Consider the following 56198-nt stretch of genomic DNA (forward strand, 5'->3'; position numbering starts at 1 on the left):
AGGCGAACTATAGCAAAGCTTTTACCCATACCGCAACCCCCTTTCGCTTAATTATTTAAACTTTTTACCTCAACCACCCCAAAACCCGCTTCAGCTCTCAATTCCCTCCTCTCAAAAAATTACAAATCAAAAAAAAACCAGGTCCATCCCTGTCGGGATGCACCTGGTTTGCAGTCGTGATTACCAGTGCTTAGCGATGCAACAAATCAGCTCGCCTTGACGGTCAGTTCGCTCTTCACGTCCTTGACGCCGTCAACAGCGGCGGCAAGTTGCAATGCATGCTGGCCGGCGTCGGCATTAGGCACAACTCCAGCCAGGGTAACGATGTCCCTCCTTGTGGTGACCTTGATCTTCAGCGCCGAAACCTGACTGTCTTCAACCAAGGCAGCCTTGACCTTGGCCGTGATCACCGAGTCGTCTACATAGGCGCCGGCTTTTTGCGCCGTATTAGGGAAGGAGTCCTGTGAAGGATCGGCGGCATAGACCGCGGGCGCGGCGACAACGGCTGTCAGAAAGGCTGCAACAACCAGCACCGGGATGATTTTCGTCTTTTGCATGATGGTGTCCTTATCGTGTGAAAAAGAAAGACAACGCTTTAAGCGCTACCAGTCCTTTCTTTCGCAAAGGCTATGCCGCCACACAAAATCCTATATTTTTCAAATAGTTAAAATAAGTTCCAAGATTCCAGCAGAGCATCCCGCAGCAAAAGCGCCGATTTCCGTCGCCTGCGCACGACATATTGCTGGCGAACAATCTTAACCTATTGATTTTAAAGGATTTACCCTCATCACTCTGGGGCGACACCTTCATCATCTCCACGGAAAACGCTGGGATCGAGGCCGTTCTTCTGTAGCAGGCGATAGAACTCGGTGCGATTACGATCGGCCAGCCGGGCCGCATCGGTAACGTTGCCGTCCGTCAATTTGAGCAACTGGATCAAGTAAGCGCGCTCGAAGCGCTGCTTGGCATCGGCGTAGCGCAATACTTCCAGCGCCGGCACGCGCAAGGCGCGCTGCACCAGCACCGCCGAGATCAAAGGCGCGGTCGACAGGGCGCACACTTGTTCGACCACGTTATATAACTGACGGACGTTGCCCGGCCAGGAGGCCATCACCAATATTTCCAGCGCATCGGGAGCGAAGCCGTTGAGTTTCTTCTGATCCCTGGCGGCAATCATCTGCAGGAAGTGGTTGGCCAACAGCGCAATATCCTCACGGCGCTCGGCAAGCATCGGCAACGCCAACGTCACCACATTCAGGCGGTAATATAAATCCTCGCGGAAAGAGCCGTCGGCCATCGCCGCATCCAGATCACGGTGCGTCGCCGAAATGATCCGCACATCCACCGGCGCCGTATCGTTGGCGCCGACCTGGCGTACCGTTCGCTCCTGCAATACCCGCAACAATTTGACCTGCAGCGGCACAGGCATGTCGCCGATCTCATCGAGGAATAACGTGCCGCCGTCGGCTGCCTGGAACAAACCCTTGCGATGCTCGACCGCACCGGTAAACGCGCCTTTGACATGACCGAACAGTTCAGACTCCAGCAATTGCTCAGGAATGGCCGCGCAATTGACCGCAATGAACGGCGCCTTGGCGCGGCGGCTGGCGCGATGGATGGCGCGCGCCAGCAGCTCCTTGCCGGTGCCGCTTTCGCCGCGAATCAGGATGCTGGCATCGGACGCCGCTACCAGCCGCGCTTCCGACAACACTTGCGCCATGCGCGGACTGCGGCTGATCAATTCTTCACGCCACGCCTCGTCTTCGCCGGCATCGGCGCAGGCGGTCAGGCTGAGCGCCTGTTCGATCTTACCCAACAGGATTTTGGCGTCGTAAGGCTTGGTCAGATAAGCAAAGGCGCCGCGCGCGGTGGCGTCGACTGCGTCGGGTATGGTGCCGTGCGCAGTCAGCAAAACCACCGGCAGCGCCGGATACTGCGCACGAATGTCATCGAACAACGCCAGCCCGTCCTTGCCCGGCAAGCGGATGTCGCTGATCACCAGCGCCGGCAAATCGATCGCCATCTGCGCCTGCGCGGCTTCGGCACTGCCTGCGGCGGTGACGCGATAGCCGTTGGCCCTCAGGCGCAGCGACATCAACCGCAGTAAATCGGCATCGTCGTCGACCAGCAGCAGGTGGCGCGGCGTAGGCATTTATTTCGACTGGCCCGGCAAGGTGCGCTCGATGTTTTTGAGCGCCTCCAGTTTTTCACTCAGTTGATCCAGCCGGCGCTGATTTTCCCTGGCCTGCACCCCGGCCTTCTCGGCGCTCTCGCTGAGTCGGCGCATCTCCGCATAATTGCTCACCAGCAGTTGCGCCAACGGCTTGAGCGCGTTGGCATCGGCATCGGTGTCGCTCGCGTGAAGAACCGTGCCGAGCTGTACCTGAGCCCGCGCCAGGTCGTTGGCGTCGCGCGTCAGGCCCAGCGCCATCGCCTTTTGCATCGCCAGCATGGCGCCGCCGCCCTGGCGCGCGTTCAGCGTCTGCAGCTCGCGCGCCAGTTCCTGTTGCGACAAGCGGCGCAACGACTGGTGATATGCCAGCAGATCGTCCACGCCGCTCACAGTCGTCACCAGCTTGACCTCTGCAGTCGGCGCTTCCGGCGCGCGGGTAGTGCATGCGGCCAGCGCCAGGCATAACGAGAGAGAAAATATTCTTGTTTTCATCATTGATGTTCTAACTTTCATCGGGCAGCTCGATGCGGAAATGCGCACCGGCCGCCGCAGGCACCAGACGGACATCGCCGTCATGCGCCAGCACATATTCGCGCACGATGGACAGGCCGATGCCATTGCCGTGGCGCGCGCCCTGCGGCTGGTTGAGGCCCTGATAAAAGGGATCGAAAATCCGGCTGGCGTCGGTCGCCGCCACGCCCGGTCCCTGGTCGACGCAATCGATGCGCACACGGCCTTCGCTGTCGGACAACACAAAACGTATCGTACCGCCACGCGGACTGAAACGCACCGCGTTCGACAACAAATTGGCCAGTACGACGGCAAACTTGTCCGGATCCAGTACCGCCGTACGCGGACCGCCTTCCACCTCGATCTTGAGATCGCGTGCCACCCATTGCAGGCGCTGGTCGTCGATCACCTTATACAGGAGCGCGCGCAGATCCACCGGCAGGCGATTGATATGCTGGGCGTCGAAGGCCACTTCGTTATAGCGCAGCAAATCCTCGATCTGGGTCTGCAGCGACTGCGTGTTCTGGCGCAGGATGCGCGAAATCTCGCGCTGGCTGTCGGTCAGCTTGCCCGCCACCTCGTCGTCGAGCAAGGCCGCGCCCTCGCACAAGGCGGCCAGCGGCGTTTTCAACTCATGCGACACATGACGCAGGAAGCGCGACTTCTCCGCCTCCAGGTCCGCCAGGCGTCGGCGCAACCAATCCAGTTGCTGCCCGAGGCGGCGCAAGTCTGCCGGCCCCTTGACCTCGATCGGCTGGTCAAAACGATTCTCGCCGAGACGGCCGATCGCCATTTCCATGCGCGCCAGCGGCCGCGACAGCCACAGGCCGAACCAGAACGCCAGCAGCACCGCGAGCACAATGGCGCCGATCACCTGGAAAGTCAGCATCTTGCGCTGCCGCTCCAGATCATCGGACAAGGCGTTGTTACGGCGTTCGACTTCGCGTTTGCTTTCCTGCGCCAATTGCTCGTTGAGCGCCGGCAGATGCTCGAAAGCCTGGAACAGCGCGCGCGGATCGGGCTTGCGCACCTCCGGCTTGCGCTTGCCCCGGACCGGGCCCGGCGGCGCAACCTGCTCTTGCCCCTCGCTGGCCTGTAACACCGTCCAGGCTGCCTCGCTATAACTGTTCCAGGCATTGAAAACCTCGGCCGGCGCCTGCGGCAACGCCTCCCGCAACTCTGCCAGCGCAGCCTTGGCCTGCTGCCAGGCCTCGGCATAGCGATCACGGAAGGCCGGATCGTCCAGCACCAGATATTGCCTGGCGCTACGCTCCATCGCCACGGTCCGCTCGGCAAGACGCTGCGCCTCCTCGGTCAGACGCACAGCCTGCCCGGCGGTTTCGCGGCTATGGGTCGACATGCGCTCAAGCGTAAAGAGGGCATGCACAGAGGTACCGCTCAACAACGCAGCGATGAGCAAAAACGCGGCCAGCAATAGCTGACGGAATGACAACCCCGGCAACATGCCTGCGGATCGGATGGCGGGAGAACGAGACACCGGCTGTTGTAAGGCGGCTTGCTTGAGCATGAATCTTCTCGCTAGGGTGGAGCATCATTGTAATCAACGACAAGGCATAACCAGAAAAACATCTTATATTTTCTGAAAAATACTTTAAATCAGATTCCATACGCAACCACCGGCAACCACCGCAAAATCGCCTCCGCCTGCAGCTCCGGCTGTTCCCGTATATCATGATCGCTGCTTTTGTCTGACTGCCGGGCGTCGCGCAGTAGCCGCCGGCGGCATGCAATACCTCTTCCTCACTCAATACCGCTCCACAATGGAACCTTCGAAGTCCACGGCCGCCCCTGCTGCCAATTCGTCTCACATCGTCATTGCCGGAGAAGGACTCCCGGCCGACAAACGCAGCCTTGCCATCATCACCCTATTGATCGCAGTCGGCCTGGCAACGCTCGATACCGCCATCGCCAACACTGCGCTGCCGGTCATGGCCAAGGACCTCAACACCACGCCGGCCGCCTCGGTCTGGATCGTCACCGCCTACCAGTTGGCGATGATGGTGTCGTTGTTGCCGCTGGCGGCGCTGGGTGAAATCATCGGCTACCGCCGCATTTACATCGCCGGACTGGCGCTGTTCACCGCCGCCTCGCTGCTGTGCGCGGTGGCGTGGTCGCTGCCGACGCTGACGGTCGCACGCTTCCTGCAAGGACTGGGCGGCGCCGGCATCATGAGCGTCAACACCGCGCTGATCCGCTTCATCTATCCGACCCGCTCGCTCGGACGCGGCGTCGGCCTCAACACGCTGATCGTCGCCATCGCCTTCACCGTCGGCCCCAGCGTCGCGTCGGCGATCCTGGCGATTGCGCCGTGGCCTTGGCTGTTCGCGGTGAATGTCCCGCTCGGCATCATCGGCCTGGCGCTGGCCGTGCCCTCGCTGCCATACACGCCCAAGTCTTCGCACTATTTCGACATCAAGAGCGCGCTGCTCAATGCCGCCGCCTTCGGCTTGCTGATCCTGGCCATCGGCGAAGGTGCGCACCAGGCCGCCGTCAATGTGGTCGTACTCGAATTTGTCGCCGCGCTGGTGTGCGGCATCTTCCTGCTGCGCCGACAAGCCTCCCATCCGGCACCCATGTTGCCGGTCGACCTGTTTCGTCGGCCGATGTTTACGCTGTCGGCGATCACCGCCGTCTGTTCGTTCGCGGCGCAGGGCCTGGCCTTCGTCTCGCTGCCGTTTTTCTTCCATCACGACCTCGGCCGCACGCAAGTGGAAATCGGCCTGCTGATGACGCCGTGGCCGGTCGCCGTCGCCATCATGGCGCCGATCGCCGGACGCATGTCGGACCATTACCCTGCCGGCATCCTCGGCGGCTTCGGGCTGGCCATGCTGTGCATCGGCCTGCTGCTGATGACCTTCATGCCGGCCGAACCGAGCGTGTTCGACATCTCGTGGCGCATGCTGGTGTGCGGCATGGGCTTCGGCTTCTTCCAGTCGCCCAACCTGAAAGCATTGATGACCAGCGCCCCGCCCGAACGCAGCGGCGGCGCCAGCGGCATCGTCGCCACCGCGCGCCTGCTCGGCCAGAGCATCGGCGCCGCGCTCGTGGCCTTGTGCTTCAGCGTGTCCGAACTGCATGGCTCGAAGCTGGCGCTCGGACTCGGCGCAGGTTTCGCCGGCGCCGCATGCCTGGCCAGCTTTCTGCGTCTGTTGACCAGCAATCCCGCCACGCCGCACGCGACGAAATAACGCCTCTCCCACCTTCTTGCGGACAACCGCGGACGACAAACCGAAGTCGTCCGCGCCGTCTTGCCTCACTCCGAAAACAACTGCAAACGTCAGCCACATTCCGAGAATGTTCTGATAGGATAGACGCATGCAATCGCTGTGCTGAATCCCTTGAAAATCCAGGATTCACGCACCTTTCAGAACAGCAACATTTAAAATAAGCGTCCATGGAGGACCGGCAGTGTTGAAGCGTATTGCACCCGAACAACTACGTCTTGGCATGTATATTCAAGAAATCCCAGGTCCATGGATGAGTCATCCATTCTGGCGGGGTTCTTTCAAACTGGAAAAATACGAAGACCTCAAGACGCTGCGTTCCGCCAAGATCCACGAAATCCTGATCGATACCACCAAGGGCCGCGACATCGTGGTCGAAGATGAGCCCAAGCCCGCCGCCGTCGCTGCCGACAAGCCGGAACCCTCACCCGGCAGACCCGTTCCGGCAAAAATTGCCGTCCGCGTCGGCGCCGAGGAAGAACGCGTCAACGCCGCGCGCGTGCTGACCTCTTCCAAAAAAGCCATCATGACCATGTTCCACGAGACCCGGCTGGGCAAAGCGGTAGACTTGAAGCAGGCAATGCCGCTGGTCGAGGAAATCACTACCTCCGTATCGCGCAACTCCGGCGCGCTGATCAGCCTGGCGCGCCTGAAAACTGCCGACGATTACACCTACATGCATTCGGTCGCGGTCTGCGCCCTGATGATCGCGCTCGGCCATCAGCTCGGCCTGCCGCCGGAAGAAACCCGGCAAGCCGGTCTTGCAGGCTTGCTGCATGATATCGGCAAGATGGCCGTCCCGGCCGACATCCTCAACAAACCCGGCAAGCTCACCGACGACGAATTCACCTCGGTCAAGAAACATACCGAAGCCGGCCATGCCATCCTGCGCGGCGTAGCCGGCATCGGCGACGCCGCGCTCGACGTCTCGCTGCATCATCACGAAAAAATCGACGGCAGCGGCTATCCCTTCAACCTCAAAGGCAACCAGATTTCATTGGTGGCGAAAATGGGCGCGGTGTGCGACGTCTACGACGCGATCACCTCCAACCGGCCCTACAAACCCGGCTGGGAGCCGGGCCATTCGATCAAGCGCATGGCCAACAACCAGGGCCACTTCGACGAGACCATCCTCGAAGCCTTCATCAAAAGCGTGGGAATTTTTCCGACCGGGTCCTGCGTGCTGATGCAATCGGGAAAAGTCGGCATCATCATCGACCAGCATCCGGGATCGCTGCTGACGCCCAAGGTCAAGGTCTTTTTCTCCGCGACCGCCATGTCGACGATCCCGATCGAGATCATCGACCTCGCCACCACGCGCAGCGGCGACAGGATCGCCTCGTACGCCGATCCAGCCAAACTGAACCTGCCCAACCTCGAAACCATCTGGGCGTCGGCCAGCCTGAGCTAGGACCCGTTCACCAATCAGTCGCGCACCGCAAAAGCGCCCGTCTCCGCCAACTCTTCCAGCAAAGCCACCGTCGCACAGCCCGACACATCGTAAGGATTGAGCACGCCGGAGCACGAATACTTCAGCAGCAACGAACGGTTCACCTTGTCCAGCCTGACCTTGCCCATGGTCCACGACGAATACCGGCGCACGTCGATCTCTTCATAGCACAACAGCACCACATCCTTGTGGCGCTTGTCCTGCAGCAGACGCGCATACAACTGGTTGACCTGGTCGCGCCCGCCTTCCAGCGCCTGCACGAACACGTCTTCGCTGTGGCACAGCACGCCGGTGACTCCGTTGACCGGATTGTGGCGGCGCGCCGTCGCCAGGATGCCGTCGACCAGTTCGTGGGAAATCGGCTCACAGGCGCGGCTTGCATAGATCAGACGAACCAGCATGATGGTTTACCCCTTCCGAATAAGAGCGAGAAACTCGCGGCGCAGGTTGGCGTCGCGCAGGAAAGAACCGCGCATGACGCTATTGATCATCTTCGACTCGGTATCCTTGACGCCGCGCCAGTGCATGCAAAAGTGATCCGCCTCCATCACGATCGCCAGGCCGTCCGGCTGCAGCTTTTGCATCAGCAGATCGGCCACCTGCGACACCGCCTCTTCCTGGATTTGCGGGCGGCTCATGATCCACTCGATCAGACGCGCGTATTTGGACAGGCCGATCAGGTTGGAATGCTCGTTCGGCATCACGCCGACCCAGACCTTGCCCATGATCGGGCACAAGTGATGCGAGCAGGCGCTGCGCACCGTGATCGGACCGACGATCATCAGTTCGTTCAGGCGTTCGATATTGGGAAATTCCGTCACCGGCGGCGGCGCCTGGTAGCGCCCGCGAAACACTTCCTGCACATACATCTTGGCCACGCGCTTGGCGGTGTCCTGGGTATTGTGATCGCTCTCGACATCGATCACCAGGCTTTCCAGCACGCCGGCCAGCTTGGCCTGCACCTCGGCCTGCAAGGCCTCCAGTTCGCCGTCGCGGATGAACTCGGCGATATTGTCATTGGCGTGAAAGCGCACGCCCGCCGCCTTGATGCGCGCACGGATACGCGTCGACACCAGTTCGTCGTGCAGGCTTGGTCGTGGTTGGTCTGTTGCCATTGTGAAATCGCGCACGGTAGCGCAGAGGGAATGAAATTGACGACATTATGCCCCGAAACGGGGCTGGCCATTGCTCCTGATGGCCTGCTGCAAGCATTGGGTGATAAGAAGCCGCACCATCGAGTCCCCGCCTTCGCAAGATGCTGGAAGATGGCTCGAGGTGAATCAATCGGAGAAGGTCAATTCCGCGAGTAAATCGACAGCCAATCATCCGCTTTTCCTGAGCCCCGATTTCCGCGCGGCTCGCTCTCCATCAGCCGAATCGCCGACTTCACATTGGGATCCTCGGCGCGCAGGCCTAATAAATATACCGAGCATTGTTATACGAATTAATTACTTACTAAGGTTTTGAGAGTGAACTACATTATGCGATCGGTTTATGTCCCGGACATAACTTCATCAGCATGCAGATTCACTCGATGTAATTAGCGGAGCGTTCATGAAAATTTCTCGTCGTTCGATATTAGGCAGCATTTTATTAATTGGTCTGTTCGGAGAAGGCGTCGCGCTGGCCGATGCACCCGCACAAAAACAATCGGACACACTGGTCTATCTGCATTCGATTGAGCCGGCATCGCTATTCCAATGGTGGACACAAGCGACCTACCCAAAGCGCCAGATTCTCGATAGCCTGGTCTATCTGGACGAAAAAAATAAACTTCATCCCTGGCTGGCAAAGAGCTGGAATCAACGGGGGACGGTGTGGACCTTCAAGCTGCGCGACGACGTGGAGTTTACCGATGGCGCCAAATTGGATGCCGCAACGGTGGTCAAGAATTTCGATTTCTGGAAAAAGCTTTCGACCTCGGTGCACGATTCCTTTTTCAAGGAAGCCAAGGCGATAGATCCATACACCGTCGAGTTTCATACGACCTATCCCCAGCCCTATCTGGCGGACATGCTGTCGAGCGCCTTGTTCGGCATCAATTCGGGTCCGTCATTGGACCGCGATCTCAAGGAACTCGGAGAGAAGCCTATCGGCAGCGGTCCCTTCTATTTGAAGGAATGGAAGCACGGAGAAGAAATCGTCTTTGAGCGCAACGACAAGTATCGGTGGGGACCGGAAGGCACGCACGGCGGTCCTGCCTACCTGAAGACCGTCCTCTGGAAATTCGTACCGGACGGCAATACACGCTGGCTGGCGCTGGAAAAAGGCGAGGCCGACATCGTCTACGACCCGCCATCGGTCAAGTGGAAAGAAGCGCAGGGCAAATACCTCACATCACAGCAATTCGCGCCCGGCCGCAACGTCGCATTGTCGTTCAATGTTGAAGCAGGCCCGTTCACCGACAAACGTATTCGCCAGGCATTCGGCTATGCCAGCAACCGGAAGAAAATCGTCGAAAGCGTCTTCCGCGGCGCCGTCCCATATGAGGGCAATGGCGCTTTTTCGCAAAGCACGCAAGAATACATCGATCTGAATAATCAGTACGCTTATAGCCCGGACAAGGCGATCGCCCTGCTCAAGGAAGCAGGCTACGGCGCCGTCAACGCCGAAGGTTATCGCGTCAACAAGGACGGCAAGGTGCTGGAGGTGGTGCTCCCGCTGTATCCCAACCTGACGAATGCCGAAGGCTTGATCGCCGCGCAGGCGCTGCAAGCCGAGGTCAAGAAAGTCGGTTTCAAGCTCAACATTCCTGTGCTCACAAAAACCGAGTTGGCCGCCGGCCGCTACACCAAGGCCGACGAATACGATATCTATCAGGGGTATTGGACGGTGTACGCGCCGACCGTGCTGTCCATCAATTACCGGCCGCCAGGCAAGAACACCAGCACCTCCACCATCTACGCGCGTCAGCAGATCAACAAATACGCCGTCGAGGATGGCGAGCCCAATCCGCATAACAGAGTGCGATCGCGCGACTGGAAACTGCAGGAAGCCATCATCGCCGCGCACGCGGAATCCAAACCCGATGCGCGGAAAGCCAAATTTGCGGCGCTCCAGAAACGCATCAGCGATGACGCGCTGGCGCTCGGATTCTATGCATCCGCGTACAACATCGTTGAGCAAAAGTACCTGAGCGGCCTGCTGCAGAACAATGATGCCCCATGGTTTTACGAGGTCAAGAAGAACTGATCGCGTCGGCTTTACCCAGCCTTTCATGCGACCGGGGCGCGGCTCCGGCCGCATGAAGGCAACGAAATCGCAAGTGGCGGCGCAGGCCGGCTTGCCGCCATGCCCGGACCTACAGCAAGAATTCCCCCGATGACCACACCTCCATCATCTGCAGTCCCCACCGGCGACAACTTGTCGCCGCCAGCAGCACCGGAAGGCGAAGCGTCGCCGCGTGCTTCCAGCGAAGCCGGCGAGCGGGCCAAGACCAGACGCGCCGTGGCCGTCCTGTCCAAACTGGGGCAGGCATTGATCACTCTATGGGTCACCGTGACATTGCTGTTTTTCGCGCAAGCGATTTTGCCGGGAGACCGGGCCACTATTTATCTCAATGTCTATGAGGGCCAGAGCATCGAACGCACGCCCGAGGAACTGGCCCCGATCAACAAGGAATTCGGCTTCGACCGACCCTTGCCGGTGCAATACGGCGCCTATCTGACAGGCGTGGTCAGGGGCGATTTAGGTATCGCCATGCAGTCGCGCCGCAAGGTGACGGACTTGATAGGCGAACAGATCGGCGCGACAGCCAGGCTGACCGTCGTAGCCATTGTGTTTGCGTGGGTCCTCACACTAGTGTGGATCATCGCCACCGGCGGGCGGCGCGCGACGGTGTCGCGCTTCGGTGCAGCCGTGGAAGCCTTGGTCGCAGGCATGCCGCACTACTGGCTCGGCCTGTTGCTGCTGCTGTTTTTTGCGGTGCGCCTGGACTGGTTTCCCGTCGTCAGCGGTTCGTCGCTGCCGGGGATCTGGCTGCCCGCATTCACCCTGGCGCTGCCTCTGGCCGGGTTTCTGGGGCAAGCGATACGTGCGGAGTATGAGCGGGCATTGCGGCATCCGCATGTGCTGTCGTCACGCGCCAGGGGAACGTCGGATTTCCGGGTTCGGGTGGTGCACGCGCTGCGCCCTGCATTGATTCCCGGAATCACCTTGTCAGGCTGGGCCTTCGGCGCGCTGGTCTCGGGCGCCGTTATTGTGGAGAACGTATTTTCCCGCCCCGGTATCGGCGCCTTGCTGGTCAGTGCGGTGGAACTCAAAGAGTTTGAGCTGATTTCGGGAATCATCCTGATCGTCAGCATTGTCTATGTGGGCCTGACCTTTCTTACCGACTGGCTCTACACGATTGTCGATCCGCGAGTGCGTCTGCGCTACAAAGGAGGGAACTGAGATGGCGATACCTTTCTCCGACGGGAACAATGTGCCGGCATACGGTGCGGCACAAGCGCCTTTGCCCTGGCGCCTGCTGCGTGAAGCACGGCGTGCTCCGTTATTGGTATGGCTAAGCGCCGTGGTGATTCTGTTCACTGTGTGGGCGTCCATCGCCCCTGGCACGTTGACGGGTCGCTCGCCGCTGGAAACCGACCTGCTCAACACACTGGCCCCATTTTCGGCCAAGCATTGGCTGGGTACGGATGAGATCGGCCGCGATCTCTATTCGCGCCTGGTGTTCGGCGCGCGCGAATCCTTTCTTATCGGAATATTGGCGATGATCATCGCGATCGTCCTGGCGGTGCCGCTCGGTTTTCTGGCCGCGCTGCCCCCGCCTTTTGCCCGCGGCGCCGTGGACAGGCTGATCGAGATTTTATTGAGCTTCCCCACCTTGCTGGTTGCCTTGATGTTCGTGACCATACTCGGACAAAGTCCATTCAACGTCGCGGTCGCGGTAGGCATCGGCGCGGCGCCGGGCTATGCGCGTCTGGTGCGCGGACAAACCTTGCTGGTGCGCAGCAGCGCGTATGTGGAAGCGGCGATTGCGCTCGGACATTCGCGCGCCCGGGTATTGTTCCAGCACATCATACCGAATGCCATACGTCCGTTGATTCCGGTTACCGGCCTGGGCGTGGGAAAGTCGATCGTCTGGTCGTCCAGCCTTTCCTATCTCGGTCTGGGCGTCAAACCGCCTTCCTCCGAGTGGGGTGCGCTGCTTGCCGCAGGCAAGGCGCAATTGCTGGAAGCGCCATCGCTGATCGTCATACCGGGCACCGCAGTGGTATTGGTGGCGTTGAGTTTCTCAACCCTTTTCAGTTATATCCAGGCAAGGTCTGAAGGGACAAGGACATGACCATCGCTTCATCCGATCCAAAACGCGAAGTCCTGTTCGATGTACAGAATCTCGAAGTGGGCTTTCAAACCGGCGACGGCTATAAATCCGTTGTCAGTCATTTCAACCTGCGACTGCATAAAGGCGAAACGGTGGCGATCGTCGGCGAATCCGGTTCCGGCAAGACGGTCGCTACGCGCGCCCTGCTCGGCCTGGCCGGCGACAATGCGGTCGTCAAGGCCGACGTGCTGCGTTACCGCGGGCAGTCGCTGTTGTCAGCCAAGCCGCGCAAATTGAAAGCCTTGCGGGGCGCACAAGTGGGTTATGTATTGCAGGACGCGCTGGTATCGCTCGATCCGCTGCAGCCGGTGCGGCGCGAAATTGCGGAAGCCCTGCATGCGCATCTCGATCTGGACCGACGCCAGACCCGGCAACGCATCATGGAACTGTTGACGAAGGTCGGCGTGCCTCAACCCGAGATCCGCCAAGACCAGTACCCCGGCGAACTGTCAGGCGGGCTGCGCCAGCGTGCATTGATCGCCACCGCGCTGGCGCAGAATCCTCCGGTCATCATTGCCGATGAGCCGACGACGGCGCTGGATGTACTGGTGCAGGGCCAGGTCCTGCAGGTTTTGCGGGGCTTGATCAAGGGCGGCACCAGCTTGATTCTGATCAGCCACGATTTGTCGGTGGTCGCCAGCGTGGCCGATGTAATTCTGGTCATGAAAGCCGGCAAGGTAGTGGAGTCCGGTTCGACAGAACAGGTCTTGGGCAATCCCCGGCATCCATACACCCAGGCCCTGATCCGAGCCGTACCGGGACCGGACACCAGAGGCCGGCGTTTAAGCGACGCGCCATCGATCCTCGACAATCTGAACGCGACCCCATCCTCGTCCGCGGCGACCGGCGAAGTCCTGCTGCAGGCGTGCGATCTGCGCAAGTCATTCAAGGCCCCCGACGGACAGCTCATTCATGCCATCAGAAACGCGTCGCTGGATTTGAAAAAGGGTGAAGTGCTGGGCATTGTCGGTCAGTCCGGTTCCGGCAAAAGCACGGTCGCACGAGTGCTGCTGGGACTGACTCCGCTGGACGGCGGTTCGGTCCGCTACCAGGGCATCGAGTGGCTCAAGGGCAGCCATCATGAGAGGCGCAAGGTGCGCGGCAAGATCGCCATGGTCTATCAGGACCCGTACAGCTCATTCGACCCGCGCTGGACGGTTGCGCGCATCCTGAGCGACGTTCTGAGTCTGTATGGCGGCGGCAAAAAGGCGCAGCAAGAAGATGTGATCCGCCTCTTGACGACGGTCGGCCTGAATGCGCAACACGCCGGCGCGTATCCGATCAATCTGTCCGGCGGCCAGCGCCAGCGTGTCGCCATTGCGCGCGCCCTGGCAGTCAATCCCGAGGTGCTCGTGCTGGACGAAGCCGTGTCCGCATTGGACGTCAGCATCCAGGCGCAGATACTGGATCTGCTGGTCGACCTTCGCGCCAAATACGACTTGAGCATCATCTTCATCTCCCACGATCTGGGAGTCATCCATCACATTGCGGATCGCGTCCTGGTGATGAAGGACGGCGTCATTGTGGAGGAAGGACGGGCGGAAGAGATTTTCGCCTCGCCCCGGCATCCCTATACGCAAGAGTTGATCGCCGCCTTGCCGAAGCTGGAGCGCGCGTCATCATTCAAGCGGGCGGCGTGAACGCATGCATATGTTGCATGCAGCCCCGCGTCAACGGAGCGCCATCGCCAATGAAAGGACCATACCAAATTGACTCGCGACATCATTTACAACGCCTTCACCCACGTGACCCTTTCTCACCAGTCGCACGGTCAATGGCGACGGCCGGAAGCAAGCGATCAGCGCAACTTTTCCAAGCTTGAACCTTGGGTCAGACTTGCGCAGACGGCAGAGCGCGGCAAGCTCGACGCCATCTTCTTTGCCGATACGGTCGGCGTCTACGATACTTACGAAGGCAGCCGCAATGCCTCGGTCCGCGAAGGGATGCAGTTTCCATCCAATGATCCTGCCAGCCTGATTTCAGCACTTGGCTATGTGACCGAACATCTTGGTTTCATTGTGACCAGCTCCATCATCCAGGAGCATCCCTTTTCCTTCGCGCGCAAATTTTCCACACTCGATCATCTGACGAACGGGCGCATCGGCTGGAATATTGTCACCAGTTATCTGCAAAATGCCGCGAGGAACTTCGGATACAGCGAACTGGAACGACATGACGATCGGTATCAGTGGGCGGAGGAATACACGGAAGTCGCCTACAAGCTATGGGAGGCAAGCTGGGAGGACGATGCCGTTGTTGCGGATACGTCTCAAGGCCGCTATGCCGCCCCGGAAAAAGTACACGCGATCCATCATCAGGGAAAGCGTTATCGCGTGGAAGGCCCGCACTTGCCGCAGCCATCTCCGCAGCGCACGCCGATTCTGGCGCAAGCCGGTACATCGGGCGCGGGAAGGGAATTCGCGGCCAGGCATGCGGAGCTGACCTTTTTACCGGCCTTCACCCCGGAATCAGCGCAACGGGACATAGCGGCGATCAATCATCTGCTGCCGCAGTACGGTCGTCGGCGCGGCGACCTGAAATTTCTCACCATGATTCATCCCGTCATCGGCAGCACCGAGGCGGAAGCGCGCGTCAAGCACGAAGAGTTTCTGCACTGGCGTAGCGAGCCGGCCTACCTGGCCCACCTCTCCGGCAGCATCGGCTTTGACCTTTCCAGCATCGATCCCGACACGCCGTTGAAAGACATCAAAACCGACGCCATTCAGGGGAATATTCTGGCGGCCATCGATGCGGAGCCGGACAAGACCGCACGCTTTGGAGACGTGATCCGACGCCGCCTGAATAAAGCATTCGCCGGCACGCCGGAACGGATTGCCGACGAAATCGAACGCTGGACCAATGCCGGCATCGACGGTTTCAACCTGGTCCCGGTCGTTACTCCTGACTGGTTCGCCACGTTTGTTGACGAAGTCGCTCCGGTGTTGCGCCAACGCGGATTGATGAAGAGCGAATACCGTCCCGGCACCTTGCGAGAAAAGATATTCGGCGGCGCCAGCTTCTTGCCGGATCGGCACATTGCAAGATCATTCAGATCAACTGGCGCCGATTTGATTTAGTGCGCCGTTGGTGATTGTCTCGGAGAAGACAACATCCACCGCTCCCCCTCTCAGAATTGCTGCCAATCGCCGTCGTCATCGGCGACGGCAATTGGCCTGCGCGCAGGCCCTCGCAAGCGAGCAGCGTCGGCCGGAATGGATCTTTCAACGGAAGCCGTTGCCGGCATCAGGGAGAGTCGGGCCGGACGTTGCGATGCGGCGATCTTGAACACGCCCACCACCTGCGCCAGGTTGGCCGACTGATCCTGCAAGGATTGCGCCGCTGCCGCGGCCTGCTCGACCAGCGCCGCATTCTGTTGCGTCACTTCATCCATCTGCGTGATGGCCTGGTTGACCTGCTCGATGCCGGAGCTCTGCTCCTGGCTGGCGAAGCTGATCTCGCCGACGATGTCGCTGACGCGCCTGACGCTGGCGACCACGTCCTCCATCGTCGCGCCGGCTTGCGCCACCAGCTTGCTGCCGATGCCGACCTTTTCAACCGAGTCGTCGATGAGCGCCTTGATCTCTTTGGCGGCGGTGGCCGAACGTTGCGCCAGACTGCGCACTTCGCTCGCGACGACCGCGAAACCCCGACCTTGCTCACCGGCGCGCGCCGCTTCCACCGCCGCGTTCAACGCCAGGATGTTGGTCTGGAACGCGATGCCGTCGATCACACTGATGATATCGACGATTTTTCTCGATGAATCGCTGATCGATCCCATCGTCGTCACCACTTGCGCCACTACCTCGCCGCTGTGCGTGGCGACTTCGGAGGCGGTTGCCGCCAACTGGTTGGCCTGACGCGCGTTATCGGCGTTCTGCCTGACGGTGGAAGTCAGTTGTTCCATCGTCGCCGCGGTTTCTTCCAGCGAGCTGGCCTGCTGCTCGGTGCGCGAGGACAGGTCGAGGTTGCCGCTGGCGATCTCGGTCGAGGCGGTAGCGATGGTGTCCGCGCCGGTACGCACTTCGGCGACGATGTTGGTGAGGCTGCCGTTCATGTCCTTCAATGCGGCGAGCAATTGGCCGATCTCGTCCCCGGATGTCACCTCGACCTCGCTGCTGAGGTCGCCCGCCGCCACGCTTTGCGCGACCTGCACGGCATGGTTGACCGGGCGCGTGATCGAACGCGTGATCCAGTACGCGAAGCCGCAGGCCAGCAGCACTGCGATGGCGGCCATGCTCAGCATGACGACGGTCTTGCCGTGGTACAGGTCGGCGGCTTCCACGCTGCTCTTTTCCATGACGATGGAACCGCCCCTGATGTAGCCCTTGACGCGGTTGATGTAATTTTGCTGATCGGTGCGCAGCGTGGTCAGCAGCAATTGCGAGGCGTCCATGGTGGCGCCGGTGGACGCCATCGTGAGGAATTCCTTGCGGCCTTTTTCATAAGTCGCGCGCAGGGCCATGATTTCGCCGTACGATTTGCGGCCCATGTCGCTCGACAGCATCTGCCGGAGCTTGTCGAGATTGGCGTCGATATTCTTTTCGCCGTCTTCGATGCGCCGGATTTCCTTCTGCAAGGCATCGCGGTCGTCGATCAGCAGGATGTTGCGCATGGCGATGGCGTTCTCGCTGATCTGCAGCACCACATCGTTGGCGATCACCACTTGCGGATAGCGATTCTTGACGATCAGTTGCGTACCGTCGTGCAAGGCGCCCAGGCTTTGTATCGCGAGGCCGGTGATGCCGATCAGCAGCAAGACCACGAGGCCGAAGCCGAGGCCCAGCCGCGTGCCGAGTTTCAATTTAGTCATCTTATTGTCCCCAAAAACAAACCGGCGCCGGGATGTCGGTCGGCGCCGGTTTGCATCACACCATTGATTGCGATTTATTTAGAACGAGTGGTGCATGCCCACGGTCGTCACCAGTTGGCTGGAGCCGCCGGACACGCCGGTCGCTCCGCTTGCTCCGGTGCCGTTCATGACGGCCAGTTTGGCGTCGCCGCCGGCGCGTTGATACGCTGCCTGCACATACAACTCCGTGCGCTTGGACAAGGCATGCACGTTGCTCAGGCTGAAGGTATTCCAGCGCGCACCTTCCAGCTTGGACAGGCTGTAACCGAAGTTCAGCGTGTCGGCCGTGGCATAACGCCATGCCGCGCCCAGGTCCAGGTTCTTCTGCTTCGGCGTCACGCCGGTGGGCAGATCGAGCTTGACCTGGGTATAGGCTGCATTCAGGCGCACGCTGCCGATGGTGTAGCCGATGCCCGCTGCGGTGGTGGTCAGGCTGTTGAACACGGTCGCCGCCGTACCCAGGCCGACGCTTTGCAGGAAGGCGCCGCCGTAACCCGCCGCGCGATTGTTCAGCTTCGAATACGCCAAAGCCGCGCGCAACGGACCGTTGGTGTAGCTCGCGCCGGCGCTGATGTTGCGACCGTTGCCGCTGTCGCCGGCCACTTCGCCGAAACCGTACATGCCGCTCAGTTGCAGACCGGAGAAAGTCGGCGAGGTGTAGCGCACCGCATTGTCGAACTGATAGGTGTTGGCCAGGCTGTCCAGGTTGCCAGGGTGGAACAGGTACCAGTTGGTCAACTGATAGCCGTTGGAAAGCTTACCGACATAGTCGAACACCACGTCCGGCATGTGGCCCAGCGTCACCGCGCCGAAGTCGCCGGACAGCCCGACGGTGCTATAGCGGTTGAACAGTTTGCCGGCATTCGGCTGGCTGCCGGTATCGGTATAAAAGCCGCTTTCCAGTTGGAAATTGGCCTTCAGGTTGCCGCCCAGGTCTTCCGTGCCGCGGAAACCGATACGGTCCGGCTGCATGGTGCCCTGGTCCAGGCGCATCACGGAACCGCCGGCCGCGCCCAGATTGTTGATATATGCCACGCCTGCGTCCAGACTGCCATAGATCGTCACGCTGCTCTGGGCGAATGCGCTTGCCGCGAAGCCGGTGGCGGCGACGGCAAAGAGTACCTTCTTCATGAAACTCCCCTTCAATTAAGCACGGCTGACGCCGCGTTCACTGCTCTCATCTGCCCCGCGCCTATGAGAGGTGAATTTTTTAACCTGTCCAATGGCCTCTCGCTACGGACCTTGGACAGGTTCCCGGAGCGTCGAATCAGGCGCGCTTGTTTCATCCATGAATCAACGTTCCACAAATTTTTCTGGCTCAAAAAAATGCCCGACGCTTGTGGGCATTTTCAAGAGCGCTAAGCACTACTCGGAAGTTTCAAGAAAGCACCGATAGCAAGGCGAAGCAACGCGGCTGGCGGTGTTTTATCGGAACCTCCTACAAATCCAGTACCAGGCGACGTCCCTTGCAGCCGGACACGCACACCATCATCATCTTGTTCGACGCTTTTTCGCTCCTGCTCAGCACGCCGTCGCGATGTTCCGGTTCGCCTTCGAGCACCCTGGTCTCGCAGGCGCCGCAGACGCCTTCGCGGCAACTGTGGTCGACATCGATGCCGGCGTCGAGCAAGGCGTCCAGCAGCGATTTGCCGGCCGGGACGGTGACCGACTTCTTGCTGCGCGCCAGTTCGGCGACGTACTCATCGCCCTGCACGGCTTCCACGTTTTCCGCCGCGGCGAAGCGTTCGATGTGCACGTTGGGCAAATCGAGTTCAGCGCAGATCGCTTCAAAGGCATTCAACATCGGCGTCGGACCGCAGCAGTAAAAATGCGCGTCCTTCGGCTTGCTCGCCAGGAACGCACGCAGGTCCGGCGGCGCGCCCTTCTCGGCGTCGAAGTGGCTGCTCACACCGGGCTGTTGCAGCAGTGCGTCGGCGAAGGCAGCTTCCGCGCGCGAACGCGCGCAGTACAGCAGCTCGGCCGACTTGCCCTTGCCGCGCAGGTCATTGAACATGCAGGAGATCGGCGTGATGCCGATGCCGCCGGCGATCAGCACCGAATGCGCGGCGCGCTCGTCGACCGGGAAGTTGTTGCGCGGCGCCGAGATCGTCAGCGTCGCGCCCACGCGCAACTGTTCATGCACATAGCGCGAGCCGCCGCGGCTGTTGCGGTCATTGAGCACGCCGACCACATAGCGATGGCGCTCGGCCGGCGAGTTGAGCAGCGAATAGCTGCGCACGACGCCGTTGGCCAGGTGCAGGTCGATGTGCGAACCGGCTTCGAAGGCCGGCAACTGCGCACCGGCACCTTCAGGCGACATCATCTCCACGCTGACGATGCCCTGCGCTTCAAAACGCATGGCCTGGACGCGGACGGAAAGAAGAGAGCTGCTAGTCATATAAAAACCTACGTTTCAAACCTGATCAAAAATACGTAACGCCAAATTCCTCTGCACCGTCGTCCCGGCGCACGCCGGGACCCAGTGTCGTATCGACCTCAGTCAAGTCACTGGATTCCAGCGTTCGCTGGAATGACGACTTGACGGAGATCGATGTCGAGCCGCGCGAACGCATCAATCTCGACCGTCAACTCAGGAAACACCAGACCGCTGACTTCCACCAGCGTCGAGCACGGATACGGCGCCGCAAAAAAATCGCGGCGCGCACGGCCGACTTCATCCTTGTCCGCGATGTCCTTCACATAAATCACCAGCTTGTAGATGCTGCCCAGCGTGCCGCCGGCGGCCTCCACCAGATCGCGCACCTTGCCCAGCACCACCAGCGTCTGCTCGTAGGTCGAGAGCACGCCGGTGCGCGACGCCGGATGCGCGGTCATGCCCGACATCGCAATCTCGTTGCCGATTACCAGGCAATTGGACCAGGTCGAGGCGGCCAGTTCGGCCACCTTATCGGTCTTCACATGACGCACTGTCTGCATGGCCGGTACCGGACTCAAGCCGCCTTCGGCGCGCTCTTTTGCGCCTCGGCCGCTTCTTCCCTCGCCAGTTGTTCCTTGGCGAGATTGCGCATGTGGCGACGCAGGCGGACGATGCCCATGTCGTGCTGGTACAACATCTCGCGCTGGTTGGCGTCCGGCTCCATCACTTCGAGCACCACGCGGTCCTGCTCCAGCACATTCCAGTGACGCGCTTCCAGGCGGTTGCGATAGAGGAAGCGCCAGGTGTCCTTTTGCCAGCCGGTCAGCTTGCGGCAACGCCAGTGGAAGACCGCCGCAACGTTGTCGACGATCGGCGTGTAGCTGCCGATGATGACGAAGCTGCCGCCGGGGCCGCCGGTCTTCGGATACGGAATCGCCAGGCGCATCCAGTGCAGGCCGGTGTCGCCCCATTCGGTCCAGTCGAAGTTGACGTCGCGCTGGCCTTCCTTCTCGAACACGAAACCGATGTCGGTTTCGCGGATGCCGAACGAAGCCTTGTTGTCGCCTTCGGCCATCGAGTGCGATTGCTTGTGCAGGAAGGTGCCGTGCATCGGGTCCATGACGTTGTCCAGCACGTAGCGGTAGTCGCCCTTCCATTCGGTGTAGCACAGGAAGTTGGAATACTCGGGGCTGGTCAGTTCTTCCGGCAGGCGCAGCGGCGGCGGTTCGGCGATATCGCTGCTGGAATTGAACAGGAAGATCGCGCCGCAGGCCTCGGCGACGTGATACGAACGCGTGGCTTTGGCGCCTTCCAGTTTGCAACCCGGGCTACCCGGCACACTGGTGACGACGCCGTCGAAACGCACCTGCACGCCGTGATAGCCGCAAGCAATGCGGTCGCCCATGGCGATGCCCATCGAGAGCGGCGCGCCGCGGTGCGGGCAGTGATCTTCCAACGCGTGCAAGGTGCCGTCGGCTTCGCGCCAGAAGACGAATTTCTTGCCGAGGCGGCGCAACGAAACAGGGCGCTCGGCAACGAATTCGGAAGGGCAGATCGGGTACCACAAATCTTTCAATCCAACGGCAAGGACCGCATCGACCGGATCATTGGCTGTCGTTCTCATTACATGTTCTCCTGAGTGTCAGATAGCTAAGCGTGCTCAAAAAAGCAGCAAAGCTTACGCCGCTAAACGCGCGATTTCTTGTTGGTAATTTTCTTCGGTCCAGATGCCGTTGTTGTACGGACAGCCGGGGCCGGTGCGATTCAGGTGCGCCACCAGCGCCACCAGTTCGGTGATGCCCGAGCCATAGGCGCGCTCGATGGAATCGCCCAGCAGATCTTCATACTGGGTCGGCGGCCGGCGGCGCGCCTGATGTGGATTGAGATAAACCTCTGTGACTGTTGCAACCATTATTGGCCTCCATTCTTGACGCGCTCGCGGATTTGCTCGCGCACAGGTACAAAATCGTAAGTCGGGTAGCATTCCGTGCGGAACACACCCCAGGCGGAGCGTTCCAGCTCCAGGTTCACCAGCGGCAGCAAGGCCGGCGGCAATTCCAGCGTGACGATCTGGCCCAGGCCCATGGCCACGGTCCACGACACCACGCGCGTGCCTTCGACGGGGAAGCGATCCCACCAGCCGACCTTCTTCATGTGCGCCTGGATGTCTTCCAGATTCTTGGTCTGATCGTGCCTGAGCAGCACGGTCAGCAGCATCAGGTCGGATTTTTTTTCTGTGTCGCTCATCACTCAGCCCCTCAGACCGTTTCCGCTTCAAGCGGGACAGCCCAGGCGTCGTAGCCGTACACCCAATCCGCATTGCCGCCTTCGCGCAGCCAGTTGTTGCCGCGCGAACCGACCTGGATCTTGCTGGCGCGTTCCAGACGCAGTTCTTCATAGACATGCAGCGCGTCGGCGATGCCGTCGACGGTCGTCACTTTTTCCAGGCAGCGCGCCAGCACCACGGCGTCTTCAATCGCCATGCCGGCGCCCTGCGCCATGAACGGCATCATCGGATGGCTGGCGTCGCCCAGCAGCGTCATGCGGCCCTTGGACCAGTGCGGCAGCGGATCGCGTTCGTACAGCGCGGTCTTCAGCACTTCATCGCAGGCATCCAGCAACGCGGTGGCGTCGGGATGGAATCCGGCATAGCTGTCGCGCAACTCCTGCACGCTGCCCGGCGTGGTCCACGATTCGAGGTGCCAGGTTTCTTGCGCAGTGGTGGCGAAGATGAAAATGTCCTTGCCGCAATTGAGCGGGAAGGTGACGATCTGGCTTTCCGGATTCGGCCCCCACCACTTGGTGAAGGCTTGCAGGTTCGGCACCTGCGCCACACGGTCGGCCGGGATCACGGCGCGGAACGCCACCACGCCGGTGAAGCGCGGGCTTTCCTTGCCGAACATGGCGCTGCGCACGGCGGAGTGGATGCCGTCGCCACCGATCAGCACGTCGACCTTGTCGGTGCTGCCGTCGGAGAAAGTGATGGTAATGCCTTGCGCGTCTTCGCTGATCGCTTCCGCACGCTTCGCAAAGCGCACGCGCTCGGCCGGAAACACGTCCGCCAGCGCGGCCAGCAGATCGGCGCGATGGATGGTCAGTTGCGGCGCGCCGTATTTCTTCTCGGCGGTGTCGCCCATTTCCAGACGCGAGGTTTCTTCGCCGGTATTCCAGGTGCGGCTGATGCGATGGGTCGGACGCGCGGCGGTGCGGCGCACGGCGTCGCCAATGCCGGTGCCCAGACCGTCGAGTGCGCGCACGGCATTCGGCGTCAGGTTGATGTCGGCGCCGACGCGCAGGAATTGTTTCGACTGTTCGTACACGACCACGTCATGGCCGGCGCGATGCAGTGCGATGGCGGCGGTGAGGCCGCCGATGCCCGCGCCGAGGATGCCGATTTTGAAAGAAGACATATGACTTGCTCCGATTACTTGTGGGTCGGCTGACGGTCGGTCAGGAATTTGCCGGTCGGCCCTTGCGCATTCTTTTGACGGCGCGTGTTGCCGTCGATACCGCCGTCGATCGCCCACTCGGCGAACACCGTCGGACCCGGTTCGAAATCGCGCGGCTCCCAGTCGGCGTCGAGCTGGTCTTCGTCGGCGTAGTACTCGATCAGGCCGCCGGCGGGATTCTTGAAATACCAGAAATACGCCGACGAAATCGGATGGCGGCCCGGACCGAGTTGCGTGTCCCAGCCCTTGCGCGACATGTGCATGCCGCCACCGAACACTTCGTGGATATCGCGCACGGTGAAGGCGACGTGGTTCAGGCCCGAACGCGCTTCCGGCGGCTGCAGCAGGAAGATGTCGTGGTGGCCGCCGACATCGGCGCAGCGCAGGAAAGCGCCGCGGCCCGGATAGTGGTCGGACGGCACGAAGCCGAAGTTCTCGCAATAGAATTTTTCGCAGGCCTGCACATCCTTGACGAAGAACACCACGTGGCCGACTTCGATCGGCGAAGCGTGGTCGTACACCGGGCTGCGCTGGTTGATGCGGTTCTTTTCGTTCCAGGTGTTCATGGTGGCGCACTCGACGGCGACGTCGCGCTTTTGCGTGACCTGGAAACGCACGGCCAGGCCGTTGGGATCGGAACAGCCGACGCGCTTGTCCTCATTTATGCAACCCGGCAAGTCCTTGATGCGATCCGCAAACTTCAGCAGCACCTCCGCGGAGGACACGCCCCACACCACCTCGCGCAGCGTCGGGCCGGTTTCGATGGCGGGCGGCAGGGCCGGATCGGCGCTGCTGCGCACGATCACGCGGCAGCCGTTCTGCGATTCGAACACCAATGCCCCGGCGCTCTCCTGCGCCAGCGTCATGCCCCAGTCGAGGAAGAACTGGCGGCAAGCCGGCAGGTCGTCCGCGCCGTACGTGATTTCGTCGATACCTAATACGTCCATCTTTTTCTCCTGACTTCCTGTTGTCGCCCGGTGCTTTTACACCGCTGGGTCCCGGCGTTCGCCGGGACGACGGCTTATCGGGCCGACATCATTCCTAATTTCACCGTCGTCCTGACGAAAGTCAGGACCCAGCGTCGTCAATACTTCTCCTTAACCAGCCCAAGGCAGCGGGTTCTCGTTCAATCCCCAATACATGCTCTTCTGCTCCATGTATTGCAGGATGCCGAGGCGCCCCTTCTCGCGTCCCAGGCCGCTGTCGCGCCAGCCGCCGAACGGCGTCGAAATCGAAAACTGCTTGTACGTGTTGATCCACACATTGCCGGCCTGCACCGCGCGGCCGAAGCGCCATGCCTTCTTGTAGTCGCGCGTCCAGATGCCGGCCGCCAGCGCGTACACGCTATCGTTGGCTTGCGCGATCAAGTCCTCTTCACTGTCGAACGGCATCGCCACCAGCACCGGTCCGAAAATTTCTTCCTGGCAGATGCGTTGGTCGTTGGTGACGCCTTCGATGATGGTCGGCGAGTAGTAGTAACCCCGTGCAAACTGATCGCCTGCAAGACGCGTACCACCGGTGCGGATGCGACCGCCGTCGGCCACGCCGATGGAGACGTAGGACTCAATGCCCTCGCGATGGCGCGCGGTGATCAGCGGTCCCATCTGCGTGCGCTCGTCGGCCGGATCGCCCACGCGCAACGCCGCGGCTCCCGCAGCCAGACGTTCCATGAAACTGTCGTAGATGCCGCGCGCCACGAACAGGCGCGAACCGGCGATGCAGGATTCGCCCGAGGAACTGAATATGCCGTACAGCACGCCGGCCACGGCGTGGTCGATGTCGGCGTCCTCGAACACCATGGTCGGCGACTTGCCGCCCAGTTCCAGCGACACCGGCATCATCTTGTCGGCGGCGATGTGGGCGATGTGCTTGCCGGTGGTGGTGCCGCCGGTGAAGGACACGCGCTTGACCAGCGGATGCAGCGTGATGGCGTCGCCGATCACCGAACCCTTGCCGGGCAGCACGCTGATCAGGCCCTTCGGCACGCCGGCTTCTTCGCAGATCCTGGCCAGTTCCAGCGCCATCAGCGGCGTGACTTCGGCGGGCTTGACCACGACGGCATTGCCTGCCGCCAAGGCGGGCGCCATCTTTTGCGCCTCGCTGGCGATCGGCGAATTCCACGGCGTGATCGCGGCGACCACGCCCATCGGTTCGTAGACGCTCATGGTCAGGTTGTCGCCGCGCGTCGGGGTGATGGTTTCTTCCAGCGTCTCGCAAGCGGCGGCAAAGAATTGAAACGTCGCCGCCGCGCTGCCGACCAGATTGCGCGTTTCGGTAATCGGCTTGCCGTTGTCGAGACGCTGGCGTTGCGCCAGCGCTTCGCCGCGTTCGCGGATCAGTTGCGCGACGCGATACAGCACGATGGCGCGCTCATGCGGTTTCTTCTGCGCCCAGCCGCTGGTGCGGAAAGCCTTGTCGGCGCCGACGATGGCTTCTTCGACATCGGCCACGCTGGCGGCGTTGAGGTAGGCGACGGCTTCGCCGGTGGCCGGATACAGCGTGGCGTAGCGATCGCCGCCGCCCAGGCGCCATTGGCCGGCGACGCAGATGGGCAATGTCTCGTTGAGATTCAGTTCGGTCATGATTTACTTAATTGGTTGGCACTTAGCGCATCACTTAAATGGACAGCGCATGTGCACGATTACCGAGCGCACGCACCACGCTGAATACGGTCAGCGCCGAGGTCTTGGGATTGGCCGCGAGCGGCTTGCCGCGCATGGTCAGTTCAAAACCACCGAACGCGCCCTTGGCTTCGACGTGGTGCACGTTCTCGGTCACGCCGGGGTCGGCGTACAGGCGCACTTGCGTGTGGTCGAGGCCGAGGCCGGCCAGCGACAGCGTCGCGGCGACGTTGGCGTTCTTCGGATACAGGCGCGCGGCTTCGCGGGCGGTGCCTTCGAAGATCATGGTTGCCGTGGTCAGGTTGGCGAGATCGAAAGGACCGTCGGCCGGCGTGTCCTTCCATGCATTGGGCGGCTTGCGGCCGGTGTAGACCACCGATTCCAGGCCGCCGACGCGCGCCGCCGACAAGGCGTCGATGGCGCCGATGGCGCCCGAGAGCAATTGCACTTGCGTCTTGCCTTCGCGCGCCGCCGCTTCGAGTTTCTCGACCAGGCCCGGTTCCGACAGCGCACCGATGGAGACCACCATGCAGGGGATGCCGCGCAGCAGCGCCGGGATGATGTGCTCTTCGATGGCCTGATGGCCCGCGCATTCGATCAGCAGGTCGGGGCGCTCTTCGCCGAGGCGGTTCTCGACGCGCGCCTTGGGCGCCAGCGAGGACACCAGGGAACGCGCCGAAGCCATGTTCGCTTCCGGCACGATGACGACATCGAAGGTGACTTCCGGATCGCTCTTCAGCAGCTCCATCACGCCGACGCCAATGGCGCCGCAACCGATCATCGAAACATGCAGCATGGGTTTCTCCTCAGTCTCTTCAGGCGGTCGCAGCGGCGACGGGTTTCGCGGCGGCGGCTTCGCTCATTTTTTCCGCGTTGACCGGCGGACCGGCGAAGGCGGTCTTGAAGCTGCCGATGGACAGCATGTCGATCTCCAGCAGGAACGGGCCCGGCGCGGACAGCGCCGTCTTCAATGCGCCTTCGATGTCGGCCAGATTGCTGACGCGGGTGTGGCGCAGGCTCAGCGCCTGCGACAGTTGCGCATAGTCCGGCGTGTGCAGGTCGACGTAGTGGCGGCGGCCGCCGTATTGCACGTCCTGGATGTTCTTGATGACGCCGTAACCCTTGTCGTTCATCAGCACGATGACCATGTCGGCCTGCTCTTGCACCGCCGTCGCCAGCTCGCCCAGATTGAGGATGAAACCGCCGTCGCCGGCCAGCGTGAAAGTCTTCTTGCCCGACTTGGTGACCGCTGCGCCGACTGCGGCGCCGATACCCATCGCCAGCCCCTGGCCGATGCCGCCGCCGAGCGCATGCACGCCAGCCAGCGGATCAAAGATGCGCAGATAGCGATTGCCCCAGGTGCTGTTGGACACGGTCACGTCGCGCACCCAGTTGAAGTTGCGGCCGGCGGCTTGCTGCATTTGCTCAACCAGCGCGCTGTACGGACCAAGACCGTCGAGCAGGCCGGCGACGGCGGTGTCGCGCGCCTTTTGCAGGTCGCCCATGAAAGCCGGGTCGACTTTCATCGCATTCTTCTGATTCGCGAGGCGATCGGCCAGGCCTTCCAGCGCCAGCGCCGCGTCGCCGCAGACGAAATAATCGCTGTTGTAGCAACGGCCTTCAGCCGACGGATCGGCATCGATGCGGTACAGCGGACGCGGCAGCTTCAGTTCATATTTCAACGTTTCGTTGCCGCGCAGGCGCGAGCCGACCACGACCAGAGCATCGCAGGTCTGGTAAAAATTCTCGACCGGCTTGTGCAAGTTGAAGGCGCCCAGCGAACGCGGATCGTCTTCGGCCACGATGCCGCGCCCCTGCGTGCTGGTGACCACGCCGAAGCCGAGATCGAGCAGACGCTGCACCTGCTTGCCGGCCTGGCGCGCACCGCCGCCCAGCCACAGCAAAGGGCGTTTGGCTTTCAGCAGGCGCTCGGCCAGTTCGTCGAGCGCGTGTTCGGACGGCGCCTGCACCGGGATCGGCAGCGGACGCAGGTCCGACGGCAGCGGGATCAGCGAAGCCTGGATATCGATCGGAATCTCGACGCTGACCGGACCCATCGGCGGCGTCAGCGCGGTTTGCACGGCCAGCTTGATGGTGCTGATGGCGGTGTCGGCGCTGCGGATGCGGAAGGCAGTCTTGGAGATGGCTTTGAGCATCGACAACTGGTCCGGCGCTTCGTGGATGTACGCCAGGCTCTGGTCGAGATAAGGCGTTTCGATCTGGCCGGTCAGGTGCAGCAGCGGCGTGCCGGCGGTCAGTGCTTCGACCATGGCGCCGGCGGCGTTGCCGGCGGCGGTGCCGGTGGAAGTCAGGCAGACGCCGAGGCCGCCGGTGGTGCGGGCGTAGGAGTCAGCCATGTTGGCGCCGCCGGCTTCGCCGCGTGCCGGGATGAAGCGGATCTTGCCGCGTTCGCCGAAGGCGTCGAGGATGGGCATGTTGTGGATGGAGATCACACCGAATGCCGCCTTGACGTCGCATTGTTCGAGAAAAGCGGCGATGGCGCAGCCGACGGTGACTGGTTGGTTTTTTTGCTTAGGCATGGCGGGAAAGTCCTCCTGAAACATCGATGTGGCTGCCTGTTGTGTACGAAGAAAGCGGCGTCGCGAGAAACACGATCGCGCGCGCGGCTTCCTGTGGATGGCCGAGACGGCCGAGTTGGATATGTTTTTTTTGCGCCAGCGCCCGCGTCCATTGCTCCCAGGACAGGTCGAGGTCGGCGCCGTTGCGCGCTTCGTAACGGCGGCGCCATTGGCCGGATTCGACCAGGCCGATGAGGATGCCGTTGACGCGTATATGTTGCGGGCTGAATTCGGTCGCCAGCGAGCGCACCAGGTTATGGATGCCGGCGCGCGCGGCGGAGGTCGCCACCATGTGCGGCTCCGGCTGGATCGCCAGGAGCGAGTTGACGCAGACGATCGCGGCTTCGCCGTGGGTGGCGCTCATGCGCTGCAGTTGTGCGTGGAAGGCGCGGGTCGGATAGATCACCGAGAAAAATTTCAGGCGCAGCTCTTCGGTCCAGGCCGCGTCTTCGGTATTGGCGAAAGTCGACACGCGGCCCTGTCCGGCGTTGTTGATTAGCATCGAGACCGGACCGAGCTGTTGCTCGACGGCGGCGGCGAAAGCCTGCACCTGTTCCTGCGACAACACGTCGCAGACGGAGGAAAACAATTTTGCTTGTGGATAGCGCGCGCGCAGTTGCGCTTCCACCTGTTGCAAACGTTCCTGGTTGCGGCCGCAAAAGGCCACCGCCGCGCCGGCTGCAAGCAGCAGCTCGACAGTCGCCAGGCCGATGCCCGAAGAGCCGCCGGTAACGACGGCGACTTTGCCTTCGAGTTGGATCATATGCATTACTCCCGCCACATGTTGACGACCTTGCCGGCCCCCTTGCCCGATTGTTCCGGGGCATGGTCGAGCAGGCGCGACAGTTCGCCGGCGGTGTCGCGCACCTTGAGGACGATCTGGTCGAGCTGGCTGGTCTCGATGTGCGGCGAAGGAATCGTCGCGCCCATTGCCGCCACCACCTTGCCCGAGTGATCGCGCACCGGCGCGGCGATGGTGGAGATGCTGGTTTCGAAGAAGCCTTCCTGCAGCACGTAGCCGCGCGCCCTGTCCTTTTGCACCATGTCGAACAGTTCGACCACGGTCTTGGGCGTATTGCTGGAGAAGACTTCCAGATGTTCTTCCGGATACAGGTCGCGCAGTTCGGCCAGGGTCAGGTCTTCGAGCAGCACGCGGCCGAGCACGGTGGCGTGCGCAGGCAGGCGGGTGCCGACGTTGACGTGGCTGGCGAAAGCGGTTTGCGTGACCGACTTGGCGACATACACAATCGAGCGGCCGTCGCGCACCACCAGGTTGCAGGCATAACCGATCTCGTCGCGCAGGCGTTCGAGCAGCGGACGGCCGATCTCGGTCAGTTCCAGCGATGCCAGGTATTCGAAGCCCAGGCGCAGCACGGCCATGCCGAGGCGATAGTCGCGGCCGCCGTCGTTGCGTTCGACGAAACCCATGCGCTCCAGCGTGGCCAGCAGGCGGAACACGGTCGAGCGCGGCACGTCGAGGCGGCGCGCCAGTTCCGGCGCCGACAGCGTCTTGTCCTGGCGGCTGAATTCGCACAGCAGGCGCAAGCCGCGCTCCAGGCCCGGCACGAGATATTTTTCTTGCGATTCGTCTTCTGGCGGAACAGGTTTGTTCATGATTTTTTCTTAGCTGAGTTTATAAAGATGACCACGTATCGCTGCTGCTACCGCGCCCGGTTGCTCGATGTAGCAGGCGTGCCCGGCATTGTCGATCAGGTGGAACGGCAAATTCAAATCCCATGCAAGCTTGCGGCTGTCGTCCGGCGTGGTGACGACATCGTCGGCGCCGCAATACACCGCCGCCGGCGCCGTTCCCGACACACCGTCAGGCATATAGGCGCGCAGGTCGTCGCCGCACAGCATGTGCACCGCCTGCGTGTAGCCGGCCGGGTTGAGCCACTGGATGTTCCAGCGCACCCAGGCGCGTTCGGCGTCGCCGGCCCCGGCCGACAGCATGCGCGTTGGGCTGCGTTCGGCCATGCCCTCGATGCCGATGGCGTGCAATACATCGAGGCGCTCCTGCCGGATTTTTTCGCCGCGCGCGCGCCGGGCATCGCTGCCGTAACCCTGCGCCGGACTGACCAGCAGCACGCGCGCGGCGCGTTTGTAGCCGCCGCCGACATAAGCCGCCGCCATCATGGCGCCGAGCGAATGACCGACCAGCACGCAGTTGGCGATGCCCAGCGCGTCGAGGAACAATTCCAGCCGCCCGGCGTAGTCGGCCGCACTCGGCTGCGTTTGCGGCAACGGCGTGGAGCGGCCGTAGCCGGGCGCGTTCCAGGCGATCACCTGAGCGTCCTGTTCCAGCCGCAGCGCGCATTGCAGCCACGATGCCGCGCCCGAACTGATGCCGTGCAACAGCACCACGACCGGACCGCGGCCGCAGGAGCGGTAGGACACCGCACCGGCATTGCCGATGCCGACGGCGCTTTCCGCGAAACGTCCCTCGAGCAGGCTCAGGGAGTCCTTCAGCGTGTCGGCGCAAGTCACGGAAGCGGGAGCAAGCGAGGTCATGTCCGTGCCTGCTTAACCGCGCTTGATGGAAGCCAGCGGATGTTCCGGCGGATAGGTCGGCGTGATCGGCTTCTTGGCGCCCAGCATCACGCACATCAGCGCGTCTTCTTCGCCGATGTTGATTTCTTCGCGATACACCCCGGGCGGCACCGAGACCACGTCGCGGTCGGTCAGGATGGTTTCAAAACGTTCGCCGTCCTTTTCCAGCACCAGCTTGAGCTTGCCGCGCAGCACGAAGAACACTTCTTCGACGTCGATGTGCAGGTGCGGCGGACCTTCATGGCCGGCCGGGATGATCATGGTCGAGAACGTGAAATGTTCCGACGGGACCACATTGGCGTCGACCGCGACGCCGGTGCCGCCGGTGCCGATGTAGCGCATTTGCGCGCGACGGAATTTGGGATCGTGGTCGGCCTGGAACTTGAGCGCGTCCCAATCGTACTTGCGGGTCGACAGGCGCGCCACGCGCGACTCCATCCATTGGCTGAAGCTGGCGCCTTCGGGCTGGTCCCAACTGCGTTTGACGTTGTTTTGTTCGGATAAATCGCTCATCTTTTCTCTCCTTGCGGTAGGTCGGGGAAACTCAATCAATGCATGACAAAGCCGCCGTTGACGGCCATGACTTGCCCGGTAAAGAACCGGGACAAATCGGACAGCGCGAACACGACGGCGCCGCAGACGTCTTCCGGCAACTGGTCGCGCTGGATGGCGCGGCGGTCGTGGTAGGTCTGGTGGCGTTCTTTCGGTACGTATTCGGTGGCTTCGACCAGCGTCAGGCCGGGCGCCACTGCGTTGACGGTGATGTTGTCGCCGCCCAGTTCGCGCGCCAGCGAGCGCGTCATGCCGATCACGGCGCTCTTGCTGGCGACATAGGCCAGCAGGTTGGGCGCGCCCCACAGCGGCGTGTCGGATGACAGGTTGACGATGCTGCCGCGGCCGCACTGGCGCAGCGCCGGCAGGCAGGCATTGGTCATGAGCCAGGTGCCGCGCACGTTGACGTCCATGACCTTGTCCCACATCCCGATGGCCAGTTGTTCGCTGCTCTTGCCGCCGGAGTTGGTGATCGCGGCGTTGTTGACCAGGCCGTCGAGGCCGCCCAGCCATTGCACCGCTTCCCTGGCGCAGGCGTCGATGGACAACGGATCGGCCAGATCGACGGTGAAACCGGCAACCTTGAGGCCGCGCTGTTGCAGCCCGGCGACGGCGCCCTGCAAGGTGTCCTGCAGGATGTCGGCCATCGCCACGCTGGCGCCGGCTTCGGCCACAGCGGCGGCGAAGGCCAGACCCAGGCCGCGCGCGGCGCCGGTGATCAGGATGCGGCGACCGGCCAGCAGTTGGTGTGAAGTAGTCATTTTCGGCGGCTCCGTCAGACCGTGCTGGTGTGCACTTTGGGCAGGTAGTGCAGCACGCGGCGCTCGGCCCAGACCACAAACCCGTAAGTCACGATGCCGATCAGCGTCAGCGCGCAGATCGCGACGAACACCGCAGCAGTATTGCCCTGGCCTTCGCCGTCGACCAGCAGGTAGCCGAGGCCCTGGTTGCCGCCGACCAGCTCGCCGACGGTCACGCCGATGACGGACAGCGTCGAGGCGATGCGCAGGCCGGAGAATAAGGCCGGCAGCGCCGAGCGGAACTCCACCAGATGGAAGATCTGCCAGCGGCCCGCGTTGAGCGTGCGCACCAGGTTGACCATGTCGGGATCGACGGTGCGAATGGCCGATAGCACGTTGATCATGATCGGGAAGAACACGATCAGCACGGCGACGATGATCTTCGGATAAATGGTGTAGCCCAGCCACATCACGAACAGCGGCGCGAACGCGACTTTCGGCGCGATCTGCAACGCCAGGATGTAGGGCGACAGCATGGCTTCGGCGCGCGGCGACAAACCCAGCGCGACGCCGACGGCCAACCCGAGCAGGGCGCCGAACAGGAAGCCGAACACCACTTCCATGGCGGTGATGCCGAAGTGGGTCAGCAGGTCGTTGCTGTTCCACATGACCACCGATTCCCTGAGCACATGCGACAGGTTGGGCAGGATATATTCCGGCATGCCCAGCCAGCCCGGGCCCCATTGCCATGCCGCCAGAAAAATGACCAGCACCGCCAGGCTGCCGCACACGGTGCGGACACGCTCGCTCAACAGCGGGCGCTTGACCTTGACGGCCGGCGTGAGGGTTTCTGGCGTGCTCATGTGCGGTGCGGTAGTAATGGTGTCCATTTATCTTGCGGTTCCGACAAATTGATTGGTGAAGAGCTCATTGACCGGCGTCGCCTTGCTCACGATGCCTTCGCTGACGTAGAACTTCTGCACGCTGTCCATGCGGCTCGCATCGATCAGGCCGAGGGTCTTCTGGTTGGCGTAGACGTATTTGCGATACATCTCGAAGGTGGCTTCGATGCTGGCTTCCTTGCCTTTGTAAGCGGGCAGCGCGGCGACGTAGTCGACGGCGGCGGCTTTCGGGTCCTTCATGATGTCCTGCATCCCGCGCAAGGTCGCGCGCACCAGGCGCTTCAACAGTTCAGGCTTGTTCTTGATGGTGTCGTCGGAGGCCAGGATGGCTTGCGCCATGCTCTTGAATCCGCCGTTGTCGAGCAACTCCACCTTGGCGCCCGCGTCGGTGGAATTGACCACCCAGTCAGGCACGCCGGCAAAGGCCGAAGCCTTGCCTGCTGTGAAGATCTGCCATACGCCGGCCGGACCGGCAGCCTGGATCTGCACGTCGGTCTTGGACAGGCCGGCGGTGCGCAGCGAACCGAGGAAGGCGTAATAAGTGGTGTCGGTATAGGACATCACCGTGACGGTCTTGCCCTTGAGGTCTTTCAGCGACTTGATGTTCTCGCCGGCATTGGCGGCGACCATGGTGATCGAACCGGCGCCCAGGACGGCGATGGCTTTGACCGGGATGCCGTTGGCGCGCACCACGATCGGGGTGTCGCCGATGGCGCCGCCGATGACGGCATTGCCCGCGCCGATCTGCTTGGCGACGTCGACGCCGCCCTTGGCCACGATGAAGCTGACCTTGAGGTTTTCGTCGGCGTAGTAGCCCTTGTGCTGCGCCAGCACCCACGGTGCGAAGGCCGGCGAATTCGGCGGCGCCGGCAGCAGGTAGGTCACTTCTTCGGGGGCGGCATGCGCCGGCGCCGGCACCAGCGCAACGGCGGCTGTCGTTGCCATGGCGGCGCCCAGGACCAGCTTGCGGCAGAAAGAGGCGAGAAATTTTTTCATGCTTGCTTCACTCCTATTGTTCGGTGGTGATGAGGTTGAATGTCGGGATGCCCGGATACGTCTTAATGCAATTCAGCGGTTTCCTTGCCGACTTTGAGCAGCTCCATCAGGCGGCCTTGCAGCGGACCGATTTCCGGCAACTTGCGGCGTTCCAGCGGGTTGTCGCGGAAGGGCAGGTTGACTTCGATCTCTTCGATGATGGTGCCGGGACGCTCGCTCATCACCAGCAGGCGGTCGGACAGCGCGATCGCTTCGACCAGGTCGTGGGTGATGAAGAGCGCGGTCTTTTTCTTTTCGTAGAGCATCTTGGCGAGGTCTTGCTGCAAGACCATCTTGGTCTGCGCATCCAGCGCCGAGAACGGCTCGTCCATCAGCAGCACTTGCGGATCGACCGCCAGCGTGCGAGCCAGCGCGGCGCGCTGGCGCATGCCGCCGGACAATTGATAGGGGTAGTGTTCTTCAAATCCCTTGAGGTGGCATTTGGCCAGCAGTTCATCGGCCACCCGCTTGCGCTCGGCGGCATTGACGCCGTCGATTTCCAGCCCGAGCGAGACGTTGGCGCGAATATTGCGCCAGGGCATGAGCAGGTCCTTTTGCAGCATGAAGGCCACCTTGCGGACCGGCTTGGTGACGCGCTCGCCGCCGACCAGTACTTCGCCATGCGTCGGCAGGTACAGGCCCGCGCCCATGTTCAGCAAAGTGCTCTTGCCGCAGCCGGAGGGGCCGATAATGGAAACCACTTCGCCGCTGCGAATCGACAAATTGATATTGGTGACGGCGGCGCGCGCCTGGGAAGTCTGGCGGTCGACGAAGCTTTTGCCGACGTTGCGAAATTCGATCTCGATCATGTTGCCTCTGGCTGGTTGGTCATGCATGTGCGCTGGCGCCCTCGCGCCCCATTGCACGGAGATTGCCGGACTCCGCGACCTGGAAGATCCGGCCCGGCACAATCTCCGCTTGTCTCATATATAAAACTTCAAACCAAATATGAAAGATATACGTTCGGAATATAGCAGATATTCCGCAAAAATATAGCACTTTTTGTTTCATATATGGTTTATTGGTTTATATAAGAACCATTTTCACTCTTAATGCAAAGTCTGTGCCACCTAAAAATCGGCATTTTTGTCTCATATTTCAGACGCTTGCTCACCAAAGAAACGCGCGGACGCGCCGTACCAGTGCGGCTCGCACCATTTACAGCCGATCAGCGACGGAGTATTCCGCCCTGAGAATTGTCTTTTGGAAACATTCATGCCCTCCGCCGATGCGGCTACCGATAGCGATACGGACCGTCTTGATATTCCTTGAAGTCTCTTCACGCTTCTTGAGTCCTGTTTTCGCTGATTTACACGCGATTAACTTCGACTTACACGCATTGGCGACATGATTGCCGCGAGGGCCTTTCTTCAGGCTATTGGATTTGTCTTCGGGGGAAAATCATGATGCAACGACGCCTTGCCTATTGCGCAGGACTATTGGGTTTACTAAGCGCGTGCAGCAGCCCGCCGCCCATGGTGAACGGACCTACCAGCGTGCGGCCGGCCTATCCGGTCGCCAACATGGAAAACAACGGCGCCATTTTCCGCGTCAGCAGCGCCCAGTTGTTCGAGGAATCGACCACGCACTATGTCGGCGACATCCTCAAGATCGAGATTTCGGAATCGCTCACCGGCAGCAACAAATCGACCACCACCAACAGCCGCGACACCAGCCTCAAGCAAGTCGGCCCCGGCGCCGGCTCGTCCATGAGCGGCCTGCTGGCGTCGGTCTTCAACATCAACGCGACGGCGTCCGGCAGCGATTCCTTCAAAGGTTCGGGCCAGACCGACAACACCAACAGCATGACCGGCAGCCTGATGGTGTCGATCATCGAAGTGCTCCCGAACGGCAACCTGGTGGTGGCCGGCGAGAAGCGCATCGGATTGAACGGCTCGATCAATACCTTGCGGTTTTCGGGGGTGGTACGCAGCCGCGATATTCGAGGCGGCAATGTAGTGTCGTCGAGCAATGTCGCCGATGCGCGGCTGGAGCAGGTTGGTGGAGGGACGGTGGCGGATGCCAATTCGCAGGGGTGGATGCAGCAGTTTTTCAGGAGTGTTTTGACGTTTTGGTGATGCCTTGAGTGGTGGTGTGGTGGTGTGGTGGTGGGGGGGGGCTGAAGCAGTGCTTCAGCCCCCCCCCCACCACCTCCAACCATCAAGATCCCCCAAACGTCCCCACCCCGCTATTCACCGTATTGGTCGCCTCCACCACAGGATTGCTGGTCAACAAGGCATCCACCACCGGCCCCAGCTTGCTCCCGGTGGAAGACCACTTATCCTGCTTGATCGAACCGATCTTGTAAGTGGCGCTCCCCACCACCCGGCCTTCCTTGCGCAAGGTCACCGAAGCGAACGTCAGGTAAGGCGTATAGGAATCGCTGAAACTCTTCATATCCCATTTGACGAACGCGCTATAGACCAACGTCATCGGGCAGTTGCCGGGCTGGGTGCCGGCGTCATACACGCGGCTGGGCACGCCGTGCCGCTGCAACTCGCTTTGCAGGCTGGGGACGAAGTCGCTGAGCGCGACGGCGCCATTCCATTCGATACAGATTTCCTTGATCGGCGCATGGGCGAACACGATAGGATTTTGCGGCGCGCTCGGCGTCATCGAGGACAATCCCGTAACGGCCGAGCCGACCAGATTGGCGGCTTCGACGATAGGATTCGACGACAAGACGACGCAACCCGACAAGGATGCAACGGAGGCGGAAGCAATGAAAAATCTGATCATGATGGCGACCGGTTCGACAATGAGTGAAATTCATCATAGCCGCCGATGTTCCCCGGTTCGCCGGGTTTTACCCTGATTTACGCCATGCCGAAACGGACTTTACATCTTCAGCTTTTATGTCTGCCGCAACAGAGGCACAATGGCAACGGCCCGATTCATTTCCAGGAGATCCCATCATGCGCAAATTGCTGTCCACTCTCGCTTGCACCGTGGTCGCCGCCGCGGCATTGAGCGCCCACGCCGACACGCTCAAGACAGAAGCCGAAGCGCGCCAACTGACCGACAAGGTCATGGCCGCCGCCGGCAAAGGCCAGACCGACGACGCCTACGCCATCATGACCCCGTACACGCTGACCGACGTCAACACGCTCGACCGCGCCCGCGTCAGCGCGCGCACTTCGCGCATGCAACTGGAGCAGTACATCGGCGGATCGGTCGGCTATGAATTCATCAGCAGCGAGAAAGTGGGCGAGTCGCTGCTCAAGCTGATCTATATAGAGAAGGCCGAAAAACAGGCGATCCTGTGGCAATTCATTTTTTACAAGACCGCCTCAGGCTGGGCGCTGAGCGCGTTCAGCAACAGCGACGACGTCAATACGCTGTTCAATCGCTGATTACCGAAACGCTCGCTGCGGACCGAGGTCGTCGCTGACGATCTCGGTGGCGACGCCGGCAATCTTGTCGGCGATCAGGCGGCTGGAACCGCAGGCCGTGGTCCAGCCGTTGGAGCCGTGACCGGCGTTCAGGTAGAGATTGGAATATGAAGTCGCGCCGATCAGCGGCGCGCCGTCCGGGGTCATCGGACGCAGGCCGGCCCAATAATCGACCTTGGTCATGTCCGCGCCATGCGGGAACAGCGTCGTCAGCGACTTGATCGCGGTGGCGCAATCGCGCGGGGCGACCCTGGTGTCCCAACTGCCGATTTCCGCAGTGCCGGCGGCGCGGATGTGGGAACCCATGCGCGTGATCGCCACCTTGTAATACTCATCCATCACGCCGCTCTTGGGCGCGGCCGCGGCATCGCTGACCGGCACGGTGATCGCGTAACCCTTGACCGGATACACCGGCAATTGCAAACCCAAGGGGTTGACCAATGCCACCGACGCGCTGGCGCAGGCGACCACATAGGCGTGGGCTTGCAACACACCGTTTGCCGTGCGCAGGCCGGTGACGGCGCCGCCGGCGTATTCGATCTGTTGCACCGCCATGCCGAGCGCGAAGGTCACGCCCTGCGATTGCAACCACTGCGCCAGCGCGCGTGCAAACAGCGGGCAGTTGCCGGTCTCGTCCTGCGGCAGCAGCATGCCGCCGACCAATTGATCGCGCGCGGCGCGCAATGCCGGGTCGAAGGCGACGCAGGCATCGGCATCGAGCAACTCGTACGCGACGCCGGCTTCGGCCAGCACGCTGGCGGCCAGGCCGGCGTTGTCCATGCCTTCCTGCGTGCGGAACAATTGCAGGTTGCCGACCGTGGTCTGTTCATACTGGATGTCGAGACGTTCGCGGATGGCTTTCAGTTGCGTGTGGCTGTAGCGCGCCAGCCGTCCCATGCGCGCCTTATTGACGGCGTAGCGCTCGGCATTGCATTGCGACAGGAACTGGCCCAGCCAGCGCCATTGGTGGCGGTCCAGGCGCGGCGTGAAACGCAGCGCCGACTCCATGCCGAGCCAGCTTTGCAGCGACCATTTGAGCGACTTGCCTTTCATGCCCGGCGCAGCCCACGGCGTCGCGTAGGACGGGCAGACGTGGCCGGCATTGCCGACGCTGGTTTCCGCCGCAACCTCCGGCTGGCGATCGACCACCGTGACGGTGTAACCCTTCTCGTGCAAGAAATAGGCGGTGGTCACGCCGACGATGCCGGCGCCGAGGACGATGATGTGCATGGCTGATTATTTCAAAGAATGGCGAGACGCTGAAAAAACGTCGACGGCAAGGCACGCCGCCCGCCAAGGCGGCGCAACGCAGCGGCGGCATTTCTTCCGCGCCTCATAAAGTTAGTCCGCCGTCGATATGCCAGACCTGGCCGGTCACATAGGAAGCGGCCGGACTCAGCAAAAACGCGATGACGTCGGCGATCTCCTGCGGCTCGCCGAGGCGCTGCATGGGAATGCGTTCGAGCGCGGCAGCCCAGGCGGCGGGATCGATGGCGGATTTGTTCGGATCGGATTTGCGGATATAGCCGGGCGCCACCGCATTGACGGTCGCGCCCGATACCGCCAGTTGCACCGCCAGCGATTTCACCAGCGCCTCGATGCCGGCCTTGGCCGCCGCCGACGCCGGAAAGCCCGACGCGCCGAGGCGGTAGACGTGGGCGACGAAGGAACTGACCGCCACCACGCGCCCGGCCGGCGATTGCCGCAAGGCATCCTTGCAGGCAGTGACCAGATGAAAGAAGCCGCCCAGCAGCGCGTCGATGGAACGCGACCAGTCCTGCGCCGTCAGTTCGCCGATGCGCTTGCGATCGGCGAAACCGGCGTTGGCGACCAACGCATCGAGCCGCCCGTAAGCGTCGAGCGCGGCGTCGCGCAAGACGACGGCGGTACTGAGGTCGGCCATGTCGCCGAACGCGGTCACGCACTGCGCGCCGCGCTCGCGGCAGGCGGCGGCGGTTTGCTGCAGCTCGGGCGAATCGGCTCGCGCATGCAGCACCATGCCTGTTTCCTCGGCGGCCACCGTGGTCGCAACGGCGGCGCCGATGCCGCGCGCGGCGCCGGTAATCAGGATCACGCGCTGCACGGAAGAAGATGGATTCATTGGCGAAGAGAAAACAGGATGAAGGACAAGGACGGGAACAAGCAAAAAAACGGTGCCGCCATTTTACCCAATAAGCGCGGCCGACGCCGTCGGCCGCTTGTAAAAAAACTGCCGCAAAAGCACGGCGCGACAGCTTCCGCTACGTGTCGCACGGCATTCTCCATTACAATTGCGGGACTTTTCAGGGAGATGAAACCGGTCCGCCGCCCTTCGATTGGCACGCTTCATGCTCATTTTTGCGCTGCCCCGCCTGCAAGCATTCAGAATTCAAAAACTCGACAGTAAAGAGGAAACACGATGTATCAATGGGACTTCGCCGCGCTCTGGCAATTCCGCAATGTCATTGCGGTAGGCTTCGGCTACACGCTGGCCTACACTGTTGCCTGCGTTTTGCTGGGCCTGCTGATCGGCTTGCTGGTCGGCCTGGGGCGGCTGTCTACCAATCCGCTGGTCTCGGGACCGCTGCGCGCCTATGTCGAAGTGTTCCGCTGCACGCCGGTGCTGGTGCAATTGGTGTGGTTCTATTACGCGCTGCCGGTGCTGGTCGGCATCGAGATGTCGGCAGGCACCGCGGCGATGCTGGCGCTGGCCTTGTACGGCGGCGCTTTCTATTCGGAAATCATCCGCGGCGGCATCGTCTCGATCGATGTCGGCCAGACCGAAGCCGGCTGCGCGCTCGGCATGACGCGCTGGCAACTGATGCGCCGCGTGATCCTGCCGCAAGCCTTCAAGCGCATGACGCCGCCGCTGGTCAGCCAGTCCATCATGCAGTTGAAAAACACCTCGCTGCTGTCGGTGCTGGCGGTGCCGGACCTGTTGTATCAAGGCCAGATCATCGCGCATGAAACCTATCGTCCGCTGGAAATCTACACGCTGGTGGCGGTGGTCTACTTCCTGATCCTGCTCCCCGCGACGATCTGGGCCAAGCGCCTGGAAAATCGCCTGACGCAACAACAGGGAGCGTAAGAACATGGGTCACGCAACGAATGAAGTCATGATTGAAATCAGGAATCTGAAAAAAGCCTTCGGCGATCACGTGGTGCTGAAGGACATCTCGATGCAGGTCAACAAGGGCAGCGTGGTCGCCATGATCGGGCCGTCCGGCTCCGGCAAGTCGACGCTGCTGCGCTGCATCAACCTGCTGACCGTGCCCGAGCAAGGCAGCATCCGCGTCGGCGCCCAGGATTTCACTTTCGGCGATAAAGCATCAAAGCCGCTCAAGGATCGCGAACTGGCGAAGTTCCGCACCAACACCGGCATGGTGTTCCAGCACTTCAACCTGTTCCCGCACATGACCGCGCTGGAAAACGTCATGGAAGGCATGGTCACCGTGCTGCGCAAACCCAAGGCCGAGGCGCGCGCCTATGCGCTGGAACTGCTGCAAAAGGTCGGCCTGTCCGACCGCGCCGACATCTATCCGCAACGCCTGTCCGGCGGCCAGAAGCAGCGTGTCGCCATTGCCCGCGCGCTGGCCATGCGGCCGGGCGTGATGCTGTTCGACGAAGCCACCTCCGCGCTCGATCCGGAACTGGTGGGCGAAGTACTCAACGTGATCCGCTCGCTGGCCGCCGACGGCATGACCATGATCCTGGTCACGCATGAAATCGCCTTCGCCCGCGAAGTCGCCGACCAGGTCATCTTCATGCGCGACGGCGTGGTGGTCGAAGCCGGTCCGCCGTCGCAGGTCATCGACAATCCTCAGCAGGCGGCGACGCAGAGTTTCCTGACGCGTTTCAACGGATAACCGGCCATCCATGACCGCCCGCCTCGACCTGCTCGACGACACCGACCGCAAGCTGGTTGCATTGCTGCAGCAATCGGCGCGGGAAAGCGTCGCCAACCTGGCGCGCAAACTCGGCGTGGCGCGCACCACCGTGGTCGCGCGCCTGGCGCGGCTGGAAAAGAACGGCGTGATCGCCGGCTACACCGTCAAGCTGGGCCAGGATGTATTGGACAGCGGCCTGCACGCCTACGTCGGCATCACGGTCGAAGCCAAGACCGCGCGCGACGTGCTCAAGCGCTTCAAACGCATTCCGGAAATCGAGCAGTTGTGCTCCGTCAGCGGCGAGTTCGACTACGTCGCCTGGCTGCGCACCGGCTCGGCGGAGCAACTCGACAAGCTGCTCGACGAGATCGGCGAGATCGACGGCGTGATCAAGACCACCACATCGATCGTGCTGTCGCGCAAGATCGATCGCTGAACCTGAGCAGATTTGCGGCGCCGTCGCGCCACATTCACAGAACGAAAAAACGCCGTCGTCCCGACGCGGGCCGGGACGACGGCGTTTGGAAGCGAAAGGTTACAGCGGAATCTGCGGCGGCACATCCTCGGGCCTCACGCCCGACAGCTTCTGCAGATTTTCCAGCACGGTGGCCTTGATCTTGCCGGCGGCGCGTTCCTGCACGATCCACTTGTTGATGTATTCCAGCCAGGCCTTGTCGTCTTCCTTCGGCACGCCGATGTTGGTCGAGGTGGCTTCCAGCGGCATCGGCACGATCATGGTGCCCAGGCTTGGATTTTTCTTGAGCACGTTCAGCGCCAGCAGCCAGACCAGCACTTGCACGTCGACGCGGCCGGTTTGCAGGGCCAGGGTGGCATCGTCGGCTTTTTCCAGACGGACGATGGTGGCATTGGGGCAGACGCGGGTGATCATGCTGTCGTGCGACGAGCCGATGTCGACGCCGATCTTGACTTCAGGCTTGTTGAGTTCGGCCCAGGTCTTCGGTGCGAAGCCCTTCTTGGCGACGACGGTGAAGGCATTGTTGAACAGCGGCTCGGAGAAGCCGACAGTCTCGCGACGCGCCGGAGTCGGATTGAGGCCGAAGAAGACGTCGATCTTGCGCGTCTGCAGATCCAGCACCGAGTTGCCCCAGGTGGTTTCCAGCACTTCCAGCTTGACGTTCAGGCTGGCCGCCAGGTTCTTGGCGAAGTCGATCATGAAGCCGACCCATTCGCCGCTGGCCAGGTCCTTGTTGTAGTAAGGGGCCTGGCCGCGTACACCACCAATGCGCAGCACTTTGGTCCGCTTGATGCGGGCAAAGGTGCTTTCCCCGGCTGGCGCGCTCTGCGCGAATGCGCCGGGCAGATAGCTGGCGGCGGCGAGGCCTGCGATATTGGCGATGAAACTGCGGCGGTTTGGCATTGCTTCTCTCCCTGATGAATGTGGCACCGATGTGCCGGTTGGCTTTTTTACCGCCCGGTTTTCGGCCCGGCGGCATCCGGCAATTTTAATCCTAAGCAGTATCCGGCGCGCGCTTATTCAACGTTCCGCCCGTTGGGAACCCCGGTTTCAAAGGAGGCGCGCGGATGCTTTTTCGGCATGACGATCATTTTGAAGTACTACTCAGTACAAATTGACGTAAATATCGTCATAGACGCGTCAATTTCTGTCTTTTTATCGTGCCTGCCGTTTCCTACAATAACAACGGATTCAGGGAAATCGACCGTTAAAAAAAGGAGCTCCATCATGAAAATCGTCCTGCTCGGCGCCGGCCACATCGGCCAAGCCATCGCCCGTCTGCTGCACGCCAGCGGCGACTATGACATCCTCGCCGCCGACCGCGAGGCTTCCGCGCTCACAGCCATGCATGCGCTCGGCGTGCAGACCGCGCTGGTCGACTTCAACGACCATGACGCCTTGTGCAATCTGCTGTCCGGCCGCGACGCCTGTCTCAACGCCTTGCCGTACCACATGGCGACCGCCGTGGCCAAGGCGGCCAAGCTGAGCGGCACGCATTATTTCGACCTGACCGAGGACGTGCGCGCGACCAGGGCCATCGCCAGACTGGCGGCCGGCGCCGATACCGCCTTCATGCCGCAATGCGGTCTGGCGCCGGGTTTCATCGGCATCGCCGCGCATTACCTGACGAGCGGCTTCGACGACATCCACGAAGTGAAGATGCGCGTCGGCGCGCTGCCGGAGTTTCCCACCAACGCGCTGAAGTACAACCTCACCTGGAGCGTCGACGGCCTGGTCAACGAGTACTGCCATCCGTGCGAAGCGATCCGCGACGGCAAGATGCAAGACATCCAGCCGCTCGAAGGCCTGGAACATTTTTCGCTGGACGGCGTCGAGTACGAAGCCTTCAACACCTCGGGCGGACTCGGCACGCTGTGCACCACGCTGTCGGGCCAGGTGCGCAACCTCGACTACAAGTCGGTGCGCTATCCCGGCCATCGCAACCTGGTGAAATTCCTGCTGGAAGAACTGCGCCTGCGCGACGATCAGGAACAGCTCAAGTCCATCCTGCGCAAGTCGGTGCCGGCCACGATGCAGGATGTGGTGCTGGTGTTCGTCACCGTCAGCGGCATGCGCGACGGCATGTACGTACAGGATGTGTTCTCGCGCAAGATTTTCGCGTCGGCCCACAGCGGCGTGCATGAAAGCGCCATCCAGATCACCACCGCGGCCGGCATCTGCACCGCGCTGGATTTGTTCCGGCAAGGCCGGCTGCCGTCGCATGGCTTCATCCGGCAAGAGCAGATCACGCTGCCGGATTTCCTCGCCAACCGCTATGGCCGGGTGTATGGCGCGGGCGTGCAGGCGACTTTGCAACAACGCCGGCAAGACGTGTCAAACTATGCGGAGAAAGAGGCGGTATTGACCGCCTGACCGACCCGGAGGAACCATGGACACCAACCTGAACAAGCTGCTGGAACAGGTACGCGGCGCGGACACCGCCGCGCGCCTTTTTCGCATGCTGCACATCCCCGTCGGCGCGCTGAAGCCTGTCGGGCCGACGGTAACCCGCCTGGAACTGGCGCAGGCGCTCAACATGCTGCTGTTCGACAAGCTGCTGCACGAGGTGCCGGAAGGCGCCGCCTACGTCGCCGATGCGGTGCGCGACGGCCGCAAGATCTGTTTCGACCACGGCGCCCTGCGCACCGTGCTTGGCGCGCAGACCGGCGCGCTGCCGTCGGGCGAAGCTGCCTTCACGCGCTTGCTGCTGCCGCTCGGCTACCAATTCGTCGGCCTCTATCCGCTCGACCGCATCAACATGACCGGACGCGTCTACGCGCATGCGGACGATGCCGAGGGCATTGCGCAGTTCTTCGTCAGCGAACTGCACCCGGAACGTTTTTCCGCAGACTTTCAACACGTCGTCGCGCGCGTGCTGTCGACTTCAACCGATCCGCTCGATGCGCGCAGCAAGGCGGCGCTGGACCAATTGCAACAGCACGCAAGCCTGCCTTTCGACGAGGCCGCCGCCTTGCTGCCCGCCATGCTGGGATGCTTTGAACGCCAGCATGCGTTGCCGACGCTGGCGGAATACGAAAGCCTGTTGCAGGAATCGTCCGAAATGGCCTGGATCGCCACCGAAGGCAATGTCTTCAACCACGCCACCGACCGCGTCGACGACGTCGAGCAACTCGCGCAAATCCAGCGCGATCTCGGCCGCCCGATGAAGGACAAGATCGAAGTCTCGCGCAACGGCCGCGTGCGCCAGACCGCCTTCCGCGCCACCACCGTCGTGCGCGAAATGGCCGACACAGATGGCAAGCCGGTGGCGCGCAAGGTGCCGGGATCGTTTTACGAATTCATCTCGCGCGACCGCTACGTCGACGAGGACGCGCACCGCGAGCGGCTCGATCTGACGTTCGACAGCGGCAACGCACAGGGCATTTTCAAAATGACGGCGGGCGTTCCCGCCGCCTGATATCCGATAACACGATAAGGATCCAAGATGGACATCGCTTCCCTCTACGCCGAACTGGGTGTCGACCTCGCCGCCCAGTCGGGTCCCGACCTGCACATCCGCTCGCCGCGCGACGGCGCCACGCTGGCCTTGCTGCGCAATCACAGCGAACAGGAAGTGCAGCAGACCATCGCCGCCGCCCACGCGGCGTCGCAGGCCTGGCGCCAGGTGCCGGCGCCGGTGCGCGGCGAACTGGTGCGCCTGCTCGGCGAAGTCCTGCGCGAGAAGCGCGAGGCGCTCGGCCTGCTGGTGTCGCTGGAAGCCGGCAAGATCCGTTCCGAAGGCATCGGCGAAGTGCAGGAGATGATCGACATCTGCGACTTCGCGGTCGGCCTGTCGCGCCAGTTACACGGCCTGACGATCGCCTCCGAGCGTCCCGGCCACCGCATGATGGAAACCTGGCATCCGCTGGGCGTGTGCGGCGTCATCACCGCCTTCAATTTCCCGGTTGCGGTGTGGGCATGGAATGCGGCGCTGGCGCTGGTGTGCGGCAACAGCGTGGTATGGAAGCCGTCCGAAAAAACCCCGGTCACCGCGCTGGCGGTACAGGCGCTGATGCAACAGGCGGCGGCGCGCATGGAACAACAACGTCCCGGCACCGTCCCCGCTGCGCTGTGCGGACTGCTCATCGGCGGCGCCCAGGCCGGCGCCGCGCTGTCCGCTTCGCCCGACATTGCGCTGGTCAGCGCCACCGGCAGCGTGGCGATGGGCCGCAAGGTCGCCGTGACGGTCGCGCAGCGGCTGGGACGCAGCCTGCTGGAACTGGGCGGCAATAACGCCATGATCGTCGCGCCGACGGCCGACCTCGACCTGGCCTTGCGCGCCATCGTGTTCTCGGCCGTCGGCACGGCCGGGCAGCGCTGCACCAGCCTGCGCCGCGTATTCATCCATCGCAGCCTGTTCGACAAGCTGTGCGGCGACATCGAGCGCGTGTACGCCGACATCCGCGTCGGCGATCCGCTGGAGGCCGACACGCTGGTCGGCCCGCTGATCGACGGCGCCGCCTACGACCACATGCAGCAGGCGCTGGCGCAAGCGCAAAAGGAGGGCGGCCACGTCAAAGGCGGCGAACGCGTGACGGCATTCGGCGGCGACCACGCGCATTACGTGCGCCCGGCGCTGGTGCGCATGCCGCGCCAGAGCGCGGTGATGCATCGCGAGACGTTCGCGCCGATTCTCTACGCCGTGGCGTATGACGAGTTCGAGGAAGCGATTGCGCTCAACAACGCCGTGCCGCAAGGCTTGTCGTCGGCGATCTTCACCAACGACATGCGCGAGAGCGAGCTGTTCATGTCGGCGCAGGGCAGCGATTGCGGCCTGGCCAACGTCAACATCGGCACCAGCGGCGCGGAAATCGGCGGCGCCTTCGGCGGTGAAAAGAAAACCGGCGGCGGCCGCGAATCCGGCTCGGACGCGTGGAAAAACTACATGCGCCGCGCCACCAACACCATCAACTACAGCCGCGTGCTGCCGCTGGCGCAAGGCGTGCGGTTTGACATCGGTTAAAAGGCGCGACCGACGCGACGACGGCCGAAGAGAAGAAGACAGATGATCAGCCTTACCGAGCACGACCAGAAAATGCTGAGTGGAGATCAGGGTGAAGCATGTGTATTGGCGATGCGCATATTGACACGCTCCGCTTCGCTGATGGGCGCCAGGTCGCTTGTGGATATCACGAGCGCGCATATTGACGGCTGCCTTTACCACGGACAGGCCAGTCTTGATTTCGTGGACCGGCTGGTTTCCGGCGGCGGCAAGGTTGCGGTTCCCACGACCTTGAACGTCGGTTCCATCGACTTGATTCACCCTGAGTTGTTCAAGGGCGATCGCGCCTTAAAAACTGCAGGGACGCGCCTGATGGAGGCGCACGCCGAACTGGGATGCGAACCCAGTTTTACTTGCGCGCCTTATCAGTTGAAGAATCGTCCCGTATTTGGCCAGCAGATTGCGTGGGCGGAATCGAACGCCATTGTTTTCGCGAATTCCGTTCTGGGCGCGAGGACAAACCGCTATGGAGATTTTATCGATCTCTGCGCCGCGATAACGGGAAGAGCGCCGTACTGCGGGTTGCATCTCAGTGAGAATCGGCACGCGGACATCCTTTTCGAGGTCGTCGATTTTCCCGAGAAAAAGGAAAGCCGGGACATTTATTATGCCCTTCTCGGCTTCCTGATCGGCAAGCAGGCCGCCGGCCGGATTCCGGCGATACGCGGGCTGCCGCTCGATACCTCAGAGGATGAGTTGAAAGCGCTGGGAGCGGCCTCCGCCTCAAGCGGGTCTGTCGCGATGTTCCATGCGATCGGCATTACGCCGGAAGCGAGCGACCTGGAGACCGCATTCGGCGGCCGGCGACCGGGCGAAGTCATTACCTTGGATTTGCGTGATCTGTCCGATGCGCGAACAGCGCTGAGCAAAGGACGTCCAGGCGAAAAACTGGCGGCGGTCAGTGTCGGCACGCCGCATTTTTCCCTCGATGAGTTTTCTATTCTCGGCTCCTATCTGGATTTGATGGAGAAACCTTTCAAAGTCGATTTCTATGTCAACACGAGCCGGTTTATCTTGTGGCAGCTCAAAGAAAACGGTCTGGCGGAAAAATTGCAGCGACGCGGGGTAACCATTGTCACCGACACATGCACGTATATCACGCCGATCATGAATGACATCTCCGGTCTCGTGATGACAAACTCCGGAAAATGGGCGCATTACGCACCGGCCAATATTGGCGTGAGCGTCGCCTTCGGCACCTTGTGGGAATGCGTCGCTTCCGCCGGTTACGGCGAGGTATGGTTCGATGGACAGTAAATCCTTGCGTTTGGACGGACAATCCGTCGTATCCGGGCATGGCGAAGGCATGCTGTTGGTACTCGACGAGCCACTGAGCTTCTGGGGCGGCGTGAACGCGGAAACCGGAGAGATTATTCAGCAGGACCATCCGCAACGCGGAGCGCTGCTGCGCGACCGCGTCATGGTCATGGCCAGGGCCAAAGGTTCTTCTTCAAGCAGCAGCGTCCTGGCCGAACTGGTGCGAAATGGGAATGCGCCGGCCGCGATCGTCATGCGCGCGGCGGATTTGATCGTCGCTTTGGGCAGCATCGTTGCGTCGGAACTGTATGCAAGGAATCTGCCCATCGTGGCATTGTCGGACGCTAACTGGCTATACCTGCTTAAGTCCGATCGAGACTGCTTTGCCGAAGTCATTTCCGACGGCAAGCAATCCACGATCATCGTCAGTCCCGTCTGAAAAATCCGGCCTTGCTCTCGCGCGATTGCGCAATGCGTCCCGATCTTGAGTTTTTCGACAACTGCTTCCCAATGAAAACCGGCCTGCATCACTGCAGGCCGGTTCTTTTTCAATGCTCGTGCGGCGTGTATTAGTAACTTAGTAGCGTTCGAGCCAGTGCGCATAAGGCGCGGGCAAAGTCCACGACGCGCGTTCAACGCCCAACTCCTTGGCGGCGAAGTACGCCCAGTGCGGATTGGCCAGATGCGCCCGGCCCACCATCACCACATCAAGCTGCTGCTCTTTCACGACCCGCTCGGCGATCTCCGGCGTACCGAAACCCCAGGCCGACGAGACCGGAACGCCCGCCTCGCGGCGCACTCGCTCGGCCACCGGCCCCAGGAAAGCCGGTCCCCAAGGAATGGATGTTCCAGGAATCGTGAAACCCACGCTGACGCTGATCATGTCCATGCCGGCCGTCTTGAACCGGGCCACAAGACCGATTGACTCCAGCAAGGTCTGCTCGTCGCGGCCGTCGTATTCGAGCACGCCGAAACGTACCGTCAGCGGCAGGTTTTCGGGCCACACTTCACGCACTGCCTTCAAGGTCTCCAATAAAAACCGGCCACGGTTCTCGGCGCTGCCGCCATAGATGTCATCGCGTTGATTTGAATGCGCGGAAAAAAAGCTCTGCGCCAGATAGCCGTGCGCAAAATGCAGTTCCAGCCATTCAAAGCCGGCTTCTCGCGCACGCAAGGCCGCGTCGACGAAGTTTTGACGCACGCGGGCGATATCGTCCAGCGTCATCGCTCGCGGCAGCTTCGGCAAACCCGCGCCGTAGGCGATCGCCGATGGCGCAATGGTCTGCCAGCCGCGTGCATCATCTTCGGCGATGTGGTCGTCGCCTTCCCATGGCAAGTTGGCGCTGGCTTTGCGTCCGGCATGGCCGATCTGGATGCCCGGCACCGAACCGGCCGCCTTGATCGCCCGCACCACCGGCGCGAATGCCTGCGCCAGTTCCTCGGACCAGATCCCGGCACAGCCCGGTGTGATGCGTCCTTCGGGCGCGACCGCCGTCGCCTCGACAATCACCAGTCCGGCGCCGCCGCGCGCCATGCTGGCGTAGTGCGACAGATGCCAGTCATTGATCCGTCCATCGACGGCCTGGTATTGACACATCGGCGGCACCGCGATGCGATTGCGTAACGTGACGTCTTTGAGTTTGAACGGCTGGAATAATGCGGGCATAGAGACCTTTGCAAATGGTTGAATTTCTGCTCTTTAGTTCGAATATATACGAACAATAGAACAAGTATAACCCAAGGTGTATCATGCCGCTTATGCGTCCCTACAAACATCCTGCTCCCAGCGAACTCGCCCTCGAACGCGTGCTCTACGCCTTGAGCGATTCGATTCGTCTGGACATCGTCCGGCACCTGTCTCGCGTGGAAGCCGCGACTTGCGGTGAATTGGACGGCGGGCGCCCGAAGTCCACCGTCTCGCATCATTTCAAGGTATTGCGAGAGGCCGGACTGGTCTTGACCGAAACGACCGGCACCACGCACGTCAACCGGCTGCGCCGCGCAGACGTCGAAAGCCGCTTTCCCGGCTTGCTGACGGCAATATTGAATCAGCAAACACCCGAGTAATAGCAAGGAAGCGCCAGCCATACCGGCCTGAGTGCTTCAGACGTCGAGATGCCGCTCCCGCATCCATTTGACAATGTTGGGATCGCGGTGCGAGAAAAAGCTGCTCTCGCCCGTTTCCAGCGTAGCAATCCTGGCCATTTCATCGGCGTCGAGATTGAAATCGAACACGTTGAAATTCTCGGCCATGCGTTCGCGACGCACCGATTTGGCGAGGGTCACAATGTCGCGCTGAATCGACCAGCGCAAAACCACCTGTCCGACCGACTTGCCGTACTTTGCGCCGATGTCGGCGAGCAGTTTGTTTTGGAACAGGTTGTTCTTACCTTCGGCGAAGGGAGCCCAGGCTTCGGCTTGAACGCCGTTGTCGCGCATGAACGATAGGCTCTCGGCTTGCTGATGAAAGGGATTCACTTCGACCTGATTGATTGCGGGGCGTATCTCGTTGAACGCGATGATATCCATCAACCGGTCAGGATAGAAATTGCTGACGCCAATCGAGCGGAGCTTGCCTTCGCGATGCGCCTCTTCCATTGCGCGCCAAGAGCCGTGGACGTCGCCGAATGGCTGGTGAATCAGGTACAGATCCAGATAGTCCAATTGCAGTTTTCGCAGCGATTTTTCTATGGCCTGCTTTGTACGCTCATAACCGGTGTCCTGCACCCACAGTTTGGTCGTGACGAAAAGCTCTTCACGGGCAATGCCGCTGTTCCTGATGCCCTTGCCGACCGCTTCTTCGTTGAGGTACGAGGCTGCCGTGTCGATGAGCCGATAGCCGGTCTCGACGGCGTCGATTACGCAGCGCTCGCACTCCTTGGCGTCGGGTATCTGGAAGACGCCGAATCCAAGAATGGGCATTTTGTTTCCGGTGTTCAAAGTGACGTATTGCATGTTCGTTTCCTTTCCAAGGTGCGCGACCTGAGCTTGGCTTAAGGCTTGGCTTCCATCGCGATAGACATCATTGTGTAGCATGGCATTGCGTCAGTGCTTAACAAGCATTTTGTGATGAGCCAACGCCAGCTCAGAACTTCGCAGGCGCCTCCGCGCCGGAGAAAACCTGCGCGGCATCGGGAAGTCGCGCCCTGGTTGAGTTGTCATGTCTCATGTTCCTTTCATCTGCTCTTGATTCCGCCTAGCCAGCGCGTCACGCACGTGAGCGTTTGCCGTTCCTGGTCGGCTTGCATGGAAAAACCGTCGAGCAGCCGCGCTTGCGAAGCATGAGCAGCAATCACAGACAAGCTATTACCGAGACTGTATTCGTCGATGCGATGGCCGACCTGGAATTCGCCATGACCGGCAGCAATATGGAAGCCGTCAGAATATCCCTGCGCGAGATGGCGTTGCGTCGATTCACGGTCTCCCCATTTTCACGGTCAGCGTCCCACACGCGCCTGGAGGGATGCCGGATAGCGCTCACCCTGGACTTCGACGGTGGCGAGAGCCCGCTCAATCCGGGTTCGGTCATCGCCGGTCAGCTCAACATTCGCCGCGCCGAGATTTTCTTCCAGACGGTGCAACTTGGTGGTGCCGGGAATCGGCACAATCCACGGCCGTTGCGCCAGCAGCCAGGCAAGCGCAATCTGCGCCGGCGTCACGCCTTTCTCGCGGGCGATCTCCCCGATAAGGACAACCAGCGACTGGTTGGCCTTAAGCGCTTCGGCTGAGAAACGCGGCACGATATGGCGAAAGTCTTTGTCGCCGAAGGTCGCGTTGGCATCGATTGTTCCTGTCAGGAATCCCTTGCCGAGCGGGCTAAAGGGTACGAAGCCGATGCCAAGCTCTTCCAGAAGCGGCAGAATCTCGGCTTCCGGCTCACGCCACCAGAGCGAATATTCGCTTTGGAGTGCGGCAACCGGCTGCACCGCATGCGCGCGGCGGATCGAATCCGCGCCTGCTTCGGAGAGGCCGAAGTGATGAACCTTGCCCTCCCTGATCAGCTCCTTTACGACGCCGGCCACGTCCTCCATCGGCACGTCGGGATCCACGCGATGCTGGTAGAAGAGATCGATGTGGTCGGTCCTGAGCCGCTTGAGCGCCTCATCAGCTACCTGGCGGATACGTTCGGGACGGCTGTCGAGTCCCTCATCCGGAACACCATTCTTGAAGCCGAACTTGGTCGCAATCACGACCTGGTCGCGAAACGGCTCCAACGCCTCGCCCACCACCTCTTCGTTGAGTCCTGGCCCATACGCTTCAGCGGTGTCGAAGAAGGTCACCCCACGCTCGTAAGCGGCGCGGATAAGGTCAATCGCCTTCTGCCGGTCGGTTGCCGGACCATAGCCATAGCTGAGACCCATGCAACCCAGGCCGATGGCCGATACCTTCAGGCCTGTATTTCCAAGCGTTCGTTTCTGCATGACAAACTCCTATTTTGTTGAGTAACTGCTCATTCGGCAATTCTTACGGGTGGCGTCATCTCTCTCGATGATCAATACACTTTAATGAATAAGGAGTCATTTGATTAGACCGTATAATCTGCATAAACCTATAAGTAAGGCTTATCAATGGCGCATGAGAATTTAAATGATTTGCTGGCCTTTATCGCAGTCGCACGGGAAAGAAGTTTCACCAAAGCCGCGGCGCAACTTGGCATATCCCAATCGGCGTTGAGCCAGACGGTCAGGGGGTTGGAGGCCAGGTTGGGCATTCGCTTGCTGACCCGGACCACCCGAAGCGTTGCCCCGACCGAAGCAGGCGAACGCCTGATGTTGACCATCGCGCCACGGCTTGAGGAAGTCGAGAATGAACTGGCGGCGCTGAGCGAACTGCGCGATAAGCCATCGGGCACCATTCGGCTTACGGCCTCGGAGCATGCGTCCAACTCCATCCTCATGCCAAAACTGGCCGGCCTGCTACCCGACTATCCTGACGTCAGAGTGGAAATCAATTCGGAAAACAGGCTGATCGATATCGTGGAGCAACGGTACGACGCGGGCGTGCGGCTTGGCGAGCAGGTTGCCAAGGACATGATCGCCGTTCGCATCGGGCCTGACGTACGCATGGTTCTTGTCGGCTCCCCCTTGTACTTTGACAAGCGACCGCCGCCTAAGACGCCTCAGGAGTTGACAGAACATCTGTGTATCAATCTGCGCTTGCCGACCTTGGGCGGCTTATATGCCTGGGAGCTCAAGAAAGGCAAGCGCGAATTGAATGTCAGGGTGGACGGCCAGCTCGTCGTCAATGGCGTTTCCCAGTTGCTTAATGCCGCACTGTCCGGACTGGGCTTGGCCTTCATGTTGGAGGATGTGGTTCGCGAGCCCGTCGCGAAAGGCTTGCTCAAACCGGTTCTTGAAGACTGGTGGCCGACCTTTTCAGGGTATCACCTGTATTATCCTAGCCGCCGCCAGCCTTCACCGGCATTCGCATTGCTGGTGGATACATTGCGATATGAAGGTCGGTAAGGATCGTCGCCCCCACCCGTCGCCATGTCTCATTGGCCGCTCTCATCGTATCGCATCGCAGTAAGATCCTCTATCAAGGATGGACCGGTCGGGTGCCATCCGAGCCTGGCTTGAGTCTGCGCACTGGAGGCCGGAAAATCCATATCGGCAAACATTCCCATCCACCCGAAGTGCGCCTTCGCCTCTTCACGCGAAACCGAAATTACCGACACGTTCAGGCCGCGGCCGATCGCCTCCGCGATGACGCGTGCTTCCACCCCTTCTTCACCGACGGCATGGTAACGCGCGCCTGATTCCCGCTTCTCCAGCGCCATGCGGTAGAGACGAGCGACATCAAGAAGATGACCTGCCGGCCAACGGTTGCGTCCTTCGCCCACGTAGGCAGAAACCCGCTTCTCGCGTGCGATTGAGATGAGCGGCGTAATGAGGCCTTGCTTGAGTGTGTCGTGAACTTGCGGCAGACGCACCACGGACACATTGATGCCGGCGGCCAACAGTTGTGCACCCGCCAATTCCGAAGCGCTACGCGGATTGGGATGGTCAATGTTGAAAATGTCCTCGGTTGCCGTCTGCCCGGATGCCGGGCTGCCCATGCCGGTCCCGGAGGTAATCAGCAGCGGCCGATCCGACCCTTCGAGTGCGGAACCGAGCGCTTCAATGACGCACCTGTCCTTGTCGCAGTTCTCGACAAATCGGGAGAAATCGTGGTCAAAGGCTGTATGAATCACCCCCTCCGCCAGCATGGCGCCCCGGCGCAAGCTATCGGGGTCTTCAAGCGTTCCGCGGTGCACTTCCGCGCCGACGGCGAGCAGTTTTCTGGCGCCCTCGTCGGAGCGGGTCATGCCGATCACCTGATGCCCCGCCTGGATCAGTTCCGGAACCAGGGCCGAGCCGATGAAACCCGTCGCGCCGGTAAGAAAGATACGCATATGTGTGCTCCTCGTTGATCGAATATGCGTACTATCTGCCTAGTCCTTATACTATTAAAGTAGTGATAGTTTCCTATTATAGAAACCAACAGGATCAGCATGGCGGCCCACAACACCAACTCTTTAGGGACATTCCTGAAAGATCGGCGTACCCGTCTGGACCCAGCCGCCTTCGGGTTGTCCGGACGCAGGAGGACGCCCGGGCTGCGTCGGGAAGAAGTCGCCCAACGCGCCAACATCAGTCCAACCTGGTACACGTGGTTGGAGCAAGGACGCGGCGGTGCCCCGTCCGCGGACGTGCTCAATCGCATTGCAGAAAGCTTGCTGCTGACCGAACCGGAGCGCGAGCATCTCTTTCTCTTGGGACTCGGACGGCTGCCGGAGGTCCGCTACAAGTCCGTGGAAGGCGTCAGTCCCCGACTGCAACGCCTGCTCGACTCGCTGGACGCCAGCCCGGCTTTGATCAAGACCGCCGCCTGGGATGTGGTTGCCTGGAATCGCGCCGCCGTCATCGTACTCACCGACTACAGCACCCTGCCTGCGGATCAGCGCAACATACTTCGCCTGCTATTTTGCAATCCTGCCATTCGTGAAAAGCAGCATGACTGGGAGGCTGTGGCGCGTTTTGCCGTGGGAGCGTTCAGAGCGGATGCCGCGCGCGCCGGCGCGATATCGGAAGTCAGTGAACTGGTCGAGGAACTTTGCGCGGCAAGCCCCGATTTTGAAGCCTTGTGGAAAGAAAATGACGTGCGCGCCCATGGCGAGGGCTTGAAGCACCTTCGGCATCCGAAGCTCGGTGTGATCGATCTGGAATATTCTGCTTTTTCGGTCGATGGCCGACCTGATTTAAGCCTGATGATTTACAACCCCGTCTCAAGCTTGATGGCTCAGCGTATCAGGTCGCTCATCAAGACCGGCGAGGTTCAGCCGGACGAGATGGCAACGTGACGGTGTCTAAAGGAAGCGTGGTTAGTGCGTTTGTTCGAGACTCTTCATCACCTCCGATTGGACCGTCTCCCAAATCGATTTCTTCAATTCGATATAGCGCGGCGACAACTGCACTTCCGCCGTTCTCGGATGGGGGAGATCGTTTTGGATGTCTTGCACCACGCGACCGGGTTTGGCGCCCATGACCACCATCCTCGTCGAGAGCATCAAGGCCTCATCGATCGAGTGCGTGATGAACAGAATCGTCTTGCCGCTCTTCTCGTAGATGGAAAGCAACTGCTCTTGCAAGACTTGACGCGTCATCGCATCGAGCGCGGCAAACGGTTCGTCGAACAGCATCACGTCCGGGTCGTTGGCAAGCACCCGGGCAATCGACACGCGCTGCTTCATGCCTCCCGACAAGGCGCTCGGATAGCTTTTCTCACATCCGCGCAAGCCGACCATCTCGATATAGTGCTGCGCCGTCCTGGCGCGCTCGGCACGGGAAATGCCGCGCATCTTGAGGC

Annotated in this window: 55 protein-coding genes (1 of these 55 running past the window's edge); 20 read left to right on the plus strand and 35 right to left on the minus strand. The window is 61.4% G+C overall.

The annotated features are described in order from the left end of the window. Window positions 1-206: 206 nt before the first annotated feature. The 4 genes from RV1423_RS19490 to RV1423_RS19505 form a co-directional block, all read right to left on the minus strand. Window positions 207-557 (minus strand): BON domain-containing protein, encoded by a 351-nt coding sequence (locus tag RV1423_RS19490; RefSeq protein WP_034300234.1) that lies wholly within the window; start codon window positions 555-557, stop codon window positions 207-209. Between the two features lie 230 nt (window positions 558-787). After that, window positions 788-2152: a sigma 54-interacting transcriptional regulator gene (locus RV1423_RS19495; RefSeq protein ID WP_034300236.1), complete on the minus strand. Its 1365-nt coding sequence runs from the start codon at window positions 2150-2152 to the stop codon at window positions 788-790. After that, window positions 2153-2668 (minus strand): hypothetical protein, encoded by a 516-nt coding sequence (locus tag RV1423_RS19500; protein WP_306410262.1) that lies wholly within the window; start codon window positions 2666-2668, stop codon window positions 2153-2155. It abuts the gene before it with no gap. Window positions 2669-2675: 7 nt separating this feature from the next. After that, a complete protein-coding gene (locus tag RV1423_RS19505; RefSeq protein ID WP_231502416.1) occupies window positions 2676-4148 on the minus strand; it encodes a HAMP domain-containing sensor histidine kinase in 1473 nt (490 codons plus the stop codon). A 316-nt stretch (window positions 4149-4464) separates the two neighbouring features. On the opposite strand from RV1423_RS19505, the gene RV1423_RS19510 reads away from it, so the two are divergent. Beyond that, window positions 4465-5892 carry an MFS transporter gene (locus RV1423_RS19510; protein ID WP_051516798.1) on the plus strand — a complete coding sequence of 476 codons (1428 nt, stop codon included), beginning with the start codon at window positions 4465-4467 and terminating at the stop codon, window positions 5890-5892. A 220-nt stretch (window positions 5893-6112) separates the two neighbouring features. Then, window positions 6113-7339, plus strand: coding sequence for an HD-GYP domain-containing protein (locus RV1423_RS19515; protein WP_034300245.1), 1227 nt, complete (start codon window positions 6113-6115; stop codon window positions 7337-7339). 14 nt (window positions 7340-7353) lie between these two features. On the opposite strand, the gene RV1423_RS19520 is transcribed toward RV1423_RS19515, so the two are convergent. Together RV1423_RS19520 and folE are read right to left on the minus strand one after the other, a co-directional pair. Further along, a complete protein-coding gene (locus RV1423_RS19520) occupies window positions 7354-7779 on the minus strand; it encodes a BLUF domain-containing protein (protein WP_034300247.1) in 426 nt (141 codons plus the stop codon). 6 nt (window positions 7780-7785) lie between these two features. Next, window positions 7786-8493 carry a GTP cyclohydrolase I gene (gene folE, locus RV1423_RS19525; protein WP_034300249.1) on the minus strand — a complete coding sequence of 236 codons (708 nt, stop codon included), beginning with the start codon at window positions 8491-8493 and terminating at the stop codon, window positions 7786-7788. Between the two features lie 439 nt (window positions 8494-8932). Here folE and RV1423_RS19530 point away from each other — a divergent pair, with 439 nt between their 5' ends. The 5 genes from RV1423_RS19530 to RV1423_RS19550 all read left to right on the plus strand — a co-directional run bounded on the left by RV1423_RS19530 (window position 8933) and on the right by RV1423_RS19550 (window position 15781). Further along, the gene (locus tag RV1423_RS19530; protein WP_051516799.1) at window positions 8933-10570 is read left to right on the plus strand and encodes an ABC transporter substrate-binding protein; all 1638 of its coding nucleotides are present in this window, start codon (window positions 8933-8935) and stop codon (window positions 10568-10570) included. A 129-nt stretch (window positions 10571-10699) separates the two neighbouring features. After that, complete coding sequence (locus RV1423_RS19535) at window positions 10700-11770, plus strand: ABC transporter permease (protein WP_081768900.1); 1071 nt, start codon at window positions 10700-10702, stop codon at window positions 11768-11770. A gap of 1 nt (window position 11771) precedes the next feature. Continuing rightward, window positions 11772-12665, plus strand: a complete 894-nt coding sequence (locus tag RV1423_RS19540; RefSeq protein WP_081768901.1) for an ABC transporter permease — start codon at window positions 11772-11774, stop codon at window positions 12663-12665. After that, the gene (locus RV1423_RS19545) at window positions 12662-14344 is read left to right on the plus strand and encodes an ABC transporter ATP-binding protein (protein WP_034300254.1); all 1683 of its coding nucleotides are present in this window, start codon (window positions 12662-12664) and stop codon (window positions 14342-14344) included. The genes RV1423_RS19540 and RV1423_RS19545 overlap by 4 nt, the downstream gene beginning before the upstream one ends. Window positions 14345-14413: 69 nt before the next feature. Next, window positions 14414-15781 carry an LLM class flavin-dependent oxidoreductase gene (locus tag RV1423_RS19550; RefSeq protein WP_034300257.1) on the plus strand — a complete coding sequence of 456 codons (1368 nt, stop codon included), beginning with the start codon at window positions 14414-14416 and terminating at the stop codon, window positions 15779-15781. A 50-nt stretch (window positions 15782-15831) separates the two neighbouring features. Here the strand turns inward: RV1423_RS19550 and RV1423_RS19555 are convergent, their stop codons facing one another. The 20 genes from RV1423_RS19555 to RV1423_RS19650 form a co-directional block, all read right to left on the minus strand. Beyond that, window positions 15832-17514 (minus strand): methyl-accepting chemotaxis protein, encoded by a 1683-nt coding sequence (locus RV1423_RS19555; RefSeq protein WP_034300259.1) that lies wholly within the window; start codon window positions 17512-17514, stop codon window positions 15832-15834. 78 nt (window positions 17515-17592) lie between these two features. Then, complete coding sequence (locus RV1423_RS19560) at window positions 17593-18684, minus strand: porin (RefSeq protein ID WP_034300263.1); 1092 nt, start codon at window positions 18682-18684, stop codon at window positions 17593-17595. Between the two features lie 307 nt (window positions 18685-18991). Beyond that, window positions 18992-19951: a PDR/VanB family oxidoreductase gene (locus tag RV1423_RS19565; RefSeq protein WP_034300266.1), complete on the minus strand. Its 960-nt coding sequence runs from the start codon at window positions 19949-19951 to the stop codon at window positions 18992-18994. A 107-nt stretch (window positions 19952-20058) separates the two neighbouring features. Continuing rightward, window positions 20059-20490 carry a RidA family protein gene (locus RV1423_RS19570; protein WP_034300268.1) on the minus strand — a complete coding sequence of 144 codons (432 nt, stop codon included), beginning with the start codon at window positions 20488-20490 and terminating at the stop codon, window positions 20059-20061. A 14-nt stretch (window positions 20491-20504) separates the two neighbouring features. After that, window positions 20505-21554 (minus strand): aromatic ring-hydroxylating dioxygenase subunit alpha, encoded by a 1050-nt coding sequence (locus tag RV1423_RS19575; protein ID WP_034300270.1) that lies wholly within the window; start codon window positions 21552-21554, stop codon window positions 20505-20507. A 54-nt stretch (window positions 21555-21608) separates the two neighbouring features. Next, on the minus strand, window positions 21609-21842 hold the full coding sequence (locus RV1423_RS19580; protein ID WP_034300275.1) for a recombinase-like helix-turn-helix domain-containing protein: 234 nt from the start codon (window positions 21840-21842) through the stop codon (window positions 21609-21611). Then, complete coding sequence (locus RV1423_RS19585) at window positions 21842-22177, minus strand: hypothetical protein (protein ID WP_034300278.1); 336 nt, start codon at window positions 22175-22177, stop codon at window positions 21842-21844. Before RV1423_RS19585 ends, RV1423_RS19580 begins: the two co-directional genes overlap by 1 nt. 11 nt (window positions 22178-22188) lie before the next feature. Next, window positions 22189-23340 carry an FAD-dependent monooxygenase gene (locus tag RV1423_RS19590; protein ID WP_034300280.1) on the minus strand — a complete coding sequence of 384 codons (1152 nt, stop codon included), beginning with the start codon at window positions 23338-23340 and terminating at the stop codon, window positions 22189-22191. Between the two features lie 14 nt (window positions 23341-23354). Beyond that, complete coding sequence (locus RV1423_RS19595; RefSeq protein WP_034300281.1) at window positions 23355-24326, minus strand: VOC family protein; 972 nt, start codon at window positions 24324-24326, stop codon at window positions 23355-23357. Between the two features lie 150 nt (window positions 24327-24476). Next, window positions 24477-25961: an aldehyde dehydrogenase gene (locus RV1423_RS19600; protein ID WP_034300284.1), complete on the minus strand. Its 1485-nt coding sequence runs from the start codon at window positions 25959-25961 to the stop codon at window positions 24477-24479. Between the two features lie 34 nt (window positions 25962-25995). Continuing rightward, window positions 25996-26796 carry an aspartate dehydrogenase gene (locus tag RV1423_RS19605; RefSeq protein WP_034300286.1) on the minus strand — a complete coding sequence of 267 codons (801 nt, stop codon included), beginning with the start codon at window positions 26794-26796 and terminating at the stop codon, window positions 25996-25998. A gap of 19 nt (window positions 26797-26815) precedes the next feature. Then, window positions 26816-28540 carry a thiamine pyrophosphate-binding protein gene (locus RV1423_RS19610; protein ID WP_034300290.1) on the minus strand — a complete coding sequence of 575 codons (1725 nt, stop codon included), beginning with the start codon at window positions 28538-28540 and terminating at the stop codon, window positions 26816-26818. Further along, on the minus strand, window positions 28533-29348 hold the full coding sequence (locus RV1423_RS19615) for an SDR family oxidoreductase (protein WP_034300292.1): 816 nt from the start codon (window positions 29346-29348) through the stop codon (window positions 28533-28535). Before RV1423_RS19615 ends, RV1423_RS19610 begins: the two co-directional genes overlap by 8 nt. Beyond that, on the minus strand, window positions 29348-30193 hold the full coding sequence (locus RV1423_RS19620; RefSeq protein WP_034300294.1) for an IclR family transcriptional regulator: 846 nt from the start codon (window positions 30191-30193) through the stop codon (window positions 29348-29350). The genes RV1423_RS19615 and RV1423_RS19620 overlap by 1 nt, the downstream gene beginning before the upstream one ends. 9 nt (window positions 30194-30202) lie before the next feature. After that, entirely contained in the window at window positions 30203-31090 is an 888-nt protein-coding gene (locus RV1423_RS19625) for an alpha/beta fold hydrolase (protein WP_034300296.1), read from the minus strand. Window positions 31091-31102: 12 nt separating this feature from the next. Beyond that, the gene (locus RV1423_RS19630; RefSeq protein WP_034300298.1) at window positions 31103-31642 is read right to left on the minus strand and encodes a cupin domain-containing protein; all 540 of its coding nucleotides are present in this window, start codon (window positions 31640-31642) and stop codon (window positions 31103-31105) included. A 35-nt stretch (window positions 31643-31677) separates the two neighbouring features. Further along, window positions 31678-32442 (minus strand): SDR family oxidoreductase, encoded by a 765-nt coding sequence (locus tag RV1423_RS19635; protein WP_034300301.1) that lies wholly within the window; start codon window positions 32440-32442, stop codon window positions 31678-31680. 14 nt (window positions 32443-32456) lie between these two features. Then, entirely contained in the window at window positions 32457-33311 is an 855-nt protein-coding gene (locus tag RV1423_RS19640) for an ABC transporter permease (protein ID WP_034300303.1), read from the minus strand. Beyond that, window positions 33312-34319 (minus strand): ABC transporter substrate-binding protein, encoded by a 1008-nt coding sequence (locus RV1423_RS19645; RefSeq protein ID WP_034300305.1) that lies wholly within the window; start codon window positions 34317-34319, stop codon window positions 33312-33314. Between the two features lie 62 nt (window positions 34320-34381). Further along, window positions 34382-35194, minus strand: coding sequence for an ABC transporter ATP-binding protein (locus tag RV1423_RS19650; RefSeq protein WP_231502387.1), 813 nt, complete (start codon window positions 35192-35194; stop codon window positions 34382-34384). A gap of 567 nt (window positions 35195-35761) precedes the next feature. Between RV1423_RS19650 and RV1423_RS19655 the strand changes: the two genes are divergently transcribed. Continuing rightward, the gene (locus tag RV1423_RS19655; RefSeq protein ID WP_155835176.1) at window positions 35762-36436 is read left to right on the plus strand and encodes a flagellar basal body L-ring protein FlgH; all 675 of its coding nucleotides are present in this window, start codon (window positions 35762-35764) and stop codon (window positions 36434-36436) included. Window positions 36437-36518: 82 nt separating this feature from the next. Here RV1423_RS19655 and RV1423_RS19660 read toward each other — a convergent pair whose 3' ends face one another. Beyond that, window positions 36519-37097 carry a hypothetical protein gene (locus tag RV1423_RS19660; RefSeq protein WP_034300309.1) on the minus strand — a complete coding sequence of 193 codons (579 nt, stop codon included), beginning with the start codon at window positions 37095-37097 and terminating at the stop codon, window positions 36519-36521. A 176-nt stretch (window positions 37098-37273) separates the two neighbouring features. Between RV1423_RS19660 and RV1423_RS19665 the strand changes: the two genes are divergently transcribed. Next, window positions 37274-37711 (plus strand): hypothetical protein, encoded by a 438-nt coding sequence (locus RV1423_RS19665; protein ID WP_034300311.1) that lies wholly within the window; start codon window positions 37274-37276, stop codon window positions 37709-37711. Here RV1423_RS19665 and RV1423_RS19670 read toward each other — a convergent pair whose 3' ends face one another. Next, on the minus strand, window positions 37712-38980 hold the full coding sequence (locus RV1423_RS19670) for a D-amino acid dehydrogenase (RefSeq protein WP_034300314.1): 1269 nt from the start codon (window positions 38978-38980) through the stop codon (window positions 37712-37714). 103 nt (window positions 38981-39083) lie between these two features. Continuing rightward, window positions 39084-39851, minus strand: coding sequence for an SDR family NAD(P)-dependent oxidoreductase (locus RV1423_RS19675; protein ID WP_034300317.1), 768 nt, complete (start codon window positions 39849-39851; stop codon window positions 39084-39086). A 297-nt stretch (window positions 39852-40148) separates the two neighbouring features. Between RV1423_RS19675 and RV1423_RS19680 the strand changes: the two genes are divergently transcribed. Genes RV1423_RS19680 through RV1423_RS19690 form a run of 3 tightly spaced genes read left to right on the plus strand, consistent with a single transcriptional unit; the run spans window position 40149 to window position 42052 of the window. Beyond that, window positions 40149-40817, plus strand: coding sequence for an amino acid ABC transporter permease (locus RV1423_RS19680; RefSeq protein WP_034300319.1), 669 nt, complete (start codon window positions 40149-40151; stop codon window positions 40815-40817). A 4-nt stretch (window positions 40818-40821) separates the two neighbouring features. Then, complete coding sequence (locus tag RV1423_RS19685; protein ID WP_034300321.1) at window positions 40822-41595, plus strand: amino acid ABC transporter ATP-binding protein; 774 nt, start codon at window positions 40822-40824, stop codon at window positions 41593-41595. Between the two features lie 10 nt (window positions 41596-41605). Continuing rightward, complete coding sequence (locus tag RV1423_RS19690; protein WP_034300324.1) at window positions 41606-42052, plus strand: Lrp/AsnC family transcriptional regulator; 447 nt, start codon at window positions 41606-41608, stop codon at window positions 42050-42052. 99 nt (window positions 42053-42151) lie between these two features. Here the strand turns inward: RV1423_RS19690 and RV1423_RS19695 are convergent, their stop codons facing one another. Further along, complete coding sequence (locus RV1423_RS19695) at window positions 42152-42994, minus strand: transporter substrate-binding domain-containing protein (protein ID WP_034300327.1); 843 nt, start codon at window positions 42992-42994, stop codon at window positions 42152-42154. A gap of 324 nt (window positions 42995-43318) precedes the next feature. On the opposite strand from RV1423_RS19695, the gene RV1423_RS19700 reads away from it, so the two are divergent. The 5 genes from RV1423_RS19700 to RV1423_RS19720 are packed head-to-tail and all read left to right on the plus strand — an operon-like array spanning window position 43319 to window position 48789. Then, window positions 43319-44464, plus strand: coding sequence for a saccharopine dehydrogenase family protein (locus RV1423_RS19700; RefSeq protein ID WP_034300330.1), 1146 nt, complete (start codon window positions 43319-43321; stop codon window positions 44462-44464). A 16-nt stretch (window positions 44465-44480) separates the two neighbouring features. Then, complete coding sequence (locus RV1423_RS19705; RefSeq protein ID WP_034300333.1) at window positions 44481-45509, plus strand: DUF1338 domain-containing protein; 1029 nt, start codon at window positions 44481-44483, stop codon at window positions 45507-45509. A 27-nt stretch (window positions 45510-45536) separates the two neighbouring features. After that, complete coding sequence (locus RV1423_RS19710) at window positions 45537-47054, plus strand: aldehyde dehydrogenase family protein (protein WP_034300336.1); 1518 nt, start codon at window positions 45537-45539, stop codon at window positions 47052-47054. 42 nt (window positions 47055-47096) lie between these two features. Further along, window positions 47097-48350, plus strand: a complete 1254-nt coding sequence (locus RV1423_RS19715) for an aconitase X catalytic domain-containing protein (protein ID WP_034300339.1) — start codon at window positions 47097-47099, stop codon at window positions 48348-48350. Between the two features lie 49 nt (window positions 48351-48399). Beyond that, window positions 48400-48789 carry an aconitase X swivel domain-containing protein gene (locus tag RV1423_RS19720; protein WP_231502402.1) on the plus strand — a complete coding sequence of 130 codons (390 nt, stop codon included), beginning with the start codon at window positions 48400-48402 and terminating at the stop codon, window positions 48787-48789. A 138-nt stretch (window positions 48790-48927) separates the two neighbouring features. Here the strand turns inward: RV1423_RS19720 and RV1423_RS19725 are convergent, their stop codons facing one another. Further along, window positions 48928-50016 (minus strand): NADH:flavin oxidoreductase/NADH oxidase, encoded by a 1089-nt coding sequence (locus tag RV1423_RS19725; RefSeq protein WP_034300342.1) that lies wholly within the window; start codon window positions 50014-50016, stop codon window positions 48928-48930. Window positions 50017-50108: 92 nt separating this feature from the next. Between RV1423_RS19725 and RV1423_RS19730 the strand changes: the two genes are divergently transcribed. Beyond that, the gene (locus tag RV1423_RS19730; RefSeq protein ID WP_034300345.1) at window positions 50109-50417 is read left to right on the plus strand and encodes a helix-turn-helix transcriptional regulator; all 309 of its coding nucleotides are present in this window, start codon (window positions 50109-50111) and stop codon (window positions 50415-50417) included. Window positions 50418-50453: 36 nt separating this feature from the next. Here RV1423_RS19730 and RV1423_RS19735 read toward each other — a convergent pair whose 3' ends face one another. Then, on the minus strand, window positions 50454-51305 hold the full coding sequence (locus RV1423_RS19735; RefSeq protein ID WP_034300348.1) for an aldo/keto reductase: 852 nt from the start codon (window positions 51303-51305) through the stop codon (window positions 50454-50456). Window positions 51306-51787: 482 nt separating this feature from the next. After that, window positions 51788-52771 carry an aldo/keto reductase gene (locus tag RV1423_RS19740; protein WP_034300350.1) on the minus strand — a complete coding sequence of 328 codons (984 nt, stop codon included), beginning with the start codon at window positions 52769-52771 and terminating at the stop codon, window positions 51788-51790. 147 nt (window positions 52772-52918) lie between these two features. Here RV1423_RS19740 and RV1423_RS19745 point away from each other — a divergent pair, with 147 nt between their 5' ends. After that, complete coding sequence (locus RV1423_RS19745) at window positions 52919-53815, plus strand: LysR family transcriptional regulator (protein WP_034300352.1); 897 nt, start codon at window positions 52919-52921, stop codon at window positions 53813-53815. Between the two features lie 29 nt (window positions 53816-53844). Here the strand turns inward: RV1423_RS19745 and RV1423_RS19750 are convergent, their stop codons facing one another. Then, window positions 53845-54744: an SDR family oxidoreductase gene (locus tag RV1423_RS19750; RefSeq protein ID WP_034300354.1), complete on the minus strand. Its 900-nt coding sequence runs from the start codon at window positions 54742-54744 to the stop codon at window positions 53845-53847. Window positions 54745-54843: 99 nt separating this feature from the next. Between RV1423_RS19750 and RV1423_RS19755 the strand changes: the two genes are divergently transcribed. Beyond that, complete coding sequence (locus RV1423_RS19755) at window positions 54844-55692, plus strand: helix-turn-helix transcriptional regulator (RefSeq protein ID WP_034300357.1); 849 nt, start codon at window positions 54844-54846, stop codon at window positions 55690-55692. 21 nt (window positions 55693-55713) lie between these two features. Here the strand turns inward: RV1423_RS19755 and RV1423_RS19760 are convergent, their stop codons facing one another. Next, window positions 55714-56198, minus strand: the 3' portion of a protein-coding gene (locus RV1423_RS19760) for an ABC transporter ATP-binding protein (protein WP_034300360.1). The gene runs 280 nt beyond the window's last position; the window shows 485 of its 765 coding nt (coding positions 281-765); its start codon lies off the right edge, out of view; it ends in the stop codon at window positions 55714-55716.

This window comes from Herbaspirillum sp. RV1423, assembly GCF_000577615.1.
GTDB lineage: Bacteria > Pseudomonadota > Gammaproteobacteria > Burkholderiales > Burkholderiaceae_D > Herbaspirillum.

What these genes read in the sequence shown, in the direction of transcription:
- RV1423_RS19640 (WP_034300303.1), bottom strand. Translation starts at nt 33,311, where the DNA reads ATGGACACCATTACTACCGCACCGCACATGAGCACGCCAGAAACCCTC.
- RV1423_RS19750 (WP_034300354.1), bottom strand. Translation starts at nt 54,744, where the DNA reads ATGCGTATCTTTCTTACCGGCGCGACGGGTTTCATCGGCTCGGCCCTG.
- RV1423_RS19700 (WP_034300330.1), top strand. Translation starts at nt 43,319, where the DNA reads ATGAAAATCGTCCTGCTCGGCGCCGGCCACATCGGCCAAGCCATCGCC.
- RV1423_RS19645 (WP_034300305.1), bottom strand. Translation starts at nt 34,319, where the DNA reads ATGAAAAAATTTCTCGCCTCTTTCTGCCGCAAGCTGGTCCTGGGCGCC.
- RV1423_RS19490 (WP_034300234.1), bottom strand. Translation starts at nt 557, where the DNA reads ATGCAAAAGACGAAAATCATCCCGGTGCTGGTTGTTGCAGCCTTTCTG.
- RV1423_RS19735 (WP_034300348.1), bottom strand. Translation starts at nt 51,305, where the DNA reads ATGCAATACGTCACTTTGAACACCGGAAACAAAATGCCCATTCTTGGA.
- RV1423_RS19690 (WP_034300324.1), top strand. Translation starts at nt 41,606, where the DNA reads ATGACCGCCCGCCTCGACCTGCTCGACGACACCGACCGCAAGCTGGTT.
- RV1423_RS19725 (WP_034300342.1), bottom strand. Translation starts at nt 50,016, where the DNA reads ATGCCCGCATTATTCCAGCCGTTCAAACTCAAAGACGTCACGTTACGC.
- RV1423_RS19745 (WP_034300352.1), top strand. Translation starts at nt 52,919, where the DNA reads ATGGCGCATGAGAATTTAAATGATTTGCTGGCCTTTATCGCAGTCGCA.
- RV1423_RS19510 (WP_051516798.1), top strand. Translation starts at nt 4,465, where the DNA reads ATGGAACCTTCGAAGTCCACGGCCGCCCCTGCTGCCAATTCGTCTCAC.
- RV1423_RS19670 (WP_034300314.1), bottom strand. Translation starts at nt 38,980, where the DNA reads ATGCACATCATCGTCCTCGGCGCCGGCATCGTCGGCGTGACCACCGCC.
- RV1423_RS19710 (WP_034300336.1), top strand. Translation starts at nt 45,537, where the DNA reads ATGGACATCGCTTCCCTCTACGCCGAACTGGGTGTCGACCTCGCCGCC.
- RV1423_RS19720 (WP_231502402.1), top strand. Translation starts at nt 48,400, where the DNA reads ATGCTGTTGGTACTCGACGAGCCACTGAGCTTCTGGGGCGGCGTGAAC.
- RV1423_RS19680 (WP_034300319.1), top strand. Translation starts at nt 40,149, where the DNA reads ATGTATCAATGGGACTTCGCCGCGCTCTGGCAATTCCGCAATGTCATT.
- RV1423_RS19730 (WP_034300345.1), top strand. Translation starts at nt 50,109, where the DNA reads ATGCGTCCCTACAAACATCCTGCTCCCAGCGAACTCGCCCTCGAACGC.
- RV1423_RS19520 (WP_034300247.1), bottom strand. Translation starts at nt 7,779, where the DNA reads ATGCTGGTTCGTCTGATCTATGCAAGCCGCGCCTGTGAGCCGATTTCC.
- RV1423_RS19685 (WP_034300321.1), top strand. Translation starts at nt 40,822, where the DNA reads ATGGGTCACGCAACGAATGAAGTCATGATTGAAATCAGGAATCTGAAA.
- RV1423_RS19630 (WP_034300298.1), bottom strand. Translation starts at nt 31,642, where the DNA reads ATGAGCGATTTATCCGAACAAAACAACGTCAAACGCAGTTGGGACCAG.
- RV1423_RS19535 (WP_081768900.1), top strand. Translation starts at nt 10,700, where the DNA reads ATGACCACACCTCCATCATCTGCAGTCCCCACCGGCGACAACTTGTCG.
- RV1423_RS19655 (WP_155835176.1), top strand. Translation starts at nt 35,762, where the DNA reads ATGATGCAACGACGCCTTGCCTATTGCGCAGGACTATTGGGTTTACTA.
- RV1423_RS19715 (WP_034300339.1), top strand. Translation starts at nt 47,097, where the DNA reads ATGATCAGCCTTACCGAGCACGACCAGAAAATGCTGAGTGGAGATCAG.
- RV1423_RS19660 (WP_034300309.1), bottom strand. Translation starts at nt 37,097, where the DNA reads ATGATCAGATTTTTCATTGCTTCCGCCTCCGTTGCATCCTTGTCGGGT.
- RV1423_RS19580 (WP_034300275.1), bottom strand. Translation starts at nt 21,842, where the DNA reads ATGGTTGCAACAGTCACAGAGGTTTATCTCAATCCACATCAGGCGCGC.
- RV1423_RS19585 (WP_034300278.1), bottom strand. Translation starts at nt 22,177, where the DNA reads ATGAGCGACACAGAAAAAAAATCCGACCTGATGCTGCTGACCGTGCTG.
- RV1423_RS19605 (WP_034300286.1), bottom strand. Translation starts at nt 26,796, where the DNA reads ATGCTGCATGTTTCGATGATCGGTTGCGGCGCCATTGGCGTCGGCGTG.
- folE (WP_034300249.1), bottom strand. Translation starts at nt 8,493, where the DNA reads ATGGCAACAGACCAACCACGACCAAGCCTGCACGACGAACTGGTGTCG.
- RV1423_RS19705 (WP_034300333.1), top strand. Translation starts at nt 44,481, where the DNA reads ATGGACACCAACCTGAACAAGCTGCTGGAACAGGTACGCGGCGCGGAC.
- RV1423_RS19530 (WP_051516799.1), top strand. Translation starts at nt 8,933, where the DNA reads ATGAAAATTTCTCGTCGTTCGATATTAGGCAGCATTTTATTAATTGGT.
- RV1423_RS19610 (WP_034300290.1), bottom strand. Translation starts at nt 28,540, where the DNA reads ATGCCTAAGCAAAAAAACCAACCAGTCACCGTCGGCTGCGCCATCGCC.
- RV1423_RS19500 (WP_306410262.1), bottom strand. Translation starts at nt 2,668, where the DNA reads ATGATGAAAACAAGAATATTTTCTCTCTCGTTATGCCTGGCGCTGGCC.
- RV1423_RS19575 (WP_034300270.1), bottom strand. Translation starts at nt 21,554, where the DNA reads ATGAGAACGACAGCCAATGATCCGGTCGATGCGGTCCTTGCCGTTGGA.
- RV1423_RS19560 (WP_034300263.1), bottom strand. Translation starts at nt 18,684, where the DNA reads ATGAAGAAGGTACTCTTTGCCGTCGCCGCCACCGGCTTCGCGGCAAGC.
- RV1423_RS19740 (WP_034300350.1), bottom strand. Translation starts at nt 52,771, where the DNA reads ATGCAGAAACGAACGCTTGGAAATACAGGCCTGAAGGTATCGGCCATC.
- RV1423_RS19590 (WP_034300280.1), bottom strand. Translation starts at nt 23,340, where the DNA reads ATGTCTTCTTTCAAAATCGGCATCCTCGGCGCGGGCATCGGCGGCCTC.
- RV1423_RS19650 (WP_231502387.1), bottom strand. Translation starts at nt 35,194, where the DNA reads ATGCATGACCAACCAGCCAGAGGCAACATGATCGAGATCGAATTTCGC.
- RV1423_RS19755 (WP_034300357.1), top strand. Translation starts at nt 54,844, where the DNA reads ATGGCGGCCCACAACACCAACTCTTTAGGGACATTCCTGAAAGATCGG.
- RV1423_RS19505 (WP_231502416.1), bottom strand. Translation starts at nt 4,148, where the DNA reads ATGTTGCCGGGGTTGTCATTCCGTCAGCTATTGCTGGCCGCGTTTTTG.
- RV1423_RS19695 (WP_034300327.1), bottom strand. Translation starts at nt 42,994, where the DNA reads ATGCCAAACCGCCGCAGTTTCATCGCCAATATCGCAGGCCTCGCCGCC.
- RV1423_RS19675 (WP_034300317.1), bottom strand. Translation starts at nt 39,851, where the DNA reads ATGAATCCATCTTCTTCCGTGCAGCGCGTGATCCTGATTACCGGCGCC.
- RV1423_RS19570 (WP_034300268.1), bottom strand. Translation starts at nt 20,490, where the DNA reads ATGCAGACAGTGCGTCATGTGAAGACCGATAAGGTGGCCGAACTGGCC.
- RV1423_RS19540 (WP_081768901.1), top strand. Translation starts at nt 11,772, where the DNA reads ATGGCGATACCTTTCTCCGACGGGAACAATGTGCCGGCATACGGTGCG.
- RV1423_RS19545 (WP_034300254.1), top strand. Translation starts at nt 12,662, where the DNA reads ATGACCATCGCTTCATCCGATCCAAAACGCGAAGTCCTGTTCGATGTA.
- RV1423_RS19595 (WP_034300281.1), bottom strand. Translation starts at nt 24,326, where the DNA reads ATGGACGTATTAGGTATCGACGAAATCACGTACGGCGCGGACGACCTG.
- RV1423_RS19615 (WP_034300292.1), bottom strand. Translation starts at nt 29,348, where the DNA reads ATGCATATGATCCAACTCGAAGGCAAAGTCGCCGTCGTTACCGGCGGC.
- RV1423_RS19565 (WP_034300266.1), bottom strand. Translation starts at nt 19,951, where the DNA reads ATGACTAGCAGCTCTCTTCTTTCCGTCCGCGTCCAGGCCATGCGTTTT.
- RV1423_RS19635 (WP_034300301.1), bottom strand. Translation starts at nt 32,442, where the DNA reads ATGACTACTTCACACCAACTGCTGGCCGGTCGCCGCATCCTGATCACC.
- RV1423_RS19625 (WP_034300296.1), bottom strand. Translation starts at nt 31,090, where the DNA reads ATGACCTCGCTTGCTCCCGCTTCCGTGACTTGCGCCGACACGCTGAAG.
- RV1423_RS19495 (WP_034300236.1), bottom strand. Translation starts at nt 2,152, where the DNA reads ATGCCTACGCCGCGCCACCTGCTGCTGGTCGACGACGATGCCGATTTA.
- RV1423_RS19600 (WP_034300284.1), bottom strand. Translation starts at nt 25,961, where the DNA reads ATGACCGAACTGAATCTCAACGAGACATTGCCCATCTGCGTCGCCGGC.
- RV1423_RS19665 (WP_034300311.1), top strand. Translation starts at nt 37,274, where the DNA reads ATGCGCAAATTGCTGTCCACTCTCGCTTGCACCGTGGTCGCCGCCGCG.
- RV1423_RS19620 (WP_034300294.1), bottom strand. Translation starts at nt 30,193, where the DNA reads ATGAACAAACCTGTTCCGCCAGAAGACGAATCGCAAGAAAAATATCTC.
- RV1423_RS19555 (WP_034300259.1), bottom strand. Translation starts at nt 17,514, where the DNA reads ATGACTAAATTGAAACTCGGCACGCGGCTGGGCCTCGGCTTCGGCCTC.